55 protein-coding genes and 1 other RNA gene (2 of these 56 cut by a window edge) are annotated in these 55,683 nt (G+C 62.0%); 31 read left to right on the top strand and 25 right to left on the bottom strand.

What is annotated here, in order from left to right; translation table 11 throughout:
* The 3 genes in view from C4N04_RS10160 to C4N04_RS10150 are tightly spaced (at most 38 nt apart) and all read left to right on the top strand, a layout consistent with a single transcriptional unit that may run on beyond the window.
* Positions 1–288, top strand: partial view of a metallophosphoesterase gene (locus tag C4N04_RS10160; RefSeq protein WP_106795962.1) — the 3' end only. The gene continues 615 nt to the left of window position 1, outside the view; 288 of the gene's 903 nt are visible here — the last part of the coding sequence; the start codon falls outside the window, past its left edge; its stop codon occupies positions 286–288.
* 7 nt (positions 289–295) lie between these two features.
* Positions 296–808 carry an NUDIX hydrolase gene (locus C4N04_RS10155; RefSeq protein ID WP_096764388.1) on the top strand — a complete coding sequence of 171 codons (513 nt, stop codon included), beginning with the start codon at positions 296–298 and terminating at the stop codon, positions 806–808.
* 38 nt (positions 809–846) lie between these two features.
* A complete protein-coding gene (locus tag C4N04_RS10150) occupies positions 847–1,410 on the top strand; it encodes a DinB family protein (protein WP_009995246.1) in 564 nt (187 codons plus the stop codon).
* A 42-nt stretch (positions 1,411–1,452) separates the two neighbouring features.
* Here the strand turns inward: C4N04_RS10150 and C4N04_RS10145 are convergent, their stop codons facing one another.
* The gene (locus C4N04_RS10145) at positions 1,453–2,835 is read right to left on the bottom strand and encodes an AcvB/VirJ family lysyl-phosphatidylglycerol hydrolase (protein WP_039622069.1); all 1,383 of its coding nucleotides are present in this window, start codon (positions 2,833–2,835) and stop codon (positions 1,453–1,455) included.
* Positions 2,832–5,435, bottom strand: a complete 2,604-nt coding sequence (mprF, locus tag C4N04_RS10140) for a bifunctional lysylphosphatidylglycerol flippase/synthetase MprF (protein ID WP_077990533.1) — start codon at positions 5,433–5,435, stop codon at positions 2,832–2,834. The genes C4N04_RS10145 and mprF overlap by 4 nt, the downstream gene beginning before the upstream one ends.
* A 238-nt stretch (positions 5,436–5,673) precedes the next feature.
* On the opposite strand from mprF, the gene C4N04_RS10135 reads away from it, so the two are divergent.
* Positions 5,674–6,051, top strand: a complete 378-nt coding sequence (locus C4N04_RS10135; RefSeq protein ID WP_009997004.1) for a DoxX family protein — start codon at positions 5,674–5,676, stop codon at positions 6,049–6,051.
* Positions 6,052–6,055: 4 nt separating this feature from the next.
* On the opposite strand, the gene C4N04_RS10130 is transcribed toward C4N04_RS10135, so the two are convergent.
* The 3 genes from C4N04_RS10130 to C4N04_RS10120 form a co-directional block, all read right to left on the bottom strand.
* Entirely contained in the window at positions 6,056–8,170 is a 2,115-nt protein-coding gene (locus C4N04_RS10130; protein WP_106795961.1) for a mechanosensitive ion channel family protein, read from the bottom strand.
* Between the two features lie 153 nt (positions 8,171–8,323).
* The gene (gene gnd, locus C4N04_RS10125) at positions 8,324–9,355 is read right to left on the bottom strand and encodes a phosphogluconate dehydrogenase (NAD(+)-dependent, decarboxylating) (RefSeq protein ID WP_106795960.1); all 1,032 of its coding nucleotides are present in this window, start codon (positions 9,353–9,355) and stop codon (positions 8,324–8,326) included.
* A 152-nt stretch (positions 9,356–9,507) separates the two neighbouring features.
* Positions 9,508–9,990: an SRPBCC domain-containing protein gene (locus C4N04_RS10120; RefSeq protein ID WP_106795959.1), complete on the bottom strand. Its 483-nt coding sequence runs from the start codon at positions 9,988–9,990 to the stop codon at positions 9,508–9,510.
* Between the two features lie 55 nt (positions 9,991–10,045).
* On the opposite strand from C4N04_RS10120, the gene C4N04_RS10115 reads away from it, so the two are divergent.
* The 3 genes from C4N04_RS10115 to C4N04_RS10105 all read left to right on the top strand — a co-directional run bounded on the left by C4N04_RS10115 (position 10,046) and on the right by C4N04_RS10105 (position 12,070).
* A complete protein-coding gene (locus C4N04_RS10115) occupies positions 10,046–10,381 on the top strand; it encodes a metalloregulator ArsR/SmtB family transcription factor (RefSeq protein WP_039622078.1) in 336 nt (111 codons plus the stop codon).
* A 71-nt stretch (positions 10,382–10,452) separates the two neighbouring features.
* Positions 10,453–11,019 (top strand): helix-turn-helix transcriptional regulator, encoded by a 567-nt coding sequence (locus C4N04_RS10110; protein WP_106795958.1) that lies wholly within the window; start codon positions 10,453–10,455, stop codon positions 11,017–11,019.
* 67 nt (positions 11,020–11,086) lie between these two features.
* On the top strand, positions 11,087–12,070 hold the full coding sequence (locus C4N04_RS10105) for an NAD(P)-dependent oxidoreductase (protein ID WP_106795957.1): 984 nt from the start codon (positions 11,087–11,089) through the stop codon (positions 12,068–12,070).
* Between the two features lie 230 nt (positions 12,071–12,300).
* Here C4N04_RS10105 and ssrS read toward each other — a convergent pair.
* The 3 genes from ssrS to C4N04_RS10090 form a co-directional block, all read right to left on the bottom strand.
* Positions 12,301–12,459, bottom strand: a non-coding RNA gene (gene ssrS, locus C4N04_RS10100) — 6S RNA.
* 69 nt (positions 12,460–12,528) lie between these two features.
* Positions 12,529–12,906 carry a cell division protein ZapA gene (locus C4N04_RS10095; protein WP_010054570.1) on the bottom strand — a complete coding sequence of 126 codons (378 nt, stop codon included), beginning with the start codon at positions 12,904–12,906 and terminating at the stop codon, positions 12,529–12,531.
* Positions 12,907–12,922: 16 nt separating this feature from the next.
* Complete coding sequence (locus tag C4N04_RS10090) at positions 12,923–13,198, bottom strand: DUF4164 domain-containing protein (protein WP_009994078.1); 276 nt, start codon at positions 13,196–13,198, stop codon at positions 12,923–12,925.
* A 333-nt stretch (positions 13,199–13,531) separates the two neighbouring features.
* Between C4N04_RS10090 and tkt the strand changes: the two genes are divergently transcribed.
* From tkt to C4N04_RS10050, 8 genes are all read left to right on the top strand, one after another.
* Positions 13,532–15,505: a transketolase gene (tkt, locus tag C4N04_RS10085; RefSeq protein ID WP_106795956.1), complete on the top strand. Its 1,974-nt coding sequence runs from the start codon at positions 13,532–13,534 to the stop codon at positions 15,503–15,505.
* 80 nt (positions 15,506–15,585) lie between these two features.
* The gene (gene gap, locus C4N04_RS10080) at positions 15,586–16,596 is read left to right on the top strand and encodes a type I glyceraldehyde-3-phosphate dehydrogenase (protein WP_106796008.1); all 1,011 of its coding nucleotides are present in this window, start codon (positions 15,586–15,588) and stop codon (positions 16,594–16,596) included.
* A gap of 140 nt (positions 16,597–16,736) precedes the next feature.
* Positions 16,737–17,051, top strand: a complete 315-nt coding sequence (locus C4N04_RS10075) for a hypothetical protein (protein ID WP_009988923.1) — start codon at positions 16,737–16,739, stop codon at positions 17,049–17,051.
* A 131-nt stretch (positions 17,052–17,182) separates the two neighbouring features.
* Positions 17,183–17,362 (top strand): hypothetical protein, encoded by a 180-nt coding sequence (locus C4N04_RS10070; RefSeq protein WP_038691136.1) that lies wholly within the window; start codon positions 17,183–17,185, stop codon positions 17,360–17,362.
* A gap of 380 nt (positions 17,363–17,742) precedes the next feature.
* Positions 17,743–19,617, top strand: a complete 1,875-nt coding sequence (locus C4N04_RS10065; protein ID WP_077990543.1) for a potassium/proton antiporter — start codon at positions 17,743–17,745, stop codon at positions 19,615–19,617.
* Positions 19,618–19,687: 70 nt separating this feature from the next.
* Positions 19,688–20,890, top strand: a complete 1,203-nt coding sequence (locus C4N04_RS10060) for a phosphoglycerate kinase (RefSeq protein ID WP_164519047.1) — start codon at positions 19,688–19,690, stop codon at positions 20,888–20,890.
* 284 nt (positions 20,891–21,174) lie between these two features.
* Positions 21,175–22,197, top strand: coding sequence for a class I fructose-bisphosphate aldolase (locus tag C4N04_RS10055; protein ID WP_077990551.1), 1,023 nt, complete (start codon positions 21,175–21,177; stop codon positions 22,195–22,197).
* 550 nt (positions 22,198–22,747) lie between these two features.
* A complete protein-coding gene (locus tag C4N04_RS10050) occupies positions 22,748–23,671 on the top strand; it encodes a PhzF family phenazine biosynthesis protein (RefSeq protein ID WP_106795955.1) in 924 nt (307 codons plus the stop codon).
* 22 nt (positions 23,672–23,693) lie between these two features.
* On the opposite strand, the gene C4N04_RS31815 is transcribed toward C4N04_RS10050, so the two are convergent.
* Positions 23,694–23,858, bottom strand: coding sequence for a hypothetical protein (locus tag C4N04_RS31815; RefSeq protein ID WP_009996623.1), 165 nt, complete (start codon positions 23,856–23,858; stop codon positions 23,694–23,696).
* Positions 23,859–24,030: 172 nt separating this feature from the next.
* Here C4N04_RS31815 and C4N04_RS10045 point away from each other — a divergent pair, with 172 nt between their 5' ends.
* From C4N04_RS10045 to C4N04_RS10035, 3 genes are all read left to right on the top strand, one after another.
* On the top strand, positions 24,031–25,311 hold the full coding sequence (locus C4N04_RS10045; RefSeq protein WP_009996625.1) for an MFS transporter: 1,281 nt from the start codon (positions 24,031–24,033) through the stop codon (positions 25,309–25,311).
* A gap of 155 nt (positions 25,312–25,466) precedes the next feature.
* Positions 25,467–25,658: a DUF1192 domain-containing protein gene (locus C4N04_RS10040; RefSeq protein WP_077990557.1), complete on the top strand. Its 192-nt coding sequence runs from the start codon at positions 25,467–25,469 to the stop codon at positions 25,656–25,658.
* Between the two features lie 391 nt (positions 25,659–26,049).
* Positions 26,050–26,565, top strand: coding sequence for a DUF1465 family protein (locus C4N04_RS10035; protein ID WP_004679442.1), 516 nt, complete (start codon positions 26,050–26,052; stop codon positions 26,563–26,565).
* 140 nt (positions 26,566–26,705) lie between these two features.
* On the opposite strand, the gene rpmE is transcribed toward C4N04_RS10035, so the two are convergent.
* Positions 26,706–26,927, bottom strand: coding sequence for a 50S ribosomal protein L31 (rpmE, locus tag C4N04_RS10030; RefSeq protein ID WP_009990270.1), 222 nt, complete (start codon positions 26,925–26,927; stop codon positions 26,706–26,708).
* A gap of 192 nt (positions 26,928–27,119) precedes the next feature.
* Between rpmE and C4N04_RS10025 the strand changes: the two genes are divergently transcribed.
* The 5 genes from C4N04_RS10025 to C4N04_RS10000 all read left to right on the top strand — a co-directional run bounded on the left by C4N04_RS10025 (position 27,120) and on the right by C4N04_RS10000 (position 32,340).
* The gene (locus tag C4N04_RS10025) at positions 27,120–28,922 is read left to right on the top strand and encodes an ABC transporter transmembrane domain-containing protein (protein WP_077990560.1); all 1,803 of its coding nucleotides are present in this window, start codon (positions 27,120–27,122) and stop codon (positions 28,920–28,922) included.
* 142 nt (positions 28,923–29,064) lie between these two features.
* Positions 29,065–30,057 (top strand): tripartite tricarboxylate transporter substrate binding protein, encoded by a 993-nt coding sequence (locus C4N04_RS10020; RefSeq protein WP_038691157.1) that lies wholly within the window; start codon positions 29,065–29,067, stop codon positions 30,055–30,057.
* 248 nt (positions 30,058–30,305) lie between these two features.
* Complete coding sequence (locus tag C4N04_RS10010) at positions 30,306–30,494, top strand: YegP family protein (RefSeq protein WP_009990299.1); 189 nt, start codon at positions 30,306–30,308, stop codon at positions 30,492–30,494.
* A 249-nt stretch (positions 30,495–30,743) separates the two neighbouring features.
* Positions 30,744–31,082, top strand: a complete 339-nt coding sequence (locus tag C4N04_RS10005) for a YciI family protein (protein WP_077990563.1) — start codon at positions 30,744–30,746, stop codon at positions 31,080–31,082.
* 7 nt (positions 31,083–31,089) lie between these two features.
* A complete protein-coding gene (locus C4N04_RS10000) occupies positions 31,090–32,340 on the top strand; it encodes a DUF6596 domain-containing protein (protein WP_077990573.1) in 1,251 nt (416 codons plus the stop codon).
* Here the strand turns inward: C4N04_RS10000 and C4N04_RS09995 are convergent, their stop codons facing one another.
* The 12 genes from C4N04_RS09995 to C4N04_RS09940 form a co-directional block, all read right to left on the bottom strand.
* Positions 32,341–33,372 carry a peptidoglycan -binding protein gene (locus C4N04_RS09995; protein ID WP_038691162.1) on the bottom strand — a complete coding sequence of 344 codons (1,032 nt, stop codon included), beginning with the start codon at positions 33,370–33,372 and terminating at the stop codon, positions 32,341–32,343.
* Positions 33,373–33,374: 2 nt separating this feature from the next.
* Positions 33,375–34,478 carry a MotA/TolQ/ExbB proton channel family protein gene (locus tag C4N04_RS09990; RefSeq protein WP_038691164.1) on the bottom strand — a complete coding sequence of 368 codons (1,104 nt, stop codon included), beginning with the start codon at positions 34,476–34,478 and terminating at the stop codon, positions 33,375–33,377.
* A 112-nt stretch (positions 34,479–34,590) separates the two neighbouring features.
* On the bottom strand, positions 34,591–35,391 hold the full coding sequence (locus tag C4N04_RS09985; RefSeq protein ID WP_106795954.1) for an inositol monophosphatase family protein: 801 nt from the start codon (positions 35,389–35,391) through the stop codon (positions 34,591–34,593).
* A gap of 198 nt (positions 35,392–35,589) precedes the next feature.
* The gene (locus C4N04_RS09980; protein WP_077990577.1) at positions 35,590–36,687 is read right to left on the bottom strand and encodes a chemotaxis response regulator protein-glutamate methylesterase; all 1,098 of its coding nucleotides are present in this window, start codon (positions 36,685–36,687) and stop codon (positions 35,590–35,592) included.
* 71 nt (positions 36,688–36,758) lie between these two features.
* Positions 36,759–37,616, bottom strand: a complete 858-nt coding sequence (locus tag C4N04_RS09975; protein WP_038691170.1) for a CheR family methyltransferase — start codon at positions 37,614–37,616, stop codon at positions 36,759–36,761.
* 29 nt (positions 37,617–37,645) lie between these two features.
* Positions 37,646–38,122, bottom strand: coding sequence for a chemotaxis protein CheW (locus C4N04_RS09970; protein WP_009996542.1), 477 nt, complete (start codon positions 38,120–38,122; stop codon positions 37,646–37,648).
* Between the two features lie 2 nt (positions 38,123–38,124).
* The gene (locus C4N04_RS09965) at positions 38,125–39,933 is read right to left on the bottom strand and encodes a methyl-accepting chemotaxis protein (RefSeq protein ID WP_106795953.1); all 1,809 of its coding nucleotides are present in this window, start codon (positions 39,931–39,933) and stop codon (positions 38,125–38,127) included.
* 210 nt (positions 39,934–40,143) lie between these two features.
* Positions 40,144–41,832: a methyl-accepting chemotaxis protein gene (locus C4N04_RS09960; protein ID WP_077990579.1), complete on the bottom strand. Its 1,689-nt coding sequence runs from the start codon at positions 41,830–41,832 to the stop codon at positions 40,144–40,146.
* A gap of 31 nt (positions 41,833–41,863) precedes the next feature.
* Positions 41,864–42,373 (bottom strand): chemotaxis protein CheW, encoded by a 510-nt coding sequence (locus tag C4N04_RS09955; protein WP_009986416.1) that lies wholly within the window; start codon positions 42,371–42,373, stop codon positions 41,864–41,866.
* Positions 42,370–44,418 carry a chemotaxis protein CheA gene (locus C4N04_RS09950; RefSeq protein WP_106795952.1) on the bottom strand — a complete coding sequence of 683 codons (2,049 nt, stop codon included), beginning with the start codon at positions 44,416–44,418 and terminating at the stop codon, positions 42,370–42,372. The genes C4N04_RS09955 and C4N04_RS09950 overlap by 4 nt, the downstream gene beginning before the upstream one ends.
* Complete coding sequence (locus C4N04_RS09945; protein WP_077990584.1) at positions 44,415–44,783, bottom strand: response regulator; 369 nt, start codon at positions 44,781–44,783, stop codon at positions 44,415–44,417. The genes C4N04_RS09950 and C4N04_RS09945 overlap by 4 nt, the downstream gene beginning before the upstream one ends.
* Positions 44,784–44,787: 4 nt before the next feature.
* On the bottom strand, positions 44,788–45,111 hold the full coding sequence (locus C4N04_RS09940) for an STAS domain-containing protein (RefSeq protein WP_080711013.1): 324 nt from the start codon (positions 45,109–45,111) through the stop codon (positions 44,788–44,790).
* A gap of 341 nt (positions 45,112–45,452) precedes the next feature.
* On the opposite strand from C4N04_RS09940, the gene C4N04_RS09935 reads away from it, so the two are divergent.
* The gene (locus tag C4N04_RS09935; RefSeq protein ID WP_096769903.1) at positions 45,453–47,201 is read left to right on the top strand and encodes a chemotaxis protein; all 1,749 of its coding nucleotides are present in this window, start codon (positions 45,453–45,455) and stop codon (positions 47,199–47,201) included.
* A 32-nt stretch (positions 47,202–47,233) separates the two neighbouring features.
* Here the strand turns inward: C4N04_RS09935 and C4N04_RS09930 are convergent, their stop codons facing one another.
* Complete coding sequence (locus C4N04_RS09930) at positions 47,234–48,316, bottom strand: tetratricopeptide repeat protein (RefSeq protein WP_077990854.1); 1,083 nt, start codon at positions 48,314–48,316, stop codon at positions 47,234–47,236.
* Between the two features lie 10 nt (positions 48,317–48,326).
* Complete coding sequence (locus C4N04_RS09925; protein ID WP_038691182.1) at positions 48,327–48,980, bottom strand: thiamine phosphate synthase; 654 nt, start codon at positions 48,978–48,980, stop codon at positions 48,327–48,329.
* Between the two features lie 108 nt (positions 48,981–49,088).
* Between C4N04_RS09925 and C4N04_RS09920 the strand changes: the two genes are divergently transcribed.
* On the top strand, positions 49,089–49,853 hold the full coding sequence (locus tag C4N04_RS09920) for a sulfite exporter TauE/SafE family protein (RefSeq protein ID WP_077990593.1): 765 nt from the start codon (positions 49,089–49,091) through the stop codon (positions 49,851–49,853).
* Positions 49,854–49,924: 71 nt separating this feature from the next.
* Positions 49,925–50,185: a metalloregulator ArsR/SmtB family transcription factor gene (locus C4N04_RS09915; protein WP_003552646.1), complete on the top strand. Its 261-nt coding sequence runs from the start codon at positions 49,925–49,927 to the stop codon at positions 50,183–50,185.
* Between the two features lie 50 nt (positions 50,186–50,235).
* On the opposite strand, the gene C4N04_RS09910 is transcribed toward C4N04_RS09915, so the two are convergent.
* Positions 50,236–50,703 carry an Lrp/AsnC family transcriptional regulator gene (locus tag C4N04_RS09910; RefSeq protein WP_009994841.1) on the bottom strand — a complete coding sequence of 156 codons (468 nt, stop codon included), beginning with the start codon at positions 50,701–50,703 and terminating at the stop codon, positions 50,236–50,238.
* A gap of 233 nt (positions 50,704–50,936) precedes the next feature.
* On the opposite strand from C4N04_RS09910, the gene C4N04_RS09905 reads away from it, so the two are divergent.
* The 5 genes from C4N04_RS09905 to C4N04_RS09885 all read left to right on the top strand — a co-directional run.
* Positions 50,937–51,995, top strand: a complete 1,059-nt coding sequence (locus C4N04_RS09905) for a homoserine dehydrogenase (RefSeq protein ID WP_106795951.1) — start codon at positions 50,937–50,939, stop codon at positions 51,993–51,995.
* Positions 51,992–53,401 carry an aldehyde dehydrogenase family protein gene (locus tag C4N04_RS09900; protein WP_077990599.1) on the top strand — a complete coding sequence of 470 codons (1,410 nt, stop codon included), beginning with the start codon at positions 51,992–51,994 and terminating at the stop codon, positions 53,399–53,401. The genes C4N04_RS09905 and C4N04_RS09900 overlap by 4 nt, the downstream gene beginning before the upstream one ends.
* A gap of 133 nt (positions 53,402–53,534) precedes the next feature.
* Positions 53,535–54,314 (top strand): ABC transporter ATP-binding protein, encoded by a 780-nt coding sequence (locus C4N04_RS09895; protein WP_096764318.1) that lies wholly within the window; start codon positions 53,535–53,537, stop codon positions 54,312–54,314.
* Between the two features lie 38 nt (positions 54,315–54,352).
* Positions 54,353–55,123 carry a transporter substrate-binding domain-containing protein gene (locus C4N04_RS09890; RefSeq protein WP_096764317.1) on the top strand — a complete coding sequence of 257 codons (771 nt, stop codon included), beginning with the start codon at positions 54,353–54,355 and terminating at the stop codon, positions 55,121–55,123.
* A gap of 119 nt (positions 55,124–55,242) precedes the next feature.
* Positions 55,243–55,683: the 5' portion of an ABC transporter permease subunit gene (locus C4N04_RS09885; RefSeq protein ID WP_038691195.1), read on the top strand. 282 nt of this gene lie beyond the right edge of the window; only the first 441 of its 723 coding nucleotides appear in the window; its start codon is at positions 55,243–55,245; its stop codon lies beyond the right edge, outside the window.

Below are 55,683 nucleotides of genomic sequence, written 5' to 3'. Positions count from 1 at the left end.
GCGCAGGTGACCGACGATGCGCCCGTCATCCTGATCGCCCATGAGCCCGATATCTTTCCGCGCGTGCCCGAGCGCGTCTCGCTGACGCTGTCCGGCCACACCCATGGCGGGCAGATCCGTTTCCTCGGCCGTTCGCCGATCGTCCCCTCGCGTTACGGCAATCGCTACGCCTATGGCCACATCGTCGAGGAGGGCCGGAATATCATCGTGTCCGGCGGCCTCGGCTGCTCCATCGCGCCGGTCCGTTTCGGCGTGCCCCCGGAAATCGTCGTGATCGATCTCGGATAAGAATGACATGAGCAAGCGCACTCACATCCGCCTGACTGTGGGCGCTGAACGTTTCAACCATCGCATCGCCGGCCTCGCCTTTCGCGACGGCCATGTGCTCGTCCATCGTGCCGTGCACGAGCCCTTCTGGACCTTTCCTGGTGGGACGGCGGAAATCGGCGAGAGCTCGGAAAAAACGCTGAAACGGGAGATGATGGAGGAACTCGGCGTCAACGTCACAGTCTCGCGCCTCCTCTGGATCGTCGAGAATTTTTTCCACTACGAACAGCGCGACTGGCATGAACTCGGCTTCTATTATCTGATGGAAATTCTGCCGGAATTTCCCTTTCGGCCGCGCGAGATCATCCATCGCGTCGAAGACGGTGACAACCATCTCGAATTCAAATGGGTGGCGGCAACGCGCACAGCCCTGACCGCGCTCGACATCCCGCCCTATTTCATCGCCGATGAAATCGAGAGCCTGCCCGCAGCACCCCGTCATCTCGTCTGGCGCGACGGCGATCTCGATGAGAAGAGCTGACGCAAGCAATTCAAAGCGCGTGAAGAGGAGATGCGCCGATGCCGACTTTCGACCCCGTCAGGCCATTCCGCAAACTCGCCTATAACAACGCCCTTGCCAACCGCCGCCTGCTGCAAGCTTGCGCGGCATTGACGCCCGGTGAATTCGAAGCGCCTCGCACCGGCTTCTTCCCTTCGATCAAGGAAACCTTGAACCACATCGTCACGGTCGACTGGTTCTATGTCGATGGCCTGGAAGGTGGCACGCTCGGGTTCCAGGCCTTCGAGGTCGACCAACCCTTCGACGACGTTTCCTCGCTGGCAGAAGCGCAGGCGAAGGTCGATCAGCGCCTGGTGGCACTTTGCGAGGCCCTGACGCCAGAAAAACTGGTCTCGACCGTGAGCCTCCACCGCGGCGACCGCATCCAGCAGGAGCGGATGGAAGACGTGCTCGCCCACCTCTTCCAGCACCAGACTCATCACCGCGGCCAGGTGCATGCGATGCTCGCCGGCACCAGCATCGCCCCGCCGCAGCTCGACGAATTCATCGTCGCCGATGATGCGAAATTTCGCGGCGGGGAACTCGCCGGACTCGGCTGGAGCGAGGAAACGCTGATGCGTTAAGGTCTTTCCTGGTCAGGATGCTTCAATCTGACCAGGAAAGCTCTAGTTCCGAAGCCGCTTTTTCAGCCCGTCGATGATCGTCTTGGTGAGAAGGTCGTAATTCTCGTCGAAATGGTGGTCGCCGGGCAGCTCGATGACCTCGGCGCCGCTGTCCTTCAGCGCCGGACAGGCGACGTCGTCGTCATCGTCCTTGCCGTAGATGCATTGCACGAGTTTGGGATCGACGTTCTTCAGATCGGCGACCGGATCGCCTCCCGCCCCGCCCGTCTTCTGGCCGAGCCAGCCGAGAACGGAGATGACGTAGTCGACTTCGTGCGAGAGCGACAGCAGCGACATTTGCGCCACCGCCGACTTCTCGGCCGGTTTCAGCAACTGGTAGGTCGCAGGCACGACATCGGCGCCGAAGGAATACCCGACGAGCAGCACATGCTTCACCTTCCACTGTTTGCGGTAGAAATCGATGATCTTCGAAAGATCGCCGGCGGTCTCCTCCGGCTTGCGCTCCGACCAGAAATAATGAAGCGAATCGACGCCGACGACGGGAATGCCTTCCTTCTGCAGGGTGCCGCCCACCTCCTTGTCGATGTCTCGCCAGCCGCCGTCGCCGGAATAGATCACCGCCATCGTATCGAGGGCGGGGGTGGCCTCGAGGATCGCCAGCGGCAGACCGAGCGGATTGCCGAAGGCGCCGGAGGCGGTAACGAGGTCATCGAGCGTATCGGCAAAGACCGTCTGCGCGTCGTCGGTGGAATCGCGGATCTCGATCGCGGAATGGACTTTCTTCAGCGCTTCGGCATGCGCCCTGCCATCCTTGTCGGCGTTGGGCGTAAAGACCGCTATAACCGGATCCGGCAGCGCGCCGTCACTCAGCCCATAGACCATGCGTTCGCCGACGGCCTTCTTGGAAGCGGGCGTGCAAAGTTCCTTGGTTAGCGGAATGCCGGCCTTCGGATCGACGGCGAGCGTCTGACCGATCGTCGCATCCGGCGTCTGCGCCGCAATCGCCAGCGCCAAGGCCCCGCCCTCGCCGATGCCGGCGACAATCGGCAAATGATAGGCGTTGTTGCCGGTCGCACGCTGCACCTGCTGGCTCAGCGATTCGATATCCGAGACCATGTAGAGGCAGCCATCATTGAGGCTGACATCATATCGGCTGAGCGCCTGGATATAGGAAGGAAAGTCGACGCCGATGACGACGGCGCCTTCGGAAACCAGCCTGTCGGCCTCGGCCTTCTCAAAATCGCCCCAGCCGGCGGCATCGGAAATCAGCATCACCGTGCCCTTCACCTCCCCTTCCGGCAGGAAGATGTGAGGCGACGGGATGAGCCCGCTTTCGAAGCTCTGCGTGGTTTCCTCGGCGGCATCTGCCGGTGCGGCCGCGAGCATGCAGGCGCATGCCGTGGCAAGAAGGATTGTCCTGATCATTTTCTCACTACCCCTTTCAACCCGCCCCCGATCAGAAATGTCGCGTCCATCAACGCGATCATCGGATTGCCCCCTCCGGAGACCGCAAGATAGCGCGGTTGCCAGTGCGGATGAAACTTGGATTTGAATGCCCGAAGGCCTTTGAAGTTGTAGAAGCGCTCGCCGTGCTCAAAGACGGTGCTGCCGATGCGGTCCCAGACGGGTGCCGCCTCGCGTTTCGACATGCCGGAGAGAGGCGCCATGCCGAGATTGAAGTGGGTGAAACCCTGACCGCGCAGATACTCCATGATCTGCACGAAGAGAAAGTCCATCGAGCCCTTCGGCGCGTCCGGGGAGAAACGCATGAGATCGATCGTGCCCTCCTCCCGCGATTCGGTGACGAGGATATTGGCAAAGGCAACGATCTTGCCGTCCTTCTTCAGAATGCCGACCGGTTGCGAGGAGACATAATCCGGATCGAAGGCGCCGAGCGAGAAGCCCTTTTCCTTGGCCTTGTGGTGCTCGAGCCAGGCCGAGGAAACCGCGGCGAGATCATCGATGACCACGGGCACGTCCTGCGGTTCGATTACGGCGAATTCCAGCCCGTCGCGCTGCGCCCGGCTGGCAGTCTGCCGGAGATTTGCCCATTTGCCGCCCTTCATCTCGAAGGTCCTGAGATCCGCCACCGCCAGTTCGCCGAGCTTGAAGGCACGCAGGCCGGCATCAGCGCAATGGGAAAGCAAGGCCGGCGAGATCTGGTAAAAAACGGCGCGGCAGCCCGCCGCCCGCGCCGCCTCGACGAAACGCCAGACGAGTTCCTGCACGGCGCGATGATCGCCTACAGGATCGAACAGCGCGATCCATGAGCGGCCCTGCCGGCCGTACATGATGAAGGCGTCGCCTTTCTCCGAAAACATGATGCTCTTGTCGCCCATCCGCACCAGATTGGCGTCGGCATTGCCCTGCTTCCTGACGATATCGACGGCACGCGCCAGCGCCTCCTCCGTCGCCGGCTCCGGCCGGAAGGCCGCAGGCCGAAGCAGGCTGAAGATGGCAATGGCCGACGAGATGATGGTGATGCCGAGCACGGCGCGCAGTCCCCGTGGCGCTTCGGCGGTGAATTCGAACTGCCACCAGAGCTGGTTGCTGTATTCGACATCGCGATAGACGAAGAGCAGGATGACGACGGCGCCGACGACGATGACGGCGATTGCCATCAGCCAGGATGCCGTCATTGCCTGGTTGAGCAGCGACGCATGGCGGGTAAAGAGCCGGCGGCTGACGAAGAGCCCGAAGATGAGGAAGGCGAGAAAAGCGGCTTCGACCAGCGCAATCGCCTTCAACAGCGACAAGGTCAATGCCGCAACGGCCGAGAACACGGCCACCCACCAGGCGCCGTCGAGCCTCTGACCAAGGCCGCGCGCGGCGACCACCAGCGCCAGTCCGAGCAGGCTGGAGAGGAAATGCGCGCCTTCGACCATCGGCAGCGGCAGATAGTTGGACAGAAATTCCAAATTCTGATCCGGCGTCGGTGTGACGCTCGAAAACACCAGCATGACACCGAGCAGCAGGGCCAAGGTCGAAAGCAGCTGCGGCATCAGCCGACCACCGATGCGTCGGACGCTGGAGGCGGCCGGGTGATCCACAAAACGACGCAGCTCCGTCGCTGAGACCGCGAGCACGGCGATCAACAGCGGCAATACATGATAGATGAGCCGGTAGAGCACCAGCGATCCGAGCACCGCATCGATATTCACCGCGCTGCCGAGCGAGGCGATAATCACGGTCTCGAACACGCCGAGCCCGGCCGGAACGTGGCTGAGCACGCCGAGACCGACGGCGATCGCATAGACAGCCAGGAAGGCCGGCCAGCCGATGGCCGTCTGCGGCAAGAGCACATAGAGCACCGAGGCCGAGGCGGCGATATCGAAGGCCGTAACCAGGAATTGGCGCGACCAGGTGCGCGAATCCGGCAGGCGGATCGCGACCGCGCCGAGATCGAGCACGCGGCCTTCGCGGCCGATGATCAGCACAGCCCCGAGAATGGCGAGGATCGAGCCGGCAATCAGCCGGAGAAGGAAGGCGCTGACACCGATCAGCGGCCCGATCTCGCTGGCGATGATAATGAGGGCGATCGCCGCGACCCCTGCAAGCCCGAGACCGAAGGACAGGGTAACGAAGGCGATGATCCGACCGATATCCTCTGGCGACAGACCAAGGCGCGTATAGGCGCGATAGCGGATCGCGCCGCCCGAAAGGGCGCCGAAACCGGCGGTATTGCCGACGGCGTACGCACTGAAGGCCGTCAGCGCCACATGCGGAAACGGCAGCTTCTTGCCGATATACTCGATGGCGTTGAGATCATAAAAGACCAGCGAGAGGAAGCTGAGCGCGGTGAAGAATAGCGCAAGCAGGATCGCGCTCGGCCTGGTCGCCGCCAGCGCACCGACGACATCATCATAGCGAACCTCGTTGGTGAGCTGCATGATCGCATAGCCGACGAGACAGAAGACAATGAGTGTTGCGGCTGCCGTCAGTGGCGTCCTGTACCGCCTGAAAAGCGCGCGAAAAGAAAACCCGTCCGTCGCTTGCATCTCTTCCAAATTGCCGTGACCCGACATCTCGTACCTGCGCAATTTCCAAACTCGGCGGGAATCATTTTTCGAAGACGTAACATGACAGGCATATAAGCTCTATGAAGCCATGCCGCCGCTACCCCAGCCCCGCCGCCTGCGCCTCAATCATCCTCAATTGGGGCGAATTTGCGCAGACAAACTGTATTGGCACATTGCATTTTCGTAAGCTTACGAAGAGTTTGCGGTGATGACCAAAATTTTAGACGCGAGCGAAGGATGAGACATGCAGGGTGACTTGGCCTTCCTGATCCTCATCCTCGGCAGATTGCTGCTCGGCGTCTTTTTCGTTGCCGCCGGTATCCATCATTTTTTCGTCATCGTGCCGATAACCGACGCCATCGAAGCCCGCGGCATACCTTGTGCGAAATGGGTGCTGCTGTCCGGCAGCGTCTTTCAAATTGCTGCCGGCCTCCTCATGATGCTGGGTCTCTTCGTCGCCGCGGCAGCGTTCGGCCTCATCATCTTCACGCTTGCCGCCTCGGTGATGCTGCTGAATTTCTGGGAGATGGAAGGCACAGCTCGCGACAGCGCCATCAACAGCTGGAAAAGCAACATGGCCATCGTCGGCGGCCTGCTCACCGTAGCTGCCGGAGCGATGTAAGGGCTCACGTGGCCGGCTCACCGCCGGCCCGTGCATAAGCAGCGTAGCGTGCCGCGGCGGCATCCACCTCCACCGTGCGATCGCCGGCCACCTGCACCGTCGGCACGGCGAATTCGATGCCGTTTTCCTTGAAGGCATTGCGGATCATCGCCAGTGCGTTGCGGCGGATAACGAACTGTTCGCCGGGCTTCGTCATCATCGACAGGCGGAGCTCGATGGCGAATTCGCCGAACTGCTCGACGCCCTTCATCTTCAGCGTTTCGATGATGTGCGGGCCGAATTCCGGGTTTTCGAGCAACGTCTGACCGATCTGCTTGATCACCTTCTTCGCTTTAACGAGATCGGTGTCGTATGTGACGTTGAGGCTGATCTTGTCGATCGTCCAATCGCGATTGAGGTTCTTCACCGCGCCAAGTTCGCCGAACGGCACGGTGGTCAGTGGCCCGCGATGATGCCTGAGCTTCACCGAGCGCAGGCTGAAAGCCTCGACCACGCCCTTGTGGCTGCCGCTTTCGATATATTCGCCGACACGGAAGGCATCGTCCCAGAGATAGAACATGCCGCTGATGACATCCTTGACGATCGTCTGGGCACCGAAACCCACAGCGACGCCAACGACGCCCGCGCCGGCAATCAACGGCCCGATCTCGATGCCGAGGCCCGAGAGCACCATCAGAACCGCAATGACGGCGATGACCACGGCAAGGATATTGCGGAAGATCGGCAGCAGCGTCTGAAACCGCGCATGTCTGGCCTTCTCCTCGTCCGTCGCGCCGCCCTCCAGGGGCGAGCCGAGCAGCTTGCCGTCGATATAGGCTTTGACGACGTGCCAGAGCAGATCGGCAGCAAGCAGGATGACGATTCCGCCGATGACGCCGCGCGCGATCTTATCGACCATTTTGTCGCCGGCCGCCATCGTGTCGGCGCCGACACCGAGCAGCTGGCCGAGCCAGATGGCGGCGAATGCGATGATCAGTGCCCGCACGCCGCGGTCGAGCAATACGGTGGCGATCCGCCGCGTGGCAAGGAAGCTTGCCTCGGTCTGCTGCAGCGACTTCACCGCAATCGTCGAGACGGCGAGCACGCGCGGCAGCATCAGCACATAGATGCCGAGCCAGAGCAGCCAGTTGAACCCGGTGACCCACAGCCCCCAGAGCAACAGGAAATACACGGTGAGCGCCCAGGAAATCCCATGGCCGCGTTTGTCGTCCTTCTGAGGCCGCGACCAGACAGCTTCGATCGCGATCAGCAGCAGCCCGATGCCGAGGATATAGCCGACGAAGAGCCGGGCGCTCGGAGAAAAGCCGAGCGGCTCCATCGACTGGATGGCTGCCCAGCCAAGCATGAAATAGATGACGAAGATCGCAGAGCGGCGATACCAGAAGAGCGCGACGGCGCGTGAGGGCATGGTCAGCGCGATCACGCCTTGCCGCTCTTCCTCGGCCCGCGCCAGCCCGATGAGATCGACCAGAACACCACCCAGGCAGATCGTAAATCGCTGGACGACGAGCGCGACGACGCAGACGATGGCGATGCTCTGGCTGAGCGGCGGCCAGCCGAGGCTGAGAAGCGTGAGCATCGTTGCCGCAGCGAAAATCAGCGCCGGAATGACGCGCGGCGCCAGATGCATGCCCGCCATATGCGCCAATCGCTCGCGGCGGCGGCGGAAAGCGTAGCGGGCAAAGCTTTCGACGATCCCGCCGAGCAGAAAGATCGCCAGGAACTGCGCCCACATACGCGCAAGACCATTGGCGGCGATTTCGCTGGAGAACAGCGAGGAGGCATTGCCGATCTGCGAGGGCAATGTCATCGCCGCGTCAGACACCATCGAGATGTGCCGACGGGCGTGCTGCAGCAGACCCGACAGCACCGACATCTGGTTTTGGGTCGCCGAATTGGCGGCGGGCGTTGCGGCCATCTGCGTCGCCATCCACTGCTTGACCTCGGGCGTCTGCATGAGTTGCATCATCTCGCGCACCTGCGCCGGCGGGGCAGCCGCGGCCGGTGCTTGCGCCTGAGCTGTCTGGGCGAAGCCTGGCGAACCCGCCGCGAAAATCATAACGAGTGCCAACATGCCCGATATGGCGGCCTTCAAGGCCGCCGCCGCGCCACGCTCCATGACCGCCTCCAATGGAGTGTCGGCCACTTGGATGGAAGCAGCCCCGACATTTCCCTTTTTAGCAATGGATACTCGTGACCGCTGCCGCCAGCAAGCGGTAGGAACACCATACCGACGGCTAGGAAAGGCAGGGGCGGCGCGGGACGCCTGGCTTCAGGATTTGGGAGCCGGCTTCTCCACATGGCCGCCGAAGCCGGCGCGCATTGCCGACAGCACCTTGTTGGCGAATTCGTCGTTATCGCGCGAGGAGAACCGGCCGTAGAGCGCCGCGCTTAGAACCGGCGTCGGCACGCTCTCGTCGATTGCCGCCATGATCGTCCAGCGGCCCTCGCCGCTGTCCGAGACGCGGCCGGCAAATTTCGACAGCGCGGGGTCGGCATGCAGCGCATCGGCCGTCAGATCGAGCAGCCAGGAGGTGATGACGCTGCCGCGACGCCAGACTTCGGCGACATCCTGCAAATTGAAATCGTATTGGAAATGTTCGGGATGGGCGAGCGGCGCCGTCTCTGCATCGGCCTCATGGGAGGCAGCGCCGATATTGGCGTGTTTCAGAATGTTGAGGCCTTCGGCATAGGCGGCCATCAGGCCATATTCGATGCCGTTATGCACCATCTTGACGAAATGGCCGGCGCCGTGCGGGCCGCAATGCAGATAACCCTGCTCCGCCGTGCTGGCCGCTGCCGCTTCGGCTGTGCGGTTCGGCGATGCTTCCGTCTTGCCGACGCCGGGGGCGAGCGTCGCAAAGATCGGAGAAAGATGCTCGACGGTGCCCTTTTCGCCGCCGATCATCAAGCAATAGCCGCGCTCCAGGCCGAAGACGCCGCCGCTGGTGCCGACATCGACATAATGGATGCCCTTGGTGATGAGCTCGGCGCCGCGGCGGATGTCGTCGTGGTAATAGGAATTGCCGCCGTCGATGACGATATCGCCGTTCTGAAGCAGCGGCACCAGGCTCGAAAGCACCTTGTCGACGATCGCCGCCGGCAGCATCAGCCAGATCGCCCGGGGGTGGTTAAGCTTCGAGACGAATTCCTCGAGCGACGCACTCCCGGTCGCACCGAGACCCGCAAGCGCGGCAACGCTTTCCGGCCTGGTGTCGTATACGACGCATTCGTGACCGCCCCGCATCAAGCGCTGGACCATGTAATTGCCCATGCGGCCCAAACCAACCATGCCAAGCTGCATATCAATCTCCTGGAACCGAAATGAAGTATCGACTCCGGAAACTAGCACCCGCAGTGTGACAGGCAAGCGAAGTCTCGGCCATATCCGCGCCTGCGACGATCGCGCCGCGGCGGGACGACGTCGGACCGAAGCGCCCGATGCCCGCTCATTCCTCACTCATCGGGCGCGCTGGCCGGTTCACCCTTCATCTCACTGAGGAACATGCCCTCGCGCAGGTTGATGCCGTACTCGACGAATACCTTCATGCAGCAAAGCATCTGCGTCCAGCCTTCACAATTGAGATAGGTGCCGCGCCGGCCGGCTTCGTCCTCGCGCCAGCCGTTTTCGGCAATCGTCACCAGCGTGCCGCCATCCTCCAGCGGTTGGAAATTCATCTCCACCAGCGTTTTATAGCTCGTCTTGTCCTCGCCGGTTCCACCGTCCCAGCGAAGCACGATGCGGCTTTCCGGCACGAGTTCGACGACCTCGACCGGCGCGTCCTTCCACCAGGTCACCGTCGTGCCTTGGACGAGCGGGGCGCTCGCCCCGCCGATCGTGGTGAAATAGCTGCTGAGCTTCTTCGGATTGACGACGGCGTCGAACACCTCTGCGACGGGACGGCCGATGCGGCCGGAAATGCGGATTCCGAGAGACATGGCATTGCTCCTCTTCTTCATTGTGTCTGGACCCATTATGTTATAAAAATATAACATGTCAAGCGAATCAACCGATGACCCTGTTTTCAAGGCGCTGGCGCATCATCGCCGCCGCGAGATCCTCGATCTGCTCAAGGATGGCCCCCGCACCACAGGGGCCCTTTGCGACATGTTTCCTGACATGGATCGCTGCACGGTGATGCAGCATCTGAAAGTGCTGGAAGAAGCCGATCTGGTCATCGCCAGGAAGGAAGGGCGCGAACGCTGGAACCATCTGAACAGCCTGCCGATCAAGCAGATCTACGATCGCTGGATCAGCGCCTACGCCGGCCATGCCCTGTCGATCCTCGATCGGCTGAGAAGCGATCTCGAAGGCCAGCCGGAACAATGACCGGGCACCCCACCTTGCCTCCCGGCCGGCCGCAATCCTATGCTGACCAAAAGACAAGAGACGGGACAGAGATGACGATATCGGGGGCCGGCATACGCCGCATGCGGCTGCTGCGCAGCATGAAGCAGCAACACCTCGCCGAACTCCTCGGCGTCAACCAGGCGACCGTCTCGCGCTGGGAGCGAGATCAACTTGCCCTGTCGCCGGAGCAGGCCGTCAGGCTGGAACGAATTTTCGCCGCGCCGCACCATGCCGTGGCCGATGCCGCATTGAAACGGCTGGTCGAGGACTGCCTCCGGCCTGTGCATCTGATCTGCGACAGCACCCACCGGCTGCTGTCCGCCTCCCGTCCTCGGCAGTCGGAATGGCGTGCACCGATCGGCGCTTTTCTCGGCCGCTCTCTTTTCCCCTACGCCTCCGCCGAGATCGCCGCCGCCGAACAATCGCTGGAGGCATGCGGCTGGCATGACGGCAGGCTCATGTCGTTGACATTCGATACCGGTGCCAACGGCAATGCGCGCCTGCCCATTGCCGCCGGCCGCGTCATCTGGGAACGGATCATGTTTTCCGACGGCAGCGCCGGTCGCCTCGTCACCACAGTCACCGAGCCTGCAGCTTTCCTGCACCCTCATGCATAATTTATGCGTTGTCTGAAAATGCCGGTCTTAATAGCCTCCGCCGTGTAAACGGTCTGGAGAAAATGCGATGACGATACTGGTGACGGGAAGCGCCGGCCACCTCGGCGAAGCGCTGGTGCGCGTCCTGAAGGCGCAAGGCCGATCGGCGCGCGGCGTCGACATCAAGCCTTCGGATTTCACCGACGCGGTCGGTTCCATCGGCGACCGCGCCTTCGTCCGGCAGGCGATGTCGGGCATCAGCTACGTCATCCATGCCGCCACACTGCACAAGCCGCATGTGGCCACTCATGGCAATCAGGAATTCGTCGACACCAATATCGGCGGCACGCTGAACCTGCTTGAAGAGGCGGCGGCCGCGCGCGTTGAAAGTTTCGTCTTCACCAGCACCACTAGCACCTTCGGCGCGGCATTGACGCCGGCCGCCGGCCAATCGGCCGCATGGATCACCGAGGACGTGCTTCCGATCGCGAGGAACATTTACGGCGTAACGAAGCTCGCTGCCGAAGGTCTGTGCGAACTCTTCGCTCGCAAATTCGGATTGCCGGTCGTTATTCTGAGGACGTCGCGTTTCTTTCCCGAAAGCGACGACGATCCCGACATTCGCAAGGCCTATTCGCCGGCAAATGCCCAGGCCAACGAGTTGCTCCATCGCCGCGTCGATATCGCCGATGTGGTCGGCGCCCATCTGATCGCCCTCGAAAGGGCACGTCCGATCGGCTTCGGTCGCTACATCATCTCGGCCACCACGCCGTTTTCACCAGACGATCTCGCCGACATCAGGCGCGACGCGCCTGCGGTCGTCGAGCGGCTCTTTCCGGGAGCCCGCGGCCTCTATGCCGAACGCGGCTGGAAGATGTCCCCGGCACTCGACCGCGTCTACGTCAACGAGCGCGCACGGCGCGAACTCGGCTGGCAGCCGCGCTATGATTTCCGCTTCGTGCTCGATTGCCTGGGGGAGAATCGCGAATGGCGCAGCCCATTGTCGCTCGAGGTCGGCTCCAAAGGCTATCACGACGAAATTTTCGCCGAAGGCCCCTATCCGGTCGATTAATGCATGTCGCCCGGAAGTGTGCAGCGGTTCCGGGACAACGACATGCATCAGCGCGTCGCATGAATCAAATTTGATGCGACGCGCTTTAGGACGCTGAATCGCCGAAGCGAGAATGCGTCCTCCAGATATCACGATGCCGTCATAAAGGAAGTAGTCGCACCTGCGAAAAAAAGGCGGACGCGCGCCGCGTCGCCTGTCGATCTGCTGCCTTTGCCGGCGATGGAGAGAAAGTGCGATCCACGACGACCGATGGATGTTTACGATCCTGGGCGCCTACAAACGTAGGTGGGCACCGTGTGTCCAGGCCCACGGGCCTGGCCAGGGACAGCTCCCTTTGGATCGAGTATGGCCCCAGGGATTGTGGTTCCTGTCGAGAGGCGCAGACCGCATCGCGATATATAAGGTCGTTTGCGCCGGCGCGCCAGTGGCGACCGCAGGCCGCGCCGATTTAATTGAGATCAGTTGAGCTCGGGGGCGGTGCGGCCGTTCAGCTTGTCGGTGATGCCCCGGATGCGGCTCGACACCTCGCTGAGTGCCGCCGCCAGCGTTTCCTCGGTGCGGGCGGTTGCGGCAAGCACGGTATCGCGGTTGCCGCGCAGCGACTCGAGCTCGGATTCCAGCCCGGCGATGCGGCGCGTCAGCTCGGCAATCTCGTCCATGATCATGATGCCGGCCATGACGGTGATCCGGAGGTCGCCGATCTCGCCGAACTGATCCTTGAGATGGCCGACATAGCGATCGAAACGAGTGGCGAGGTCGGTCAGATGATCCTCCTGCCCTTCCTCGCAGGCCATGCGATAGGCCTTGCCGTCGATCGTCACCGTCACCTGCGCCATGTCATATTCTTTCTCATCAGCGATCCAGAACCGCGCGGATCGTTTCCATGGCCGTCACCAGCCGCCGCGATACCTCGCGGTTGACCTCTTCCAGCCGGTTGGCACGGAATTCGGCCTGGTCGAGCTCCTGCGCCAGCCGGGATCGGTCGGCGTGCACGCGCCGGACCTCGCCCTCGATCTCGCCCTGCTCGCGCTGCCGCTCGATGCGCATGTCGACGGCGTTTTCGAGGCTCGAAATCGCCTGTCTCAGCTCGTTGAGCGCTGCTTCCATGGTTTTGCCTGTGGGCATCATGCCTTTCCGATTCCCGCGCAGGATCCGCGAATCGGCACTCTGCACCGATCCTGTGATTTCAAAAAGGATATGCAGCTCGCCAACGGCCCGTCAATAAATCTCCCCACCCGTCCGCCGGCCTATCTTGTGGATGAGCGTTTTATCGGTGCCTCCCGCATAAAATTTGTCTTTTGTATAATCGCGCGAGCAAATGTCAAAAATCGCCGCAACCCCGCCGGATTCGGCCCGCCATTTATTGACTCGCCCGTCTTAACTGCTATGTCTCTGCCGCTTTCACTTGATGGTCTTGGAGGCTCGAGGCCATCCCCCGACACCCGAGCTTGCGGAAAAGCGATGACCTCTCCCGAACAAAACGACCGGATGGCGAATGCGATCCGTTTCCTCGCCATGGATGCCGTTGAAAAGGCAAATTCCGGCCACCCCGGCATGCCGATGGGCATGGCTGACGTGGCAACGGTCCTGTTCACCAAATATCTGCGCTTCGACCCCAAGAAGCCGCACTGGCCGAACCGCGACCGCTTCGTGCTGTCGGCCGGCCATGGCTCCATGCTGCTCTACTCGCTGCTCTATTTGACCGGCTATCCCGACATGACGGTCGAGGATCTGAAGCAGTTCCGCCAGATCGGCTCGAAGACTGCCGGCCACCCGGAATACGGCCATGCCACCGGCATCGAAACCACCACGGGCCCGCTCGGCCAGGGCATCGCCAACGCCGTCGGCATGGCGATCGCCGAACGCAAGCTGCGCGATGAATTCGGTCCGGAGCTGCAGGACCACTACACCTACGTCATCAATGGCGACGGCTGCCTGATGGAAGGCATCAGCCATGAAGCCATCGCCCTTGCCGGCCACCTGAAGCTGAACAAGCTGATCCTCTTCTGGGACAACAACTCGATCACCATCGACGGCGCCGTCTCGCTGTCGGATTCGACCGACCAGATCGCCCGCTTCAAGGCCGTTCACTGGAACACGATCGAGATCGACGGCCACGATCAGGCCGCCATCGCCGATGCGATCGAAGCCGCCCACAAGTCCGACCGCCCGACCCTCATCGCCTGCAAGACGGTCATCGGCTTCGGCGCTCCGAACAAGGCCGGCAGCCACAAGGTTCACGGCAGCCCGCTCGGCGCGGATGAAATCGCAGCGACCCGCAAGGCTCTGAATTGGGATTATGAGCCCTTCGTCGTTCCCTCCGATGTTCTCGACGCATGGCGCTCGGCCGGCACCCGCTCCGACAACATCGTCAAGGCGTGGGAAGAAACGCTCGCCAATTCACCTGTCAGGGCCGAGTTCAGCCGCCGTATGGCGGGCGATCTGCCGGAAGGCTTCGACGCGGCGATCACCGACTACAAGAAGAAACTCGCCGAGACCAAGCCGACCGTCGCCACCCGCAAAGCGTCTGAGGATGCGCTCGAAATCATCAACGGCTTCCTGCCGGAGACGCTCGGCGGCTCCGCCGACCTGACGCCGTCGAACAACACCAAGACCAGCCAGATGGTCTCCATCACCCCGACGGATTTCAAGGGCCGTTACATGCACTGGGGCATCCGCGAGCACGGCATGGCATCCGCCATGAACGGTATCTCGCTGCACGGCGGCCTCATCCCTTATGGCGGCGGCTTCATGATCTTCTCGGATTATTGCCGCCCGCCGATCCGCCTCTCGGCGCTGATGGGCATTCGTGTCATCCACGTCCTGACGCATGACTCGATCGGCGTTGGCGAAGACGGCCCGACCCACCAGCCGGTCGAGCAGATCGCCGGCCTGCGTGCCGTTCCGAACCTGCAGGTCTTCCGTCCGGCCGACGCCGTCGAGACGGCGGAATGCTGGCAGATCGCCATCAAGAGCAAGAACCGTCCGTCCGCGCTGGCTCTCACCCGCCAGAACCTGACGACCGTCCGTACCGAGTATAATGAGAAGAACCTCTGCGAGCTCGGCGCCTACACGCTCGCCGGCAACGCCGATGCCAAGGTGACGATCTTCGCTTCCGGCTCCGAGGTCGAAATCGCCGTCGCCGCCCGCGCGACCCTCGAAGCCAAAGGGGTTTCGGTGCGCGTCGTGTCGGTCCCCTGCACGGAGCTGTTTTTCGAGCAGCCGGACGCCTATCGCAAGGATATTCTCGGCAACTCGCCGGTCAAGATCGCCGTCGAAGCCGCCGTCCGCGAAGGCTGGGACGCTTTCATCGGACCGGAAGGCAGCTTCGTCGGCATGAAGGGCTTCGGCGCCTCTGGCCCGGTCAAGGACGTCTACAAGCATTTCGGCATCACTGCCGACGCCGTCGTTGCGGCTGCGGAAGCAAAGCTTTAAAGAGGGCGCCTGAGGCGCTCTCCATCTCCTCAATTCCAGGCCCTCTCTATCGGGCCCTATTCTATCGGGAGTGAATGAACATGACAGTCAAGGTTGCCATCAATGGTTTCGGCCGCATCGGCCGTAACGTCCTCCGCGCTATCGTCGAATCCGGCCGCACCGACATTGAAGTCGTCGCCATCAACGACCTCGGCCCGGTGGAGACCAACGCCCACCTGCTGCGCTACGACTCGATCCACGGCAAGTTCCCGGCAAACGTGAAGGTCGAAGGTGACACGATCACCGTCGGCAACGGCAAGCCGATCAAGGTCACGGCGATCAAGGATCCGGCGACGCTTCCGCACCGCGAACTCGGCGTCGACATTGCCATGGAATGCACCGGCATCTTCACCGCCCGCGACAAGGCTGCCGCCCATCTGACGGCCGGGGCCAAGCGCGTTATCGTCTCGGCCCCTGCCGACGGGGCCGATTTGACGGTCGTCTACGGCGTCAACCATGACCAGCTCACCAAGGAGCACATGGTCATCTCCAACGCCTCCTGCACCACCAACTGCCTGGTGCCGGTCGTCAAGGTTCTCGACGACGCCGTCGGCATCGACCACGGCTTCATGACGACCATCCACTCCTATACCGGCGACCAGCCGACGCTCGACACGATGCACAAGGACCTGTATCGCGCCCGCGCAGCTGCCCTCTCCATGATCCCGACCTCGACGGGTGCTGCCAAGGCCGTCGGCCTCGTGCTGCCGCACCTGAGGGGCAAGCTCGACGGCACCTCGATCCGCGTTCCCACCCCGAACGTCTCGGTCGTCGACTTCAAGTTCGTCGCCAAGAAGGCGACCACGGTCGGCGAAATCAACGAAGCCATCCAGGCTGCGGCAAACGGCAAGCTGAACGGCATCCTCGGCTACACCGACGAGCCGCTCGTCTCCCGTGACTTCAACCACGACAGCCACTCCTCGATCTTCGCCACCGACCAGACCAAGGTCATGGAAGGCAACTTCGTGCGCGTCCTGTCGTGGTACGACAACGAGTGGGGCTTCTCCAGCCGCATGTCGGACACGGCCGTCGCCTTTGCCAAGCTCATCTGAGAGCCTGACGAACGAATAATCGCAAGCGGCCCGGGAAACCGGGCCGTTTTGTTATAGGCGCCACGCCGGATCGATTGCAAAACCTGATATGGTGCGCCAAGCCCTAACCGCATCGCGGCCGGGCAGATAGGGAGAGATGCATGGATTACTTTACCGTTGAGATCGCCGGCCGCGCCATTGCCAGCTTTCGCTCGAAAAACCATGAGCAGGCGACGCATTTCTTCGAGGCGGAAGATTTTCGCGACGACCTGACCATCCTGGAGTCCGAGGGCAAGCCCCTGTGGGACCGCAAGGCCGCGCTCAGCCTGCGCAAGGCGACCGCCGAGGAAGCCAGTGAAGTCGAGCACGCCTATGAATTCGATGACGATCCGCAAAGGACCATCGACGACGAATTCGTCGTTTTCCTGGTTCCGGTCGAGGATCTGACTGACGATGGTGACGACACCTCAGACTGAGCATCGTCTTCCTGTTTTGAAAGCCGCTTCGAAGCGACGGGTTCGGTGGCCGCCAGGATGGAATCACGGTTGGCAATCCGCTGTCCAATCGTGATAGACTGAGGCTGAAATGACCCAAGCGGAGGCGATAAATGGCAGAGCCGCAAAAACGCTTGTCCCACACCAGCCTCAAGCGACGGCAGCGGTTTCATCCCAAGCGGGACGTCCGGCCTGCCGTGCTGGCAAAGGCTGATCGTCTGGTGATCCGTTTTGTCGCGGCGATCGGCCTTGCGTTTCTCGCCGTCATCATACTTCAGGCAGTGTTGGGATAGCACTCGCTCAATCCGGCGCTGCAATCCCCTCCTCCCGTCATCGGGCAAGACGAACGGGGCGCGTGAACGCAGAAGCGTGCCTTATCCCGTCGCCATTCGCAGATAACGGCAGGAAAAATCGATCTTCCTGGCTTTCGCCCTGCTCTTGCCTGATTTGCTTATACATTCTTTGTAGAGAATTTCTCCCGTAGCATTTCCGTGTCGGTCGCCGTCCGGCGGTCGTTCAGCAGCATGATGCAGCACGAGACGAGGTTAAGCCGCAAGGCCTACCCTTCTCTGCCGTTTTGCCGTTTACTGATGGACCGACGCGCGTGGTGGAGGGTGGAAATAGACGGATCGGCCGGAGGGTGGCCATATCCGCGAAGTAGAAAGGAGCGGGCATGGAAGCGTTCTATATCGTGGTGCTGGTTGCGACGGCGCTCGTGCTTATGGCCGCTTTTTCCAGCCTTCTCGCCTTCCGCTTCGGCGCGCCGCTGCTGCTGCTGTTCCTGATGATCGGCCTTGCCGCCGGCGTCGATGGCCTTGGCATCGAGTTCAGCAACAACTATCTCGCCTATATTCTCGGCTCCATAGCGCTCGCGGTCATCCTGTTCGATTCCGGCTTCGGTACACCGATGCAGGCCTTCCGGCTCGCGGCCGTTCCCTCTCTCACGCTCGCCTCTGTCGGTGTGCTGATCACCGCCTCGCTCTTTGCCGTCGCCGCCATGTGGCTTTTGAATTTCACCTGGCTGGAAGGTCTGCTGCTCGGCTCGATCGTGGCCTCGACGGATGCCGCCGCCGTCTTCTTCCTGCTGCGCATCGGCGGCATCAATATCCGCGACAAGGTGCGCTCGACGCTCGAAGTCGAATCCGGCACCAATGATCCGATGGCGATCTTCCTCACCATCGCCCTTGTCGAAGTGCTGGCGAGCGGCGAGCGTTATGCCGGCATCAATATCGGCATGCTCGCCATGTTCGTGCAGCAGATGGGCCTTGGCGTCATCCTCGGCCTGCTCGGCGGCATGATGATCGTGCTGATCGTCAGCAAGCTCGATACCGATCGCGGCCTGACGCCGATCTTCGTGCTGGCTCTCGCCCTTCTCGTCTTCTCCTTTACCGGCGCGGTCGGCGGCAGCGGCTTCCTTGCCGTTTACGTCGCCGGCATCTACGCCGGAAACCGCAAGATGCAGGCGATCGGCACCATCAAGCGCTTTCAGGACGGCATGACCTGGCTCGCGCAGATCATCATGTTCCTGGTGCTCGGCCTGCTCGCCACGCCGTCGCAATTCCCGGTGATCATCGTGCCGGCCATCCTGCTCGCCCTCTTCCTGATCTTCATCGCCCGGCCGCTGGCGATTTGGCTGTCGCTGCTTCCCTTTGATTACACCCAGCAGGAAATCGGTTTCGTCGCCTGGGTCGGTCTGCGCGGCGCCGTCTCCATCCTGCTCGCCATCATGCCGATCCTCGGCGGGCTGGAAAACGGCCAGATCTTCTTCAACACGGCCTTCATCATCGTGCTGGTCTCGCTGCTGCTCCAGGGCTGGACGATCAAACCGGTTGCCAAGAAGCTCGGCCTGATCATTCCGCCGCGCATCGGCGCCGTCGACAAGGTCGAGGTCGACCTGCCGGGTGCCGCCAACCACGAACTGCTCTCCTATCGCGTCATCAAGGATAGTCCTGTGCTACGCGGCGAGCGCATTCCTCGCTGGGCAACCCCCTCGCTTGTCATCCGCGACGGCAAATCGATGCGCTATCAATATGCCGGGCGGCTGCGCGAGAACGATCTCGTCTATCTTTTCATCGTACCGAGCTATTCCCGCCTGCTCGACCGGCTCTTCGCCAGCCGTGCACCGGTGGACGAAGACGATGCCGAATTCTTCGGTGCCTTCGCGCTCTCGCCTGCCCGCCCCGCCGCCGATCTCGACGCCGCCTACGGTCCCGGCCTGCTCAACGAATCCGAAAAGGGCCTGACGATCGCCGAATTGATGCGCCAGCGCCTCGGCGGCAAGGCCGATTATGCCGACCGCGTCCGTCTCGGCTCGATCATTCTCATCGTCCGCGATCTCGACGAGCACGACCACGTCACCTCCGTCGGCATGTCGCTCGAAGCGGTCGAACCGGCAATCACTCTGCCGATCTTCATCAATCTCAAGGACATCATCCAGCGCATCCGCGACCGGCTGAAGGGACGCCGGAACCGCGATGCGGCAGCCTCCGAAAACGCGCCGAAAGCATCGGCCGGACGCGAGGAAGCCAGACGCGAAAACGGCCGTTGAACGCCTTGCGTCTCGAATGATCCTTGCTATGGTCGGCGCAACTCCCGCCAACCAAGACTGGATCCTCCCCATGCCTGCTTTCAAGACCCTCGACGATCTTTCCGACCTCAGCGGCAAGCGCGTGCTCGTCCGCGTCGACCTCAACGTTCCGGTCAAGGATGGCAAGGTCACCGATACGACACGCATCGAGCGTGTGGCGCCGACGATCCTCGAATTGTCCGACAAGGGCGCCAAGGTGATCCTGCTCGCCCATTTCGGCCGGCCGAAGGATGGCCCGTCGCCGGAACTGTCGCTGTCGCTGATCGCCCCTTCCGTCGAGGAAGTGCTCGATCATGCCGTGCTGACTGCCTCCGACTGCATCGGCGAGGCCGCCGCCTCGGCCGTCGCCGCGATGAATGACGGCGATATCCTGCTGATGGAAAACACCCGCTTCCACAAAGGCGAGGAGAAGAACGAGCCCGACTTCACCAAGGCGCTTGCCGCCAACGGCGATATTTATGTCAACGACGCCTTCTCCGCCGCTCATCGCGCCCATGCCTCGACCGAGGGCCTTGCTCACCATCTGCCGGCCTATGCCGGCCGCACCATGCAGGCCGAACTGGAAGCACTGGAAAAGGGCCTCGGCGCCCCGGCCCGCCCGGTGGTCGCCATCGTCGGCGGCGCCAAGGTCTCCACCAAGATCGACCTCCTGATGAACCTGGTGAAGAAGGTCGACGCGCTGGTCATCGGCGGCGGCATGGCCAACACATTTATCGCCGCCCGCGGCACCAATGTCGGCAAGTCGCTCTGCGAGCATGATCTTGCCGAAACCGCCAAGCAGATCATGATCGAGGCGGCGACATCAGGCTGCGCCATCATCCTGCCGGAGGACGGCGTCGTCGCCCGCGAATTTAAGGCGGGTGCCGCCAACGAGATAGTCGATATCGACGCCATTCCCGCCGATGCCATGGTGCTCGACGTCGGGCCGAAATCGGTCGAGGCTATCAACGCCTGGATCGAGCGCGCCGCAACGCTCGTCTGGAACGGGCCGCTCGGCGCCTTCGAAATCGAGCCCTTCGACACCGCAACGGTTGCTGCCGCGAAATACGCCGCTGAGCGCACTGCAGCCGGAAAGCTCACCTCGGTTGCCGGCGGTGGCGACACCGTCTCCGCGCTCAACCATGCCGGCGTTGCCGACGATTTCACCTATGTCTCGACCGCCGGTGGCGCCTTCCTCGAATGGATGGAAGGCAAGGAACTCCCCGGCGTCGCCGTCCTCAACGCCGCCAGATAAGACCGAGCGCCTTGGCGCGAAAAAAGCATCCGGCGTCGCACCTTGCAATAGGCGGTGCGGCGCCGCTAAGGCAATTTGGCAGGTTTTACATGTGGATAGACCGCGGTGGCGAGGAGCCTTCCGCGGTCTTTTGCCCAAGGGCTGGAAAAAATCCCATTTTTTCAAACGATTGAATTGATTTCAATCGTTTCAATGACTTAGCCTTCCATTTTCCTCACTATAAACTTCTGTTATCGCCGTCCTATATTCTTAAACCGCCGATATTAACGCTGTGGAGAGATCGAATGAGCGAACGACTGGAAGACATTGCAGTGCAGATGGTTGCGGGCGGCCGGGGACTGCTTGCGGCTGACGAATCGACCTCCACCATCAAGAAGCGTTTCGACACGATCAATCTCGAATCGACCGAAACCAGCCGCCGCGACTACCGCGAGATGCTCTTCCGCTCCGACGAGGCGATGAAGAAATATATCTCCGGCGTCATCCTTTTCGAAGAGACGCTTTTCCAGAAGGCCGCCGACGGCACGCCTTTCGTCGACATCATCCGCGCTGCCGGTTCCATTCCCGGCATCAAGGTCGATACCGGCGCCAAGCCGATGGCCAAATTCCCCGGCGAAACCATCACCGAAGGCCTCGACGGCCTCGGCGAGCGCCTTGCCCGCTATTATGAAGCCGGCGCCCGCTTCGCAAAATGGCGCGGCGTCATCGCCATCTCGTCCTCGCTGCCGACCCGCGGCTCGGTCCGTGCCAACGCTCAGGCGCTCGCCCGCTATGCAGCTCTCTGCCAGGAAGCCAAGATCGTACCGATCGTCGAGCCGGAATGCCTGATGGACGGCAAGCCGGGCGACCACAATATCGACCGCTGCGCCGAAGTAACCGAATCCACCCTGCGCATCGTCTTCGAAGAACTGGCCGAAGCCCGCGTCAGCCTCGAAGGCATGATCCTGAAGCCGAATATGGTCATCGACGGCAAGAACGCCCGCAAGGCATCGGTCGAGGAAGTTGCCGAGCGCACCGTCCGGGTGCTGAAGCGCACGGTTCCCTCTGCGGTTCCCGGCATCGCCTTCCTTTCCGGCGGCCAGACGACGGAAGAAGCGACTGCCCACCTTTCCGCCATCAACGGCCATGACCTGCCCTGGCTCGTCACTTTCTCCTATGGCCGCGCCCTGCAGGACAGCGCCCTCAAAACCTGGAACGGCAAGCCGGAAAATGTCGCCGCCGGCCAGCGCGAATTCACCCACCGCGCCGAGATGAACAGCCTCGCCGCCAAGGGCAGCTGGAAGAAAGACCTGGAACAGGCCGCCTGATTTTGGACTTGGGATTCGGGCAGGGGCAGCGAACGCAGCGTTGCCGCTCCCGCCCGGTCCCCTCGCCTTCCTCATTCCTGTGCACCTTAGGGCTTCGCCCAACGGAGGTCACAGGAGGGAGCATATGGTGAGTGCCGGCCGAATGAAGCACCCGTTGCGGTGTGCCTGTGTACGCCGGCCGCGAGTTTGGCGAGAACGCCAACCTCACCCTCCGTCATCCCAGGCCTTGAGCCTGGGATCCATGCGACTGCTGCTGACGGATGCGGTGTGGATACTCGGCTCAAGGCAAGCTCAAGGCAAAGCATGACGGACCGTGGGGTCGGCACGAGAAACCATTCACAGCGCACGCCCGTGTCAGCGACGCCATCCGCTGGCGAAACCAGACAATGTCACGGCCTCAACTGACTTGTGAGGGGAGCTTGGAGAGACGCCGGGGACAATAAGTTCGGCGCGTAAGACGCTTCCCTCTCATTGTCACGGCGACAAGAAACCACTTCATTCCCTTAAGAACCATGCTTACTCATAACGGCCCGTCACCACTGGAGCCGCCATGAACACCCTCTCCTACGTCACCGTCGACGTCTTCACGTCCACCCGCTTCGAGGGCAATCCGCTTGCCGTCATTTCCGATGCCCGGGGCTTGAGCGATGCGGCGATGCAGAAGATCGCCACCGAGTTCAACTATTCCGAAGTCACCTTCGTCCTGCCGCCGGAAGATCCGCGGAATTCGGCCCGCGTGCGCATCTTCACGCCGACGATGGAAATACCCTTCGCCGGCCATCCGAATGTCGGCACCGCCTATGTGCTCGGCCGGCAGGCGGAGATCTTCGGCAAGCCGGTCGGCGACAGGCTGCGCTTCGAGGAAAAGGCCGGCATCGTCGAAGTCGACCTGAAACGCAACCACGGACAGATCGAGGCCACCGCCATCCGCGCGCCGCGGCCGCTGACGGTCGGCGATACTATTGCCGAGGAAACCGTCGCCCGTTGCATCTCGCTCGATCCCAGCGCCGTCGTCACCACCACCCACGCGCCGGTCTTTGCCTCCGTCGGCCTGAATTTCGCCGTCGCCGAATTGAAGGGGCTCGAAACCCTGGCCGCCGCCCGCCCGAACCTCGCCGGCTTCCAGGCGGCCGCAGGCCGCCATACGACGAGCGGCCACGACTTCTCGCTCTTTGTCTATGCCAGATCGGCCGAGAACCCGTGGAACATTCGCGCCCGCATGTTCGCGCCCCTCGACAACGTGCCCGAGGACCCGGCCACCGGCAGCGCTTCGGCCGCACTCGGCGCCTATCTCGTGTCGCTTGCGCCGGAAGCCGATATGGACGTCCGCATCACCATCGAACAAGGCGTTGAAATGGGCCGCCGCAGTATCATTGCCCTTGATGTCGTGAAATCGCGGGGCATCGTCACCGATGTCGTCATCTCGGGACGCTGCGTTTCCGTCATGCGCGGAGAAATCATCCTGCAGGACTGACGATCCGGGATGGAGTGCGGGCTTACATCAGGAAGTCGCGCGACAAGAGCGCCACGGCCCAGACACCGAAGGCGATGAGCGCGATCTTCCAGAAATCCATGCGCCGCCGGAGGCCGGGGAACCCGAGCGGCTTGATCACCTGTATCGCCATGGCAAGCATGAGCAGCAAGGCTATCAGCTTTGTCATGCTTTATTTTTTCCGTTTTTCGGAATGTCACAGGACGGACATTTTTCCGCGCGAACAAGAGGATCTCGACACGCCGTAAAGAGATTCCGGGGCACAATCAATCATCTTGAGGCTGGCCAGACGCAGGTCTCGCCTTATGTCCGTTTACAATTGCTGAGACCGAGCTGGGGAAATGAAGAGAAATCTGCTGTCCGTCGCCGCGTTGCTGTTTGGCACGCTCTTCCTTTTCATGGGCAACGGCCTACAGGGCATCCTGCTCCCGGTGCGCGGTAATATCGAAGGATATACCACGACAACGCTCGGCCTGCTTGGCACCTCATGGGCCGGCGGCTTCGTCATCGGCTGCCTGGTGGCGCCGAAACTGGTGCGCCGCGTCGGCCATGTCAGAGCCTTTTCCGGCTTCATCTCGATCATCGCCATCATCGCGCTGGTGAGCGGCATCATCATCGATCCAATCTGGTGGGTGGTCCTGCGCACCGTCACCGGTTTCTCCACTGCCGGCACGTCGATGATCATCGAAAGCTGGCTGAACGAGCGTGCGAGCAACGAAAGCCGCGGCGCAATATTCTCCCTCTACATCTGCATCACGCTGATCGGCGTCGTCGCCGGCCAGATGATGATCCCGCTCGAGGACGTGCGTACGCCGGTGCTGTTCATGATCTGCGGCATATTCTATTGCATCGCCATGCTGCCGACGACGCTTTCGACCGCCGCCTCGCCGCAGCCGCTGAAGGCCGTTCGCCTCGACCTGCCGGCGCTCTACCGCAATTCGCCCGTCTCCTGCCTCGGCATCCTGCTCGTCGGCATCGCCAACGGCGCCTATGGCACGCTGGGCGCCGTCTTCGGAGCCGGCGCCGGTCTTTCCGACACCAGCATCGCCGTCATGATGAGCGCCACCATCTTCGCCGGCGCCATGATGCAGCTGCCGGCCGGCCGACTTTCCGATCGGATCGACCGGCGCTACGTGCTCGCCGCCATGTCGGCGATCGCCGCCCTCGCCGGCCTGCTGATCTTCATGCTCCACCCGACATCGCCCGCCTTGCTGATCGGGTTGGTTGTCCTTTACGGCGCGGTGGCCAATACGCTCTACCCGATCGCCGTCGCTCACGCGAACGACTTCGCGGCATCGGAGGATTTCGTCAAGGTCTCCGGCGGACTGCTGCTGCTCTACGGCATCGGCACCGTCATAGGCCCGACGCTCGGCGGCCCCGTGATGTCGGTCATCACCCCGCACGCGCTGTTCCTGGTCACCGCCGTCGCCCATGTGCTGATTACCGTTTATGCCATTATCAGAAGCCGCATCCGCGCCGCCGTCCCGGCCAGCGACCGCGACGCCTATACGACGATCCCGACCGGCACTTCGCCGATGCTGACGCCGCAAAGCATGTCGCTCGCCGATCGCGGCACCGGCAAGTCTCCCGAAAGCGGCGATTCCGCTGTAAAGTTCGGATAGAGCGTCCCGCAAACCGCGCCCGCGATTTGCTCCGTGGCTCGCCAAACCAGAAATGCTCTTGGTACGGGTGGACTTGCGCCAGATCGGCCTAAATCTCGATTCCGTATCGCCTGTATTTTCCGGCATCATGTTGCCAACAGCACGGAGGAGAACCAATGAGCTTTATCGATGACGACAGGCCGCAGAAGAAAACCGCCCACGAGGTCGGCGCCGATCTCTCCCTGCTGTCGGTGGATGAGCTGAAGGCACGGGTGGAATTGCTGAAAGCAGAGATCGCCCGGCTCGAAGCCGAAGCCGCCCTCAAAGCCTCCGGACGGCAGGCGGCTGAAAGCTTCTTCCGCTCATGATCGGTTAAAAGCCGCGAAAAACAAGACCATAGGCAGGCAAAATGAGCCTGCCTCAAGTCTTCATTCGGCACAATGTTAATAAATTATTAAGCTTTATAAGGTATTACTGTATTCATCCAGACTTTCTCTGGATTTCAGACAGTTTTCCACGCGGTGAATTGGTCTGATTTTTCTCCCTGTTTTACCTTGAGAGCCGCTTTTGCGGCTCTTCTTTTTGCTGCGGCCGGCGCATTTCCATGAAACTGTGGAGATTAACCCTTTCTTAAGAAACGGCTTGCGCATTTGCGCTAATGATACCATCTTAACGTCATAAAGACCGGACGCGGAAACTTTTCCGTCGGAGCCGGCGTTACCTGACCATAAGTAGCTGCGTGCAACAGGGACTATTGCGATGTCGGAAGTTGGATTGAACACGATCAGTTTTGCGGGCCGCGCGGCTGCATCCTCGCAGTTCAAGGCGCTTTATGCCGAAGGCATGTCGCTGGTCGAAGAGACCGCCGCCTATCTCGACGGCCAGGGCCGCGCAGCCTCCAAGGTTCTGCCGCGCATGGCGTCTGTCCTCTACGCCGCTGAATCGATGCGGCTGACCACCCGCCTGATGCAGATGGCCTCCTGGCTGCTGCTGCAGCGCGCCGTCAACAACGGCGAGATGTCCCGCGACCAGGTGCTGGCCGAAAAGAACAAGGTTCGCCTCGACGGCTTCAACGTCGACCGCGCCGCACCGGGCTGGGGCGATCTGCCGGAATCCTTCCGCGATCTCGTCGAGCGCTCCCTGCGCCTGCAGAACCGCATCGCCTTGCTCGATCGCGAAATCTATCGTCCGGCCGAGGCCGTGATCGTCCACGATAATCAGAATAGCGTCCAGGCTCAGCTTTCCCTGCTGCAGACGGCTTTCGGCAACAACTGACTGGTTCCTGAGAGAATTCATATGTAACCGGCTGCGCTCCGCGCGGCCGGTTTTTTTGTTGCCGATGTGCCTCAGCATTCGTACAACGCAAAAAAGCCCGGCAAAGCCGAGCTCTTTCAAATTCCGTCGAGCAGAAGCGATTAGAGGCCGAGGCCGCCGAAACGCTTGTTGAACTTGGAGACGCGGCCGCCGCGGTCCATGAGCTGCTGGTTGCCGCCCGTCCAGGCCGGGTGCGACTTGGAATCGATCTCGAGATTCATGACAGCGCCTTCCGAACCCCAGGTCGAGCGGGTTTCGTATTCGGTGCCATCAGTCATGACTACCTTGATCGTGTGATAGTCGGGATGGATGCCTGCCTTCATAACAATCTTCCTGCGATACCGGAGTTCAATTTGCCGCATGCAGTTGCGGCCACCGAACCGATTGAATAAATGAAGCCGCAGTCGTGATGGCTACGGCTTCCCATTAGGATGGCGTGCCTATACATGAAGGACGCCGGGATAACAAGTGCCAACAGGCCGCATTAGCGGGTCCTTGAGGCGATCGGAGACGTTTTGGCAGAACAGGCACAAGCTGGGGAAAACAAAAGGCGCTCGCTGCGTCCGCTTGGGCGGCTGACGCCTTATGTCATGCGCTATCGCGGCTTGGTGGCCGGAGCGCTGATTTCACTGGCGCTTGCTGCCATCACCTCACTGGCGCTGCCGCTCGCCGTGCGCCGCATGATCGATCATGGCTTCACCCAGTCCGATGGCCGCTTCATCAACAGCTACTTCGCCATGCTGATGGTCATGGCCATCGTGCTCGCGATCGCCAGCGCGCTACGCTACTATTTCGTCATCACCATTGGCGAGCGCATCGTCGCCGATCTTCGCCGCGATGTCTTTGCCCATGTGACACGGCTGTCGCCCTCCTTCTTCGACGTCAACCAGTCCGGCGAAATCATCTCGCGGCTGACGGCCGACACGACGCAAATCAAATCCGCCGTCGGCGCCACCGCCTCGGTAGCGCTCAGGAACCTCATCCTCTGTCTCGGCGCCATGGGCATGATGGTCGTCACCTCGCCGAAACTTTCCAGCCTCGTCATCGGGGCGATCCCGCTGATCGTCTTCCCGCTCGTCGCCTTCGGCCGCTCGGTGCGCAGGCGTTCCCGCGCCGCTCAGGATACGCTTGCCGAAGCCTCCGCCTTCGCCAACGAGACGATCGCCGCAACCCGCACGGTACAGGCTTTCAACGGCGAGGATGCCGCAGCGACGCGCTACGGCGGTGCCGTTGAATCCGCCTATGAGGCCGCCGGCGCCGCCATCCGCTCGCGCGCCTTGCTGACGGGTATCGCCATCACGCTGATTTTCGGCAGCGTCGTCGCTGTGCTCTGGGTCGGCGCTCACAGCGTCCTTGCCGGCACGCTTTCGGCCGGCACGCTCGGTCAGTTCCTGCTCTATGCCGTCATCTCCGCCGGATCGCTCGGCGCACTGTCGGAGGTCTGGGGCGAACTCTCGCAGGCGGCCGGCGCTGCCGACCGTCTGACCGAGCTTCTCGACGAGGTCTCGCCGATCGCCGCCCCTGCCAGCCCCGAAGCCCTGCCCTCGCCCAGCCGCGGCCGCGTCGAATTTTCCGGCGTGCATTTCGCCTATCCCTCGCGCCCCGGCAAATCGGCATTGCACGGCTTAAGCTTTGCGATCGCGCCCGGCGAGACCGTCGCCATCGTCGGCCCCTCAGGCGCCGGCAAGAGCACCGTCTTTTCGCTGCTGCTGCGCTTTTACGACCCGCAGCAGGGCAGCGTGACGATCGACGGCGTCGACGCGCGGCTGACGACACCGGACGAGTTGCGCCAGCGCATTGCCATCGTGCCGCAGGACGTCACCATCTTTGCCGCTTCGATCCATGACAACATCGCCTTCGGCCGCCCCGGCGCCTCGCCAGAGGAGGTCCGCGCCGCAGCCCTTGCCGCCCAGGCCGACGAGTTCATATCCCGGCTGGAGAGCGGCTATGAGACCGAGGTCGGCGAACGCGGCGTCACCCTGTCGGGCGGCCAGCGGCAGCGCATCGCCATTGCCCGCGCCATCCTGAAGAACGCGCCCGTACTGTTGCTCGACGAGGCGACGTCTGCCCTTGACGCCGAAAGCGAGACCCTGGTGCAGAAGGCGCTCGACGGGCTGGTCGATGGCCGCACGACGCTCGTCATCGCCCATCGCCTGGCCACCGTCTTGAAGGCCGACCGCATCCTCGTCATGGACCAGGGCCGCGTCGTCGAGGAAGGCACGCATCAGAGCCTGATCCGCCACGGCGGCATCTATGCGCGGCTGGCGCGGCTGCAGTTCGACGCCGCGAACGAAGATGTACTCGCCGCCGCGAAATAGCCGACAGCCGCTTTTCTGAGGACAGCAACTAAAGTCTGACCTCTCTTGAACCTTCTCGCGGTTGTCTTTCGCGCCGCCCGCCCTACCCTCTTCATGCCCCTGGGTAGGGGATGGTTGTTGAAATCCTTGGGAGGAGATAGGAATGGCGCTTTCCGATATGACGCGACGCACGGGCCTTGCGCTCGCTTTCGGCCTGGCTGCAACGCTCGGTCTCGGCACGGCTTCCGTTGCCGCGGATTTTCCGGATCGCGCGATCACCATGGTCGTGCCCTTCGCGGCCGGCGGCTCGACCGACGTCGTCGCCCGTATCGTCGCGCAGAAGATGTCGGAGGATCTCGGCCAGCAGGTGATCGTCCAGAATGTCGCCGGCGCCGGCGGCAATCTCGGCGCCGGCAACGTCGCCCGCGCCGACCCCGACGGCTACACCATTCTAATGGGCACGGTCGCAACCCACGCCCTCAATCCGCTGATCCTCAAATCGACCCCCTATGATCCCGAGAAGGATTTCGCGCCGGTCTCGCTGCTCGTCGTCGTGCCGAACGTGCTGGTCGTCAATCCGGAACTGCCGGCAAAGACAGTGCCGGAACTGATCGCGCTCCTGAAGGCCGAGCCCGACAAATACAGTTACGCCTCGTCGGGCAACGGCACGCCGCTGCATCTGTCCGGCGAACTGTTCAAGAGTATGGCCGGCGTCAGCATGCAGCACATCCCCTATAAGGGCGCCGGCCCCGCCTTGAACGATGTCATCGGCAATCAGGTGCCGATCATGTTCGACAACCTGCCCTCGTCGTCCAGCCACATAAAGGCTGGCACGCTGAGGGCGCTGGCGGTGACGACGGCTGAGCGCGCACCCTCCTTCCCCGACGTGCCGACGGTCGCGGAATCCGGCATTCCAGGCTATGAGACCTATACTTGGAACGCCCTCTTCGCGCCGGCAAAGACGCCGAGCGAGGTGGTAACGCGCCTCAACGCCTCGGCCAAGAAGGCGCTCGCCGATCCCGCCGTTGCCGAACGGATGAAGGAGTTCAGCGCCACCATTGTCGGCTCCACGCCGGAGGAACTCGCAGCCCATGTGAAAGCCGAGCTCGCCAAATGGGGGCCGGTCGTCAAGGGCGCGAACATCCAGATGGAATGACGCGGCGGCGTTCGCCGCACATCACGGGCGGCCAATGGAAACCATGTTGATGGACGCTGCCGCGCGGCATGTCTTCCACGCACAAGAAAGCGCGCCGACCTGGCGCATCATGCTTTGCGAAAATCGACGACGATTTTCGGGCGATTGCGTCAGGCACCCCAATTCTCATTAAGGTAGTGGAAAAGCTCGCCATTTTGCTCTAGCCTCCTCAATGCTGATGGTACAATTCAGCGTTTCGGGAGACATCCATGTACAAATTCGAAGTTTACAAGGATAAATCAGGCGAATTCCGCTTCCGCTTCAAGGCATCGAACGGGGAAACCATGTTCCTGTCCGAAGGCTACAAGGCGAAGGCCTCGGCCATGAGTGCCATTGAATCCATCAAGAAGAACACGCCAGGCGCCGACATCGTCGATCAGACGAAGGCCGAAGCCTGAGCAGGACGGCACGGGCGGCGTGAGCGCCGCCCTGCCTTTTTGCGCCCTTGAGCGGCGCTGGTGCCTTTGAGCCCGGCTCACCCGCGTTCGGATTTCCGGCGCCGTTTCCTTTTTCAAGTATTTTTCAAAGCCATGTCGAAAGGACCGCCGCTCGCGCCTCATTGTCTCGGAACGGCTGAGCCGCTCTACCAGGCATAAAGGCTTTCGTCGGCCTGCCTGGAAGGCCAACAACGAGATCAGGAGTTTTCCATGCAATATGCTCTCATCATTCGCGAAGCCCCCGAAGATTTCGCCCGCCGCAGCGATCCTGCCTATCGCGACGGTTGGGTCGCCTACAGCAAGGCGCTCGCGCAGGCAGGAATCATGACCGGCGGCGCCGGCCTGACAGCCCCTGATACCGGCACGATCCTGCGCCGCAAAGGCGAGGATCACGATGTCCAGGACGGTCCCTATCCGGAAGGCAAGGAACAGCTCGGCGGCTTCTATCTGATCGAGGTCCCAGATATCGATACCGCGCTGGAATGGGCGACCCGCGTTCCGATCTCCGACAAGGGCTCGGTCGAGGTGCGCCCGCGCCTGCAGATGTGAGGCGGCAATGTCCGCCAATGCCGGACGCGCCGCCGAACAGGTAGCGCGTCAGTCTTACGGCAAGCTGATCGCCTTTCTCGCCGCCCGCTCGCGTGACGTGCCGGCGGCGGAAGACGCATTGTCGGAGGCGCTGGCTTCGGCCTTACGCGTCTGGCCGGAGCGCGGCATTCCTGGCAATCCGGAAGCCTGGCTGCTGGTCGCCGCTCGCCGCAACCTCATGCAGGCGGCCCGCCACCGCATCGTCGCGGCCAACGCCCAAACGACGATATCGCTCGCCTTCGAGGAAGCGGAGGAGCGCATGAACGAGGCTGGCAATTCCGTTTTTCCCGATGAGCGGCTGAAGCTGCTCTTTGCCTGTACCCACCCTGCCATCGACAGCTCCGTGCATACGGCGCTGATGCTGCAGACGGTTCTCGGCATCGAGGCGAGAACCGTCGCACGGGCCTTCGTCGTTTCGCCGCAAGCGATAAGCCAGCGGCTGGTGCGGGCCAAGGTGAAGATCCGTGATGCCGGCATTCCCTTCGCCGTTCCGCCTCGGCCCGCCCTGCCGGAGCGGCTGGCCGCCGTGCTCTCGGCAATCTACGTTGCCTACGGCCTCGGATGGGATGGCCTTGACGGCGAGGAGGCGCACCAGTCGCTTGCCGCCGAAGCGATCTGGCTCGGCCGGGCGCTGCTGACGGTGCTGCCGGACGAGCCGGAAGCGATCGGCCTCCTGTCGCTGATGCTTCACTGCGAAGCCCGCCGTGATGCCCGACGCGACGGTGAGGGCCGATATGTGCCGCTGGACGAGCAGGACACGGCAGCCTGGAACGCGATCATGATCGCCGAGGCAGACGCATTGCTGCGCAAGGCCGGGGGCTTCGAGCGTTTCGGCCCCTTTCAGTGTCAGGCGGCAATTCAATCCGTGCATGCGGCGCGCCGCCTTTCCGGGTCGACCGACTGGCAGGCGCTGACGACGCTCTATGCCGCGCTGCTGGAGATGAAGCCGACGCTCGGCGCCCGCGTCGCCGAGGCGGCGGTGATCGGCAGGGCCTCGAGCGCCGCCGAAGGCCTCGACCGGCTCGACAGGATCGATCCGCGCGCCATCGCGGCTTATCAGCCCTACTGGGCGGTGCGTGCCTTTCTTCTGGCACGGGCCGGCGACAATACCGCCGCGGCCGACGCCTACGTGACAGCGATAGGCCTCAGCGACAGTCCCGCCGTTCGCGCCTTTCTCGCCGACCGGCTCGAGGAGTGCCGGCAGACAATATCAAGCTGATTATTTCTCGGTCAGCTTCAACTCGATGCGGCGGTTGGTGGCGCGCGCCTCCGGCGTATCGCCGGGTGCGATCGGCTGGAACTCGCCGAAGCCGGCGGCAACGAGCCGATCGGCCGGCACGCCTTGACCGATCAGGAACTTGACGACCGACGTCGCACGCGCCGAGGAAAGCTCCCAATTGTCGCGATACCGTCCCGTTCCGCCGAGCGGCACGTTGTCGGTATGGCCGTCGACGCGCAGCACCCAGTTGATTTCAGGCGGAATTTCCTTGGCGAGGTCGAGCAGGGCGGTCGCAAGCTTTGCCATCTCGGTCTGCCCCTCCGGATTTAGATCGGCGCCGCCTGAGGGAAACAGCACTTCCGATTGGAAGACGAACCGGTCACCGACGATGCGGATATTCTCGCGGTCCGAAAGGATCTCGCGCAGGCGGCCGAAGAAGTCGGAACGGTAGCGGTTCAGCTCCTGCACGCGTGCGGCGAGCGCCACGTTGAGGCGGCTGCCGAGATCGGCAATCTTGGTCTGCGAGACCCGGTCTTTCTCCTCCGACGCCTGAAGGGCTGCTTCGACGGCGGCGATCTGGCTGCGAAGTGCGGCGATCTGCTGGTTCAGCAGCTCGACCTGGCTGAGGGCCCGCTCGCTCACCTGTTTCTGCTCGTCGAGCTCCTGCGTCATCGCGCCGATCCGCTTCTGGGCCGCGTCCTGGCCGCCCGAACCAGCGTTCAGCAGCGCCTGCAGCCGTGAACGGTCGCCCTCGGCAGTGGCAAGCGAGGCCTGCAGGTTGGCGACCGAATCCTGGAGGTCCTGATTGCTGCCTTTTTCGAGCGCCAGAAGCTGCGTCAGTTCGTTGATCTGGCTGTTAAGGCGATTGAGCACCTCATCACGTCCGGTGATCTCGCGGCTTAGGATGAACTGCCCGACGACGAAGACCGTCAGCACGAACATGATCGAGATGAGCAGCGTCGACAGCGCGTCGACGAAACCCGGCCAATAGTCGACCGTGCGCTCGCGGCGGCGGTTGCGGGCAAGAGCCATGGCTACTTGCCCTCGCTCTTCTCTGTGTGGCTTGTGCGGTCGCGGTGGCGTTCGGCCTTGTCGCCGGCCCGCTCCTGCAGTCCGATGCGTTCGGCCAGCCGGTCGAGCGTGCGGCGCATTGCTTTGGCCTCGTCCTGCTGTGCCTCGATCCAGTCGCGCAGCATCTGCTGCTCGTTGCGCATGTTCTTGACGAGCCCCTGGATGCCTTCGGCAAGGCTCGCCATGGCGGCGACCGAGCGCTGGCTGCCGACGCCGCCCTCTTCGGAGGCCTTGCGCAGATATTCGGTGAGCGCACGCATGTCCTCCGAGGACGAGCCGGATACGGCGTCGAGCGCCGGCGCAAGATCGGAACCGACATCGGTAACGGAGGAGAGCCAGTTTTCCAGCTCCGTGTAGAAGCGGTTCTGCGCGCGGCCGGCCTGCAGGTCGAGGAAGCCAAGAATGAGCGAACCGGAAAGACCGAGCAGCGACGACGAGAAGGCCTGGCCCATGCCCGAAAGCGGCGCGGACAGCCCCTCCTTCAGTGCCGAAAGCACGTCCCCCGTACCGTTCGAACCGGCATCCAGCGATTGAATGACGTTGCTGATCGAACCGATCGTGCCGATGAGGCCCCAGAAGGTGCCGAGCAGGCCGAGGAAAACCAGGAGGGCGATCAGGTAGCGCGAGACGTCACGCGATTCATCGAGGCGCGTCGCGATCGAATCGAGGATCGAACGCAGCGCCGTCGTCGATAGCGCCAACGACGTCTTGCGATTGCCGATCAGAGCCCGCATCGGCGCCAGCAGCCGCGGATTGCGATTGACCTTGTCGGCGCTGCCGGCGGCGCGGAAGGAGTTGAACCAGCGCACTTCGGGGCGAAGCGCCAGCACGTGATTGAAAACAAGGATGATGCCGACCGCGAGAACGCCGACGATCAGGCCGTTGAGGCCTGGATTGTGCATGAAGGCGGTCTGCGTCTGCCGGAAGAGGATGGCGGCAATGAACCCGACGATGACGAGGAAAAGCAGCATCGTCCAAAGGAAGGGCATGGGACTCGAAAGCCTGTAGGCATAAGCGCCGGGAGTCTTTTCGGCGGAGCCGATCTCCGCCACATTCACATTTTCCATAGGTTCAGCAGCCTCCGAACTCATTGCTGGCGGAGACTAGAGCAACATTGTGCCGAATTGAAGTATCCGGAGGCGAAAACCGTGACTTTACAACAGCCGCGTTTTCCTTCGCCTACTTGGCGGGAATCGGTCGCTTGATGACCTCGATCAGTGCCTTGTGGATGTGCTCGTTGCCGGCGACGATCGCGCCACCCTCCAGAATGGCCGCTCCGCCGTCCCAATCGCTGGCAAAGCCGCCAGCTTCGCGGATGAGTAGGATGCCCGCCGCCATGTCCCAGGGTGCAAGCTCAGCTTCCCAGAAACCATCGAGACGTCCGGCGGCGACATAGGCGAGATCAAGCGTCGGCGAGCCCAGACGGCGAATACCCGCCACTTCGCCCATCACGTGGCGAAGCTCGACCAGGAATTTGCCGTGATTGCGCTTGCCGAGCGCCGGCACGCCGCAGCCGATGACGCAATCCGACAGCACCCGGCGCGCAGCGACGCGCAGGCGCCGGTCGTTGAGGAAGGCGCCGCCGCCGCGCTCGGCAGTATAGAGTTCGTCGGTCGCCGGATTGAACACGACGGCCGCAACGATCTCGCCGTTGCGTTCGAGCGCGATCGAGACGGCGAAGGCCGGGATGCCGTGCAGGAAGTTGGTGGTGCCGTCGAGCGGATCGACGATCCAGCGATGCGCGCCGTCGGTGCCCTTGATCTCCTCGCTCTCCTCACCAAGGAAACCATAAGTCGGGCGCGCCTTGAGCAGTTCTTCCCGAACCATCTTTTCGGCCTTGCGGTCGGCGGTGGACACGAAGTCGCCCGGTCCCTTCACCGAAACCTGCAGGTTCTGCACTTCGCCGAAATCACGCCCCAGCGTTTTTCCTGCCTTGAGGGCAGCCTGAACCATGACATTGAGAAGAGCTGAACGGGCCATCGGCGCATTTCCTTGGGACTGATACGGGACGCGCGCTGCCAGGGGCGGGAAATGTCCCTGAACATGCATGACAGGCAGCGCTGCAAAGATTGGCGGCCTCAAGACCACAAAATCGTGGAAATTTCAAGAGGAGGCGCGCAAGGCGGCCTGCCGGCCTGGAAACCGGCATTAATTCCGGCCGGATGTTCAAAACGGGTCTCAGAATTTCTGCTGCGTCATCATCACTTCGCGAGCGATCTGATCGAGCGGCAAGACGCGGTCGACGCCGCCTCTGGCGATCGCCTCCTTCGGCATGCCGAAAACAATCGAGCTCGCCTCGTCCTGCGCCACCGTGTAGGCGCCGGCCTGATGCATTTCCAGCATGCCGCGCGCGCCGTCATCGCCCATGCCGGTCATGATGATCCCCATGGCATTCGAGCCGGCGGACCGCGCCGCCGAGCGGAAGAGTACGTCGACAGAAGGCCTGTGGCGCGACACCAGCGGCCCCATCTTGACGCTGACATGGTAGCGCGCGCCCTGGCGTTCGAGCAGCATATGCTTGTCGCCGGGCGCAATCAGCACATGCCCGCGCAGCACCGGGTCACCGTCGACAGCTTCCTTGACCTCGACCTCGCAGAGGCCGTTCAGCCGTTTGGCGAAAGCGTCGGTGAATCTCTCCGGCATATGCTGGACGATCACCATGCCGGGCGCATTGGCCGGCAATTCCTCCAGGAATTCGCGCAGCGCCTCCGTGCCACCGGTGGAGGCGCCGACGCAGACGACCATCTCGGTCGTCTTCGCCATGGCCCGCCCCGTCGGCGGCGGCAACATCGCATCCGCCGTCAGCTTTTTGGTCGGCCCGTCGGCCGAAGCCGAGCGGATCGTTCCGGCGGCGCGGCGGACGGTGGTAAGCCGTGCATGCGAGGCACTCTTGACGATTTCGCGAATGCGTATCGCATCATCGGAAAGACTGTCGGCGGCGCCGATCTTCGATTTCAGAATGACGTCGACGGCGCCGGCCTCCAGCGCCTGGATCAGCGTTTGCGACCCCGCTTCGGTCAGCGACGAGCACATCACGACGGGGATCGGCCGCTGCGCCATCAGCTTGCGCAGGAAAGTGATGCCGTCCATGCGCGGCATCTCGACATCGAGCGTGATGACGTCGGGGACCTCCTCCAGCAGCTTGCGCGCCGCCACGAAGGGATCGGAGGCCACCGCCATGATCTCGATATCGGGATCCTGCTCCAGCACATGCGTCAGCGTCTGACGGATGCTGGCGGAATCGTCGATGATGAGAACGCGGATTTTCTTAGCCATGAATGTCCGTAGAGCAATTCCAGGAAAAGTGTGAAGCGGTTTTCCCAGCCTCTTGCCGGGAATTGCGTACACTAGATACGCTGAAATACCGTGTTGGAAACCTGCTTCAATGGCAGATCGAAACCGGTGATCGATTCGGAATGGCCGATGAACATGTATCCGCCCTTCGCCAGGCAATCGCAGAGGCGGTTGAGCACGCCCGCCTGAGTCTGCTTGTCGAAGTAGATCAGCACATTGCGGCAGAAGATAACGTGCATCGGCTCGCCGATCGGATATTTCTCATCCATCAGGTTCATGCGGGCAAAACCGATTCTGCTGCGCAGTTTCGGCGTGATCCGCACCTCCCGCCGATCCGGCTGCTTGGCCGTCAGCACATATTTGCGCTGCAGGTCTCGCGGCACCGGCGCGATGAGATCTTCCGGATAAATACCCCGGCGCGCCGTCTGCAGCACGTCGGTGGAAAGATCGGTCGCCAGTACGCTGTAGGAGACGTCGTTGCGGCCTTCGGTGAATTCGGCCAGCACCATCGCCATCGTATAGGGTTCGGCTCCCGTCGAGCAAGCCGAACTCCAGGTGCGAATGGTGCGAACGCCGCTGCCGGCGATCACCGGCAGCGCCACGCTCTGCATATAGTCGAAATGTTTGGCTTCGCGAAAGAAGTCGGTCTTGTTCGTCGTCACCACGTCGATCAGGTAGACGGTTTCCTGGGCAAGACCGTCCTGATTGAACAGGAAGTCGCAATAATCGTCGAAGGTCGCATGATTGGTTGCCCGAAGGCGGCGCCTCAGCCGACCCTCGAGCATCGTCAGCTTGGTCGGCGGCATCTTGATGCCGCTATAGTCGTAGATGAACCGGGCAAGCCTGTCGAAATTGCGCTTGCTGATCCGGTCGCCCGGCAATTGGGTTTCCACCGCTGCTGCCATACTCATAAGACGCAGTACTCCGGGTTGACGCGCGGTCAGGCCGCCGATTGCAGTGCAGAGGCGTCCTCGCGCGACAGCAGCCGCGCGAGATCGATGATGACGACAAAGCCGTTTTCGCGGCGAACGACGCCGGCAATATAGTCCGAACGCCAGCGCACGCCGATATCGGGCGCCGCCTCGATCTGGTCACGCCGAAACGGCGTGACCTCGAAGACGCGGTCGGCAACGAGGCCGAGCGTGAGAAGCCGATTTTCCATCGGCACGTCGAGGACGAGCACCCGCGTATGCGGTGTCGGCTCGGTCTTCGTCATGCCGAGCTTCAGTCGAAGATCGATGGTCGGCACACCCTGCCCGCGCACATCGCGCAGGCCGAGCAGATAGTCGGGACCATTCGGAATCTTGAAAGCTTCCGCATAGTCGAGGATTTCCCGGACGACCTCGACCGGTACGGCGAAAATCTCCTCGCCGAGGCTGAAGGTCACGAATTGCGCTTCAAGAGATGTTGGAGCCATGATCAGGCGCTTTCCTTGAATTCGACGTCCCCGTCATCGGGACCGCCCATGGAGAGATCGAGAGCGAAGCCCTTTGCCCGCGCCTGCTGACCGGTGACGCTGTTGGCGGCGAGCTTCCTGCCGCCGAGGCTGCGGCCGGCGACGGGCGCCGAGCTGCGGACCGTCACCCTGGCGGTCGGCATACGGGTTTGGCGACCGCCTGTTGTATCGACCTTGAAGAAGGCGATCGACGTCTGCAGCTCTTCCGCCTGGCTCGCGAGTTCTTCCGAGGTCGCAGACATTTGCTCGGAGGCGCCGGCATTCTGCTGCGTCACCCGATCGAGCTGCTGGATCGCCTCGTTGATCTGGCCGGCACCGATATCCTGTTCGCGGCAGGCGGCGCTGATCTCCGAAACCAGCTCGGCCGTTTTACGGATATCGGGCACCAGCCGGCCGAGCATGTCGCCGGCATCCTGGGCGGCCTTGACCGTGTCGCTCGACATCGAACTGATTTCGGCGGCGGCCGATTGGCTGCGTTCGGCAAGCTTGCGCACTTCCGAAGCGACGACCGCAAACCCCTTGCCGTGTTCGCCGGCACGCGCTGCTTCCACCGCGGCGTTGAGCGCCAGTAGGTCCGTCTGGCGGGCGATTTCCTGGACGATGCCGATCTTCTCGGCGATGGTCCGCATCGCCTGTACGGCGCGCGAAACCGCTTCGCCGCTCATCTCCGCATCCTTGGCCGACTGACGGGCGATCTTTTCGGTCTGCGCGGCATTATCGGCGTTCTGCTTGATGTTGGCGGCCATCTGCTCCATCGAGGCGGAGGCCTCTTCGGCCGAAGCCGCCTGTTCGCTGGCGCCCTGCGATACTTGCTCCGAGCTTGCCGAAAGTTCCTGGCTGCCGGCCGAAACATTTTCTGCGGCCGTGATCGCATCCGCAACGACGCCGCGCAGGCGCTCGACCATCTGCTCGAGCGCGATGCCGAGCGTATCCTTCTCCGAGAGCGGCTTCGGGGACACCGTCAGGTCGCCGTCGGCGATCTGCCTGGCAATGCCGGCGGTGACGCGAAGATTATCCGTCATGACATTGATCGTGTTGACCAGATCCTTGATCTCGTCGTTGCTCCTGATCTCTACCTTCTGGTTCAGGTCGCCGATCGCCACAGCGCTGGCAACGTTCATGATCTTGCTGAGGCCGCTGTTGACCCCGAGCGCGATCCAAAGCGCTGCCCCGAAAGCAATGACGGAAGCCCCGATCGCTACACCGATCAGCGTATTCTTCGTCGAACTGTAGAGGATGTCGGTGTCATTATCGGCCTGGGCCATCGCTTTCTGCTGAAGCGTGACGAGCGTCTCGAAAACGTCTTCCAGCTCCAGGACGAGGCGGCGAACCTCTCCTGAGGACAGCGCCACGGCTCCTGCCCTGTCGCCGCCTTCCTGGATAGAGGCGACTCTGTTGGACCCTTCGTCGAAGCGTTTGGCGAGATCGAGCAGCCTGTCCCAACTCGGCTTGCCCTCAGGAGTTGCGAGCTGCTGGCCGCTTGTCACGAACGCGATCATTTCGTCTACGCTCTTCGCGGCATTCTGATAGTTCTTCCTGACCGCTTCGGGATCCATTTCGAGAAGGGCGTTCTTCTGCCAGCGAACGGCCTCGAGCTCGGCGGTCTTTGCTTCCAGAGCGATTTCCAGCCTTTTAGCGGGACCGGAAATAAGGTTGCCGACGGCGTCGTTCAGTGAACCGAGGCTCAATATCCCATATGCCGCGCTGCCCACCAGCAACAATATGACAAAGCCGAATGCAGCCGCGAGTTTTAGTTTGATCGTAATACGCATCTCAATATCCCTCTCAGAGAGCGAAGCAATAAATATGGTCCAATTGGCGCGGCATCATGCAGCAAAGAAATTCCATCCGGCGAAAGCCGACGGCAGAAATGAATAAGCGTCCATATCGCTTCCCCAAGCGCCGAAAGCGCGTCGCGGGCCGTGCCAGCCGGCCCACAACAGTTATCGAAGGGGAACGCCTAAGCGTCCCCCGGGAAGGGCTCACGCGCTCTCCCGAAACTCGTCATCAGCGGTGTCGGGACCGCCCATCGACATGTCGAGGGCAAATCCTTTCACGCGCGCCTGCTGGCCGGCGACCGTATTGGCCGGTGCCTTGCCGCCCGTTTTGCGCGGTGCGGCTTGGACCCGGCTGCGAGCAGTGAGTTTCGCGGCCGGCGCGCGCTCGCGTTGCCCGCCCGTCGTGTCGACCTTGAAAAAGGCGATCGACGTCTGCAGCTCTTCCGCCTGGCTCGCGAGTTCTTCCGAGGTCGCAGACATTTGTTCGGAGGCGCCGGCATTCTGCTGCGTCACCTTATCGAGTTGCTGGATCGCCTCGTTGATCTGCGAGGCGCCGATATCCTGCTCGCGGCAGGCGGCGCTGATTTCGGAAACCAGCTCGGCCGTCTTGCGGATATCAGGCACCAAGCGGCCGAGCATCTCGCCGGCATCGGCTGCAGCCTTGACCGTGTCGCTCGACATCGAACTGATTTCGGCGGCGGCCGATTGGCTGCGTTCGGCAAGCTTGCGCACTTCGGAGGCGACGACTGCAAACCCCTTGCCGTGTTCGCCGGCACGTGCTGCTTCCACCGCGGCGTTGAGCGCCAGCAGGTCGGTCTGGCGGGCGATTTCCTGGACGATGCCGATTTTCTGAGCGATTGTACGCATGGCGTCGACAGCACGCGTCACCGCCTCGCCGCTCGCTTCCGCATCCTTGGCCGACTGACGGGCGATCTTCTCCGTCTGGGCGGCATTGTCGGCGTTCTGCTTGATGTTGGCGGCCATCTGCTCCATCGAGGCGGAGGCCTCTTCGGCGGAAGCCGCCTGCTCGGTGGCGCCCTGCGATACCTGTTCCGAACTTGCCGAGAGCTGCTGGCTACCGGAAGAGACGTTATCGGCAGCCGACAAGGCGTCGGCGACGACGCCGCGCAGGCGTTCGATCATCGTGTTGACGTTGCCGAGAAGCTCGCCGATTTCGTCGTGGCTGGTGATATCGGCCATCTTGGTCAGATCGCCTTCAGACACTTCGCGAACCACGGTGTTGGCGCGTTTGAGGCCCTTGCTGATCGTGCTGGCGATCCAGAAGGCGGTAATCGCGGCAATCAGCAGTGCAACGGTGGCAACGGCGATCATCGTCGTGCGTGTCGTCGTATACTGCGCGTCGGCATCGGCGTCGGCGGCCTTCATGCGCTGTTTTTCCAGCGCCAGAATCTCGGCCAGTGTCGCGTCGATATCATTGGCGGCCGCACGCGCTGCGGTGATGGAGACCGTGTTTGCGCCGTCCGCATTGCCGGCCTTCAGGTAGTCACGGATCTGGTCGTCGGCCGCGTTGAAGGATTTGGAAAAGTCGGCGATACGCGCCCAACGCGCCTTGCCTTCTTCCGTGGCGAGCGTCAGCACTTGATTGAAGGCGTCACTGAAGTCCTTGCGCGCCTGGTTGCCTTTTTCAATTGCCGCGGCGGCTTCATCGGCGCCGCGGGCGGTGAGCAGGTTCTTCTGTTGGCGGATGGCTTCGAGCTGCGCGATGTTGATCTGCTGCGCAAGGTCGAGGCGGGCCGCCGGACCGGCAAGAAGATTGCCGATCGTATCGTTCAGCGATCCAAGGCTGAAAATTCCATAAGCGGCGGTGCCCAATAACATCAGAATGATGAAGGTGAACGCCGTCACCAGTTTCGTCTTTATTGTCAAGCGCATGTCAAACCCCCAAGTTTGAATTCATCCAACGTCAGCTGACGGCTCCCGCCGCCTTGTGCCTCGATGAAAAAATCGCCTGCAGATTGGGGAGAATGATGAACTCTCCACCCCTCTTCACCAGGCAGTTGATGTAGTCGGCGCGCCAGCGCATGCCGATGCTCGGCGGCGCCTCGCTCGCTGTCTTTGCCAGCGTCGTCACCTCGTTCACCTTGTCGGTTCTGAGGCCGACCAGCGTCGGCTCGCCCTGCAGATCGATCTCGATGACGATGATACGGCTGTCGATCGTGGCTTCCGCCGCCTCCATCCCGAAGGCGAGACGCAGATCGGCCAGCGGAATGACCTTGCCGCGAAAATTGATGACGCTGGCGACGAAGGGCTGGCTTCCCGGCACCGCGGTCTCCGGAAGCAGGTCCAGGATTTCCTGGACGATGACCGCTTCCAGCGCGAAGGTCTCGCCGTTGAGATCGAAGGTCAGCACCTCGACTTCCTCGGCATAGTTCCAGTGATTGTCGAACCGTTCGGCTGTTGCTGCTGCACTCATCCTGCTACCCGCAATTGCGCCTCCTGTTGCTGACCCGCGGCCACCAGGTGCCCGACGTCGAGAATGAGGGCGACGCTGCCGTCGCCGAGAATGGTGGCGCCCGAAAAGGTCGCCACGTCGTTATGCAGTTTCGACATCGACTTGATGACCGTCTGGTGGTCGCCGATGATCTGATCGACGACGAGGCCGACGCGCTCCGTGCCGGTCGAGATGACGACGACCTTCTGATGCACGTCGGGTTTCGTGCCGGTGCGGAAAAGATCGCGCAGGCGCAGGAACGGCACCAGGCTGTCGCGCAGCGAGATGAAGCTGCGGCCGCGCGAGCGGAGATCTTCCTCGAGTGACAGTTCGAGGCATTCCTCGACTGCCGAAAGCGGGATGACGTAGCGGCCGCAACCGACACGCACCAGCAGGCCGTCGATGATGGCAAGCGTCAGCGGGATGCGCAGCGATACTTCCGAACCCTGCCCCGGCACGCTGACGATGTCGATCGCGCCGCGCAGCTCTTCGACCGTTTTCTTGACCACGTCCATGCCGACTCCGCGCCCGGACAGATTGGTGATCGCCGCAGCCGTCGAGAAGCCCGGAGCGAAGATCAGCTGCAGCAGCTCGGAATCGGAGAGCGGCTGGCCGGGATGGATAAGGCCGGAGGATTCCGCCTTGGCGCGAACCCGTTCGCGATTGATGCCGCGGCCGTCGTCCTTGATCGAGATAATCACCTCGCCGCCGGCCTGGCGGGCCGAAAGGACCACCGTGCCGGCTTCGGTCTTGCCGGCAGCAAGGCGGTCGGCAGGCACCTCGAGACCATGATCGATCGAATTGCGCACCAGATGCACCAGCGGATCGGCCAGCCGTTCGATCACCGTCTTGTCGACTTCGGTGGTCTCGCCCTCCATCACCAGCTCGATCACCTTGCCGGTCTCGCGGGCGAGATCGTGGACGAGGCGGCGGAAGCGGGAGAACAGGGTTGCGACCGGCACCATGCGCAGCACCATCATCGTGTCGCGCAATTCACCGGACAGGCGTTCGATTTCTTCCGAGACGGAGCGCAGCGCAATATCGGCGCTGGCGCTGGCAAGCTGGCTGAGACGCGATTGCGCGATGACAAGCTCGCCGACCCGGTCCATCAGCTCGTCGAGACGCTCGGCCGGAACGCGGACATTCTCGGCCGTCTTCGCCTGGCTGGCGGCGGCGGGCGCCTCGCGCCGGGCCGGAACCGCCTCGACCGGGCGAAACTCCGGAACGGCAGCCGGCGGAACGGCCACCGATACTGCGGCGACCGGTGCAGCTGCGGCCCGCTCCACGGTCGGAGCAGCGGTTGCCGGCCCGGCGATCTCCTCGACGCTGAGTTCCATATCGTCGAGCACGAAGATGAAGACGTCGTCGATCGCCGAGCGGTCCTGCTCGCTAGTCAGCATCACGTCCCAGGAAATATGGAGTTCCGTCGGCGTGAGCTCGTCAAGCGGCGGAATGGCCGAGGTGTTGGCGCGCACCGTGCATTCGCCGAGATCGCGCAGCTCGTCCAGCAGGCCGAGCGGGTTGGTGCCGTTGGCCATCGAGTTGGCGGGCAGACTGAAGCGGATACGCCAGCTGTTCTTCTTCTTCGCCGATATCTCACGCACGACCACGGGCGTAGCAACAGCGGCCGGTCCGGCCGCAGGCGCCGCCGGCTTGCCGCCGACGGCCGCCTGCAGCTGCGCCAGAAGCTTGCTGCCGGTATCGCCGTGATCGGCATCCGGCCGGTCGACGAGGGCGCGCATATGGTCCTGGGCGGCCAGAACGGCGGCGACGAGTTCGCTGGTCGCCGCCACCTCGCCCTTGCGGACGCGGTCGAAGGCGGTTTCGCAATGATGGGTGAAAGCGGCGAGCGCCTCGAAACCGAACATCGCGCCGGATCCCTTGAGCGTGTGGAGCCCGCGGAATACGGCATCGACAAGATCCTTGTTGTCGAGCTGGTGGGTGAGGTCGAGAAGACCGACCTCGATCGCTTCAAGGCATTCGGCAGCCTCCATGCGGAACACGGCAACGGGATCGAGCGTGCTCATCGTCCGAGAACCTTCTTCACGATCTTCACGAGATTTTCCGGATCGAAGGGCTTGGTCAGCCAACCCGTAGCACCCGCGGCCTTTGCGCGTGCCTTGAGATCGGCATCCGATTCCGTCGTCAGGAAGATGATCGGAACGCCGGCCTGCCCGGGCAGCTTCCTGAGCTCCTCGATCATCGTCAGCCCGTCCATAACCGGCATGTTGAGATCGGTCACAATCAGATCGAAGCGGCTGCCCTTGGCAGTCGCGAGGCCTTCGGCCCCATCTGCGGCCTCGGTGACGATGTAGCCGGCATTGGTCAGCGTGACCTTGGTGGTCAGGCGGATGCTGGCGGAATCGTCAACGGTCAGGATGTTTGCAGTCATAATATCATACCCCTTTATGCAACCAGAACTTGGAATCTTCGTGATCGAAGGATTCGATAAAACCTGCGCGCTCAAGTACCTTCAGGACCGAGCCGCGAGCAGGTGTAGAAAGCTTAAAGGTCTTTCCGTCAGCTTTTGCTTGGCGACGCGATGACTCGATGAGTTGAATGAAACTCAGATCCGCTTCCGCACTTTCGGGGATGTTGACAACGATTGTATCACGCTCATGAAATTCGGCTGTAAACTTTGAATATAGTTCAGAAACAGAGCGAATGCTCAGCGAGTCCGGTAAATTTATAGATTCGTAATATTGTTTAGGAGTGTCCAACGCAGCCTCCCCGGCCCGAGAAATACTTGACGACCCCAGAAGGACTCTCACGGCAGCGTTAATGCAGGGTAAACACCGGTTGTATGAAACTACCGTATAACGAGTCTTGAGACTCCCAATTCTCATCCGGAATAAGTTGTATCTTTCCTCAAAATTTAGAAACAAATAAAATAAAAGCAGTGAGTTAAGCGATATTAACCGACCACGAGGTCGCGACGGCGCCCAATCCCCATCTTTCGTTAATTACAACGCTGACGAGTCCGGCGCGTTTACCGGACGTTTCCATCCTGCGCGTAAAAATGGTGTCAGATAAGCCTGTGTTTTAAGAAAAGGTATAAAAGTTGGCACACGCTCTGGTATCGCCGACCGCTGCAGCCTACACATCCGGGCGGGACATCGGCCGGACTCTGGAATCCGCCCGCAGCCGGGTCGAGGAACGTTTTCTCGAAGGCGGCACCGTGCTGCTGTCGGTGATGGATGTTCTCAACCGTTTGTTGAATTCTCTTGAGAGTGTCACGGCGGCGCTCGACAATGGGGAGGCGAGCGATACCGGCGCCGATCTCCGCGCCACGGTGGAGAGCCTGACGGCGCTGCCGGTCACCGAAGAAAACCGTCAGCAGGCGCTCGTCTCACTGGCGCAAACCGGCAGGGATCTGCGCAAATATGTCTCCGACATGCAGGAGACGATGCGGTATCTTAGAACTTTCGCCGTGACCGTGAAGATCACCGGCGCCGGCCTTGCCGAATTCGCCGGCTTCGCACAGGAAATCCTGGAGCGAATCTATTCCGGCACTGATGAAGTCAATCGTTTCGCGACGCATCTCGACAGTCTCGACAAAGAGGTCAAACTTGCCGCCGCCTTCGGCGCCAGTGTCTCCAAGGGCTACGCCGATACCGTTCCGGCCGTTGCCGCCGCCCTGCGCGACGACGCCGCCAAGATCGCCGAACACCGCAAGCATCTCGGCGTCGTCGCCCGCGAGGTCGGCGCGATTGCACGCGGCGTCCAAAGCAAGGTCGCCTCAACGCTCTCCGCCTTGCAGATCGGCGATATTACCCGTCAGCGCATCGAGCATGTACAGGCCACCCTATCGCTGCTTGAGGAGTTCTTTGCCGGCGAGGAGGGCGCGAAGCTCGACGCCGGCGCACGCAAGCGTCTTCAGAACGTCATTCACCATCTGACCGCAGCGCAGATGAGCGACATGTGCATAAACTTCCAGCGGGAATCGGAAAACGTCGTCACGACGATCGCCAGTTTCGACCACGACATGCGGGAGATCCTCAAGCTGCGCGACCAGATGAGCGGCGCGAGCGGCGAATCCGGCGGCAATTTCATGCGCGCGCTGGAATCAAGCGTTTCAGCCGCCCACGAAATCGTCCGGCAGGTCGATACGGCAAGCCGGCAGGCCGACCAGGTGAGCCAGTCGACGATCGGCACCGCCGCCAAGCTCTCCGAAGCGATTGCCAACATCCGCGCCGTCAAGACCGACATCCATTATATGGCCCTGAACACCAACCTGCGCTGCAGCCGTCTCGGTGAGGAAGGCAAGTCGATCAACGTCGTCACGGCCGAATTGCGCATTTTCGCCGGAAAGCTCGATGAATCCGCCGACGCCATCGTCAGCGGCCTGCCGGCGCTCGAAGCCGCGGCCGGGCGCGTCACTCCGGCCACGGATGCCAGGGCGGGCGGCCTGGGAGAAAGCCTGACCTCGGCCGTCGGCAATATCCGCTCCGCAGCCGATATGATGGAAAAAGAGCTGAAGGTGCTCGCCGAAAACGGCCGCGAGGTCGCCACCAAAATCGGCCTGCTGATTGGCAAGCTCGATTTCCAGCGTGACCTCGGTGAGGTCTTTGCCCGCTGCGCCGATGTCCTTAATGAGGCCGCCGGCTCCGAGGTCGCCGATATTTCCGATCTCGCGGAGGCGATCGCGCCGCTCGACCGCAAGATCTTCAGGCACTATACGATGGTTCAGGAGCGCAACATTCATCGTGACATCATTCCGGCAAGCGAAGTCAGCGCTCCCGCCTCTGCTCCCGCCGAGCCTGCCAAAATCGAAAACGACGAGGATCTTTTCGCCGACGCGCTGTTTTGAAATCGCCCGGCTGGGACGCGCGGCGCTATTATTTAGCGCCGGCGGAACTTGTTGGCGGCATCGATCGCCGCCTTCTGCTGGCCGTCCTCGATGCCCAGATAAAAATCCTCGAGCGCCGGATCGGCAAGCCCGGCGCGGCGCGACAGCACGTACCACTTCGCCGCCTCGACCGGATTGGGCGGCGTGCCGATGGCATTGACATAGAGGTGGGCGAGTTTGTTCTGCGCGACGACGTTGCCGCCATTGGCGGCAAGTTTCAGCCATTCGAAACCTTTGACATAATCCTTCGGGCCGCCGACACCGTTGACGAGCCAGATGCCGAGATCGAGTTGAGCCGTGTCGAAGCCGGCGCGCGCCGCGCGCGCCATCCACTCGCGGGCGAGCTGTTTCTTTTCTTCCGGCAGGTCTTTCAGCGTCGCGTAAAGCTGCGCCACCGCATATTGCGAATCGGCAATGCCCTGCTCGGCCGATTTCTCATAGAATGGCAGCGCCAGCTTCAGCCCCTTCTCGCCGGGATTGTCGGCCACGAGGATCTGCGCCCAATTGAATTCCGCTGAAGGATTGCCGGCTTCGGCTGCCTTGCGCATGTAGTCGTCGGCCTTGACCTTGTCGCGCGGCACGCCTTGGCCTTCCATCAGCATCAGCGCATATTTGAACATGGCCGCCGGATCACCGCCTTCGGCGGCCTTGCCGTACCAGAAGGCCGCGTTCTTAACGTCCTTCTTGACGCCGAGACCCTGGGAGAGGATTTCGCCGATCAGCGTCTGCGCCGCCGGATCTCCGAGCTGGGCGCGCGGCAGCGCCTTATCCATTGCTGTGAGGTAATAACCGCGCTGGTAGGCGCCGTAAGCCTCGTCGATCGGTCCCTTGTAATCCTTCTCCGGCGGCAGGTCCGGCAGCTTCGCGCCCATCCGGTCGAAAACCCCGACGCCATTGGAGGGGCGCACGCCGGGACCGGCGGGCCGATCGGTGCGAAAGGTCGAAGCCGGCGCCGTGCCCGGCTGGCTGATGACGCGGTCGGCCGCCTGCGCCAGGGCGACATCAGGCCCGGCCGCAAGGAGGCCGGCTATGCTGGCGAGCAGATATTTCAAGAGACGAGCGGGCGGGATCGGCATGAGCGCGATTTCAATCCTCAAACCGTGGCGCTTTTTCGTCAAGCAATGCGTTGATCTCGGCAATGATTGATGGCGCCCGGGCGGGATCGTCGAAGACCGCCAACCGCAGCGCCACGAACTCCGCTCCGGTCTCCGCAACGGCGAGCGCCGATGCCGGATCGGTGCCGCCCATGACGATGCAGGGGATTTCGATCATCGAAGCCCACCATTCACCAAGCGCAAGGTTCTTGGGATGTGCCTCCGGCTTGATGTCGCCATCGAGCTTGCCGAAGAAGATATAGTCCGGCCTGGCTTCGCCGATCTCCAACGCCGTATGCCGGTCGGCCGCATTGCCGCCGCCGACGATCAGCTTCGGCGCGTGCTTGTCGATCGCCTCCGACAGCGCCTCGGCATTGCCGGAAAGATGCAGGCCATCGGCCTTGGCCCGTCCCGCCACGCGGCTGTCGCCCGCAATCAGCGCTGCGGCGCCGGCATCCTGAATGACAGGCACCAGCTTTTCGGCATGTTTCTGGAAGGTGCCGTCGTCGAGCCCGTATTGCGGCACGATCACCGAGGCGACATCGCCGCCCTTCAGCGCGTCGGCGACGATCCTTGCCTGTTCATCGGCGTCGGCGATATCAGGGGCGATGAGCACCAGGCGGCAGCGGTTTTCGGGTTCGGTCATGAGGTCTTTCCGTTTCCTGCGGATTCCCTCTTCGAAAGGACGGATCCGCACTCGTTTTGTGTGAGTAGTTCCGTTAGAGGAGGCTTGCAAGGGGAGGACGCCGAAAGCATGCCGCAGGATTTGTCATTCTACTACGCCGCTGTGCCCGCCGTGCTCCTGATCGGCCTCGCAAAAGGCGGCATGGGCGACGCTTTGTCGCTGATCGGCTTGCCCTTTCTCGCGCTCGTCGTCTCGCCGGTCGAGGCGGCGGCGATCCTGCTGCCGATCCTGGTCTTCATGGACATGATCTCGCTCGTCGTCTGGCGCAAGCACGGCGACTGGACGACGCTGAAGATCATGCTGCCCGGCGCGATCTTCGGTATCGGCCTCGGCTGGGCGACCTCGGCGCTGGTTCCGGGCAACATCCTGCGCATCGTCATCGGCGCGGTGACCATCTTCTTCTGTCTGCGCTATTTCTGGAACAATTTCGGCCCGGGCGCCGGCAGGGTGATTCCGCCGCGCGGCCAGCGGCCGGTCGCCGCCGGTTTCTGGGGCACGTTCTCGGGTTACGGCAGCTTTGTCGCCCATGCCGGAGGCGCGCCCTTCCAGATCTATGCCCTGCCGCTCAAGCTGCAGCCGCGCGAATATACCGGCACCAGCGTGCGATTTTTCGCGATCCTCAACGCCGTCAAGCTGATCCCCTATTTCGCGCTCGGCCAGCTCGACACGCAGAATCTCGCAACCTCGGCGACGCTGCTGCCTTTCGCCCCGCTCGCCACGCTTGCCGGCGCCTGGTGCGTGCGCCGCATGAAGCCGGAGATTTTCTATCCCTTCATGTATGCAATGGCCCTGATCGCCGCCTTGCTGATCGTGCGCGAGGGCGTTGGCGGCTAAGGGCGGCAAGCACCACGCTGCATTGCACAATTTCCTTGCTGGAACGGCCGGTTTGACGTAGCTTTCCCGCCATGTCGAACACGGACCCCTTCTCTGCGATTGCCGATCCGAACCGGCGCTTTCTGCTGGAGGAATTGCGGCGCGCGCCGCGGACAGTCAACGAGCTTGCCGAGGGCCTGCCGATCAGCCGTCCCGCGGTTTCGCAACACCTGAAGGCGCTGCTTGACAGCAACCTCGTCTCGGTGACGTCGGAAGGCACGAAACGCATCTACGCGGTCAATAACCGCGGCTTCGACAAGCTCAATCTGTGGCTGGATCAGTTCTGGGCTTGATGCATGCTTCTGGATGTCCCAGGATCGGAACGATGGAATAGAAGCGGGTCCTAGTCCGCGATGGGAACAAACATCCCGACTTTGATATCCTTCAACACGACATTCGTGTGAATGCTTTTGATCTGAGGATTCTCGGACATCAGGTTGGCCGTGATCTCATCATATTGTCCAACATCGCGCGCAGTGATAATTGCGACCAGATCGACTGAACCGGTCACGTAGTAGACCTGCTGAATGTGCGCCTGCTTCGCCAACCAGACTCGGAACTTGGAAAGAGCGTCATAATTCTCCCGCTCGATTTCCATCCCCGCGATGAACATCATTGGGGTTCCGGCCGCCTTGCGATCGACAAGGGCAATCTCGGCCGTGATGATTCCGGAATCGCGCATCCGTTTCAGACGCCGCTGCACGGCAGAGGCCGAGAGGCCGACGAGATCGCCTATGATCTCGGCCTTCATCTGACAATCGATCTGGATAATATCCAGAATCTTGCGGTCTAGCTGGTCAATAGTTTCCATAAGGATCGTCGCTATCGGTCGTTTTCCCGCATACTATCCCGATACGGCGCGGTGAAACTGCATATTTCTGTCTGTTTTCACTTATTGCCTTCACCCACTATCGATCTTCGCGGGAAATCTGCACACTATGGCCGATGCCTGGCAGAACGACCATCAATTTGGTCGTTCTGCAAGCTTCCCGCTGACCTTCTGTAACGTCATCCTTTTCTCGTCACCTATGATGAGGAACCGGGATGGTACAATACAATATCGCACTTATAGGATTTGGTGGGGTCAACCGTGCCTTTGCCGAACTTGTGGCCGAACGAAACAACCGCTGGCGCACTGAACTTGGTTTTCAGCTCAACATCGTCGCGGTTACCGACCTCAATCTCGGCTCCGTCGTGTCGGCCAACGGCATCGACGCTCGCATGCTCATCGAGACTAGATTCGAGAGGGGTGGGTTCGCGAAGCTGTCCGGTGGGTCAGCGGAAGCGGACAACGAGCAAGTCATCAGGCAAGCGCCCGCCGACATCGTCGCGGAGGCAACCTTCACCAATCCCTACGATGGCGAACCGGCCGTTTCCCATTGCCGCTGGGCGCTTGAAAGCGGCAGGCACGTAATCACCACCAATAAGGGCCCGGTCGCCCTCGCCGCCGCCGATCTCAAGGCGCTCGCCCGCCGCAACCACGTTTCATTCGAATATGAAGGCGCGGTGATGAGCGGTACCCCCGTCATCCGCATGGCGAAAACCATGCTTGCCGGTTCTGGGCTCAACGGTTTCGAAGGTATTCTGAACGGCACCTCGAATTTCGTTTTGGGTCGCATGGAGAGCGGGCTCGGCTTTTCCGAGGCCATCGGTGAGGCGCAGGCACTTGGATATGCCGAGGCGGACCCAACTGCAGACGTCGAGGGCCATGACGTGCGGCTCAAAGTGGTCATTCTCGCGAACGAACTGCTGGGCGCCACGCTGACGCCGGGTGACGTTTCCTGCCGCGGTATCTCGTCGCTGACCGTCGGGGACATCGAGTCTGCGGCAAAGGAGCGATGCCGTTGGAAGTTGATCGGCTCGGCAATTCGTGGCGAGGACGGTCGGATCGAGGCCTCCGTGGCGCCACGGCGCTTGGCTCTCGGCCATCCGCTCGCAGGGGTGGCCGGTGCCATCAATGCGGTTTCCTTCAATACCGACCTGCTTGGTGCCGTGACCGTCACCGGCCCGGGAGCTGGGCGAGTCGAGACGGCCTATGCGCTTCTCTCCGACATTGTCGCCATCCATCGCGCCGTCCACATGAACAAGGAAGCTGCCGAATGACTGCTGTAAAGCGCCAGATCGCCTCGACCGCCGCAGAGATCGCCGTTTTAAATCCCTATGATGGCTCCCTCGTCGAGATCGTTTCGGCCAGCGGTCCGAACGACATCGACGCGCTCCTTGCCCGCACCAGACATGGCGCCACGCTGTCGCGCGCATTACCCCGGCATCGTCGTGCAGCGATTCTGGAAAAGGCGGCACGGCTCGTCGAAGAACAGTGCGAGGCTTTCGCCCGTACCATCGTCAGCGAAGCAGGCAAGACGATCGTACAAGCGCGCAAGGAGACGTTACGCTGTATCAACACGCTGAAGCTCTCCGCAGAAGAGGCCAAGCGTAATGCCGGGGAGATCGTGCCGTTCGACGCCTATGCGGGCTCCGAGACCCGTCAAGGTTGGTTCACACGCGAACCCCTTGGCGTGATCGCCGCCATTACACCCTACAACGATCCTCTGAACCTCGTCGCGCACAAGCTCGGCCCTGCCATTGCCGGCGGCAATTCGATCCTGCTGAAGCCTTCGGAGTTAGCGCCGCTTTCGGCCCTGAAGCTCGTCGAGACGCTGGTTGCCGCGGGTCTCCCGGAAACGATCGTCACCGTCGCCATCGGGGGCGCCGACCTCGGACACGCCATCGTTTCTGCTCGCGATATTCGAATGGTGTCGTTTACCGGCGGATTTGTGACCGGCGAGGCCATTGCCCGGTCTGCCGGGCTGAAGAAGCTTTCCATGGATCTCGGCGGTAACGCACCGGTCATCGTCATGGCAGATTGCGATATCGACAAGGCCGCGGCGGGGTGCATTTCGGGTGCCTATTGGGCGGCCGGTCAAAATTGCATCGGCGTGCAGCGCATTCTTGTCCAGGCCAGTTGCTATGAGCGTTTCCGCCAGACATTCGTCGCTGGCACCGCCAAGCTTCTCGCCGGGGATCCGAGCCGTGAGGAGACGGATGTTGGCCCGATGATCTCGCCGACCGCGGCCAAACGCGCCGAAACCGCGGTTGAACAGGCGATCGGAGCCGGAGCCCGGCTTTTGTGCGGACACCAGCGCGATGGCGCGCTCTACAGCCCGACGGTGCTTGAGGGCGTTGGCCGCCAAAGCAGACTCTGGCGGGAGGAGATATTCGCGCCGGTGGTCATGCTTGAGCGCTTCGAGACGCTTGCCGACGCTATTTGCATGGCGAACGAGCCGGATTACAGCCTGCATGCCGGGATGTTCACCAGCAACCTCGCCGATGCGCTGGAGGCTGCCGCGGGCATCGAAGCGGGCGGGGTCATGATCAACGATTCCTCAGACTATCGTTTTGACGCGATGCCTTTCGGCGGTTTCAAGCATGGGAGCATGGGGCGGGAGGGCGTTCGCTTTGCCTATGAGGATATGACGCAGCCGAAAGTCGTCTGCATCAACCGCGCATAAGCCGTAAAACTGCGAGGTTTGAAAATATTCGCGGGGGAACGCCTCAAGGACGGCAAACTGCGCGGCCGAACCCCAGCAGACGGGGGTTAAACTCCTTGACCATAAGCCACGCAAAAAGTGGGGAACGAAGTGGATGACGAATGATATCTCCTGCGCTTTGCGGGTCGACGACGTGCACAAAAGCTACGGCGCTCATCAGGTGCTGAAAGGAATTTCCCTCACCGCGAGAAAGGGAGACGTCATATCGCTGATCGGCTCCTCCGGCTCCGGGAAAAGCACCTTTCTGCGTTGCATCAACTTTCTGGAGATTCCCGATCGGGGGCGCTTCGTCGTCAACGGTGAGGAAGTGGTCTTAAAGGCAGGATCGGACGGGCGCGCCCACCCTGCGAATTGGCGGCAAGTGGAGCGCATTCGCACCGGCCTCGGCATGGTGTTCCAAAGCTTCAACCTCTGGGCCCACATGACCGTTTTGGAGAATGTCGTCGAAGCGCCGATCCATGTGCTCGGCATAGGCCGCAAGGAGGCGACGGAAAAGGCGGAGGCGCTGCTGCAAAAGGTCGGCCTATATGAGAAGCGCAACGTCTATCCGGCCTTCCTGTCGGGCGGCCAGCAGCAGCGCGCCTCGATTGCGCGGGCGCTGTGCGTCGACCCCTCCGTGATGCTGTTCGACGAGCCGACCTCGGCGCTTGATCCCGAACTGGTAGGGGAAGTGCTCAAAGTCATTCGTGATCTCGCCGACGAGGGTCGGACGATGCTGCTCGTCACCCACGAGATGAAGTTCGCGCGCGATGTTTCGAGCCATGTGATGTTCCTCCATCAGGGTCGTGTTGAGGAAGAGGGCAGGCCGGAGCAGGTCTTCGGCGCCCCCAGTAGCGTCCGATGTCGCGAATTCACAAGCTCTTCACGCCACTGAGCACCGTTACCGGCCAATCAAAAACAAAGGGAACTGACATGAAAACTACAATCTGCCTCATTGCCGGAGCCACTCTTCTCGCCTCGGCCGCCGGTGCGAACGCGGAGATCCGCTTTGGCATCATGAACGAAGCCTACCCACCGTTCTTTACGAAGGACGCGAGCGGCAATTGGGTCGGCTGGGAAATCGACCTGATGAACGCCGTTTGCTCCGAAATGAAGGAAACCTGCTCGGTCGTCGACATGTCGTGGGATGGCCTAATTCCCGGCCTCCAATCGAAGAAGTTCGACGTTATCTGGTCTTCCATGTCGATCACCGACGAACGCAAGAAGACGGTCGCTTTCACCAACAAGTACTACAACACGCCGAGCAAGCTGATCGGCGCGCAGGATGGAAAGACCGGCACCGCGGTCGAGGATCTCGCCGGCAAGACGATCGGCATCCAGGTTTCCACGATCCAAGCGGATTACTACAAGAAATATTATGCGAGCGTTGCCTCCGAGAAGACCTATGCCACGCTCGACGAAGCGTTTCAGGATCTGGCCGTCGGCCGCATCGATTACGTCTTCGGTGATTCCATCCCGCTGATGAGCTTTCTCCAGACGGATTTTGGCAAGGGCTGCTGCGAGGACAAGGGCAACGTCAAGGATGACCCGCAGGTTCTGGGACAGGGTATCGGCGGCGGCTTGCGCCAGGAGGACACCGAGCTTCTGGCAAGGCTGAACACTGCCATCGCCGCTGTTCGAGCGAACGGAAAATACGCTGAAATCTCCAAAAAATATTTCGACTTCGACCCCTACGGCGAATGAACGGAGTGCTCAGGCGCGGCTGACGCGCCTCGCTGCGTCTATCCAACCCGATACCTTCTCAGAGAGAGAAAAGCGTTCGAGCCGCAGGGCCCTCGGTCGAACGCCAAGGAGCTGTTTTCATGGCGACAAGCTCATCCATTGTGGAACTGCTTTCCCCATATCCGCCTGGGTGGGGTGGGGTGCTGCTTGCCGGCGCTGCCTCAACCATCCTGATTTCGCTCGGTGCGTACGTGTTCGGCATACTGATCGGGCTGACCGGTGCGACAGGTAAACTCAAGGGCAGCCGTGCCGTCGTTACCCTGCTGGATTTTTATACGACGGCGGTGCGCGCCATTCCCGAGCTGATCCTGATAATCGGTCTTTATTACGCCGGGACGGACGGCATCAACAGGATGCTGTCCACGCTCGGCTTCCCATCGATCGAGATCAACGGCTTCCTTGCCGCGGTCGTCGTGCTGGGCATCGTCCAAGGCGCCTACATGATTGAGGTATTGCGCGGCGCGATTCTCGCCATTCCCATTGGCCAGATAGAGGCCGCGAGCGCCTTCGGCATGCGACCC

It is taken from the genome of Rhizobium sp. H4 (genome assembly GCF_003013335.1).
Taxonomy (GTDB): Bacteria; Pseudomonadota; Alphaproteobacteria; order Rhizobiales; family Rhizobiaceae; genus Rhizobium; species Rhizobium sophoriradicis.
This window is presented reverse-complemented; position numbering and strand designations above follow the sequence as displayed.

What these genes read in the sequence shown, in the direction of transcription:
- C4N04_RS10155 (WP_096764388.1), top strand. Translation starts at nt 296, where the DNA reads ATGAGCAAGCGCACTCACATCCGCCTGACTGTGGGCGCTGAACGTTTC.
- C4N04_RS10150 (WP_009995246.1), top strand. Translation starts at nt 847, where the DNA reads ATGCCGACTTTCGACCCCGTCAGGCCATTCCGCAAACTCGCCTATAAC.
- C4N04_RS10145 (WP_039622069.1), bottom strand. Translation starts at nt 2,835, where the DNA reads ATGATCAGGACAATCCTTCTTGCCACGGCATGCGCCTGCATGCTCGCG.
- mprF (WP_077990533.1), bottom strand. Translation starts at nt 5,435, where the DNA reads ATGTCGGGTCACGGCAATTTGGAAGAGATGCAAGCGACGGACGGGTTT.
- C4N04_RS10135 (WP_009997004.1), top strand. Translation starts at nt 5,674, where the DNA reads ATGCAGGGTGACTTGGCCTTCCTGATCCTCATCCTCGGCAGATTGCTG.
- C4N04_RS10130 (WP_106795961.1), bottom strand. Translation starts at nt 8,170, where the DNA reads ATGGAGCGTGGCGCGGCGGCGGCCTTGAAGGCCGCCATATCGGGCATG.
- gnd (WP_106795960.1), bottom strand. Translation starts at nt 9,355, where the DNA reads ATGCAGCTTGGCATGGTTGGTTTGGGCCGCATGGGCAATTACATGGTC.
- C4N04_RS10120 (WP_106795959.1), bottom strand. Translation starts at nt 9,990, where the DNA reads ATGTCTCTCGGAATCCGCATTTCCGGCCGCATCGGCCGTCCCGTCGCA.
- C4N04_RS10115 (WP_039622078.1), top strand. Translation starts at nt 10,046, where the DNA reads ATGTCAAGCGAATCAACCGATGACCCTGTTTTCAAGGCGCTGGCGCAT.
- C4N04_RS10110 (WP_106795958.1), top strand. Translation starts at nt 10,453, where the DNA reads ATGACGATATCGGGGGCCGGCATACGCCGCATGCGGCTGCTGCGCAGC.
- C4N04_RS10105 (WP_106795957.1), top strand. Translation starts at nt 11,087, where the DNA reads ATGACGATACTGGTGACGGGAAGCGCCGGCCACCTCGGCGAAGCGCTG.
- C4N04_RS10095 (WP_010054570.1), bottom strand. Translation starts at nt 12,906, where the DNA reads ATGGCGCAGGTGACGGTGACGATCGACGGCAAGGCCTATCGCATGGCC.
- C4N04_RS10090 (WP_009994078.1), bottom strand. Translation starts at nt 13,198, where the DNA reads ATGATGCCCACAGGCAAAACCATGGAAGCAGCGCTCAACGAGCTGAGA.
- tkt (WP_106795956.1), top strand. Translation starts at nt 13,532, where the DNA reads ATGACCTCTCCCGAACAAAACGACCGGATGGCGAATGCGATCCGTTTC.
- gap (WP_106796008.1), top strand. Translation starts at nt 15,586, where the DNA reads ATGACAGTCAAGGTTGCCATCAATGGTTTCGGCCGCATCGGCCGTAAC.
- C4N04_RS10075 (WP_009988923.1), top strand. Translation starts at nt 16,737, where the DNA reads ATGGATTACTTTACCGTTGAGATCGCCGGCCGCGCCATTGCCAGCTTT.
- C4N04_RS10070 (WP_038691136.1), top strand. Translation starts at nt 17,183, where the DNA reads ATGGCAGAGCCGCAAAAACGCTTGTCCCACACCAGCCTCAAGCGACGG.
- C4N04_RS10065 (WP_077990543.1), top strand. Translation starts at nt 17,743, where the DNA reads ATGGAAGCGTTCTATATCGTGGTGCTGGTTGCGACGGCGCTCGTGCTT.
- C4N04_RS10060 (WP_164519047.1), top strand. Translation starts at nt 19,688, where the DNA reads ATGCCTGCTTTCAAGACCCTCGACGATCTTTCCGACCTCAGCGGCAAG.
- C4N04_RS10055 (WP_077990551.1), top strand. Translation starts at nt 21,175, where the DNA reads ATGAGCGAACGACTGGAAGACATTGCAGTGCAGATGGTTGCGGGCGGC.
- C4N04_RS10050 (WP_106795955.1), top strand. Translation starts at nt 22,748, where the DNA reads ATGAACACCCTCTCCTACGTCACCGTCGACGTCTTCACGTCCACCCGC.
- C4N04_RS31815 (WP_009996623.1), bottom strand. Translation starts at nt 23,858, where the DNA reads ATGACAAAGCTGATAGCCTTGCTGCTCATGCTTGCCATGGCGATACAG.
- C4N04_RS10045 (WP_009996625.1), top strand. Translation starts at nt 24,031, where the DNA reads ATGAAGAGAAATCTGCTGTCCGTCGCCGCGTTGCTGTTTGGCACGCTC.
- C4N04_RS10040 (WP_077990557.1), top strand. Translation starts at nt 25,467, where the DNA reads ATGAGCTTTATCGATGACGACAGGCCGCAGAAGAAAACCGCCCACGAG.
- C4N04_RS10035 (WP_004679442.1), top strand. Translation starts at nt 26,050, where the DNA reads ATGTCGGAAGTTGGATTGAACACGATCAGTTTTGCGGGCCGCGCGGCT.
- rpmE (WP_009990270.1), bottom strand. Translation starts at nt 26,927, where the DNA reads ATGAAGGCAGGCATCCATCCCGACTATCACACGATCAAGGTAGTCATG.
- C4N04_RS10020 (WP_038691157.1), top strand. Translation starts at nt 29,065, where the DNA reads ATGGCGCTTTCCGATATGACGCGACGCACGGGCCTTGCGCTCGCTTTC.
- C4N04_RS10010 (WP_009990299.1), top strand. Translation starts at nt 30,306, where the DNA reads ATGTACAAATTCGAAGTTTACAAGGATAAATCAGGCGAATTCCGCTTC.
- C4N04_RS10005 (WP_077990563.1), top strand. Translation starts at nt 30,744, where the DNA reads ATGCAATATGCTCTCATCATTCGCGAAGCCCCCGAAGATTTCGCCCGC.
- C4N04_RS10000 (WP_077990573.1), top strand. Translation starts at nt 31,090, where the DNA reads ATGTCCGCCAATGCCGGACGCGCCGCCGAACAGGTAGCGCGTCAGTCT.
- C4N04_RS09995 (WP_038691162.1), bottom strand. Translation starts at nt 33,372, where the DNA reads ATGGCTCTTGCCCGCAACCGCCGCCGCGAGCGCACGGTCGACTATTGG.
- C4N04_RS09990 (WP_038691164.1), bottom strand. Translation starts at nt 34,478, where the DNA reads ATGGAAAATGTGAATGTGGCGGAGATCGGCTCCGCCGAAAAGACTCCC.
- C4N04_RS09985 (WP_106795954.1), bottom strand. Translation starts at nt 35,391, where the DNA reads ATGGCCCGTTCAGCTCTTCTCAATGTCATGGTTCAGGCTGCCCTCAAG.
- C4N04_RS09980 (WP_077990577.1), bottom strand. Translation starts at nt 36,687, where the DNA reads ATGGCTAAGAAAATCCGCGTTCTCATCATCGACGATTCCGCCAGCATC.
- C4N04_RS09975 (WP_038691170.1), bottom strand. Translation starts at nt 37,616, where the DNA reads ATGAGTATGGCAGCAGCGGTGGAAACCCAATTGCCGGGCGACCGGATC.
- C4N04_RS09970 (WP_009996542.1), bottom strand. Translation starts at nt 38,122, where the DNA reads ATGGCTCCAACATCTCTTGAAGCGCAATTCGTGACCTTCAGCCTCGGC.
- C4N04_RS09965 (WP_106795953.1), bottom strand. Translation starts at nt 39,933, where the DNA reads ATGCGTATTACGATCAAACTAAAACTCGCGGCTGCATTCGGCTTTGTC.
- C4N04_RS09960 (WP_077990579.1), bottom strand. Translation starts at nt 41,832, where the DNA reads ATGCGCTTGACAATAAAGACGAAACTGGTGACGGCGTTCACCTTCATC.
- C4N04_RS09955 (WP_009986416.1), bottom strand. Translation starts at nt 42,373, where the DNA reads ATGAGTGCAGCAGCAACAGCCGAACGGTTCGACAATCACTGGAACTAT.
- C4N04_RS09950 (WP_106795952.1), bottom strand. Translation starts at nt 44,418, where the DNA reads ATGAGCACGCTCGATCCCGTTGCCGTGTTCCGCATGGAGGCTGCCGAA.
- C4N04_RS09945 (WP_077990584.1), bottom strand. Translation starts at nt 44,783, where the DNA reads ATGACTGCAAACATCCTGACCGTTGACGATTCCGCCAGCATCCGCCTG.
- C4N04_RS09930 (WP_077990854.1), bottom strand. Translation starts at nt 48,316, where the DNA reads ATGCCGATCCCGCCCGCTCGTCTCTTGAAATATCTGCTCGCCAGCATA.
- C4N04_RS09925 (WP_038691182.1), bottom strand. Translation starts at nt 48,980, where the DNA reads ATGACCGAACCCGAAAACCGCTGCCGCCTGGTGCTCATCGCCCCTGAT.
- C4N04_RS09920 (WP_077990593.1), top strand. Translation starts at nt 49,089, where the DNA reads ATGCCGCAGGATTTGTCATTCTACTACGCCGCTGTGCCCGCCGTGCTC.
- C4N04_RS09915 (WP_003552646.1), top strand. Translation starts at nt 49,925, where the DNA reads ATGTCGAACACGGACCCCTTCTCTGCGATTGCCGATCCGAACCGGCGC.
- C4N04_RS09910 (WP_009994841.1), bottom strand. Translation starts at nt 50,703, where the DNA reads ATGGAAACTATTGACCAGCTAGACCGCAAGATTCTGGATATTATCCAG.
- C4N04_RS09905 (WP_106795951.1), top strand. Translation starts at nt 50,937, where the DNA reads ATGGTACAATACAATATCGCACTTATAGGATTTGGTGGGGTCAACCGT.
- C4N04_RS09900 (WP_077990599.1), top strand. Translation starts at nt 51,992, where the DNA reads ATGACTGCTGTAAAGCGCCAGATCGCCTCGACCGCCGCAGAGATCGCC.
- C4N04_RS09895 (WP_096764318.1), top strand. Translation starts at nt 53,535, where the DNA reads ATGACGAATGATATCTCCTGCGCTTTGCGGGTCGACGACGTGCACAAA.
- C4N04_RS09890 (WP_096764317.1), top strand. Translation starts at nt 54,353, where the DNA reads ATGAAAACTACAATCTGCCTCATTGCCGGAGCCACTCTTCTCGCCTCG.